Raw genomic sequence first — 46,562 nt, 5'->3', positions numbered from 1 at the left:
ACAGGAAAAAATCCAAACTCGTCGACACCGCACGCCGCGCCACATACCCAATACCCAACACAAAAACGAAATACAACGCCAACAACCCATAATCCACAGCATTGGCATCGAGAAGCTGACCCTGGGCTAGCCGCACCGCCACCCCACCTCCAGATCCAACAAATTCCAACGACAACCACCACACTTGCGACAGCAGCCGGACAGTACCGCACAGCCAGACGGACCACAGCGGGCCGATACCATTTCGTTGGATCCAGATGCTGGATCGATCAGGCGAGTTCCGCGACCCGAGGCCACCAGACCGGGCCACCGAGGCGACTTCCCCTGCGGCACGCAGGGCCATGCGAGTGATATGCGGAAATCCACTCCAACGCAACGGACCGTGACGGTATCGTCACTGATGGCACATGCGCAGCCACTGGGGAGGAGCTGTGAACGCCCGGATAGATCTGGCGATCATCGCCGAACTCGCGGAAAGTTCGAACGATCAGACCACGCGCGAAACCACGCACAGACGGCAGTACGGATTTCTGCGGCATCTCGCCTGGCTGCTGACACCGGGAGCCACCGGACGGCTGCGGCCGTGCGGCTGCGACGGCAAATCCGACCGCGGCTGATGCGAACCCGTTAAGCACCAACACCTTTCAGCAGCGTGTCGACGACACACGCGGCCATTTCGTCGGTGTCCGCACCGGCCATGCCCTCTTCGGCGGCTTCGTGGATCAGGGCGTAGTAAACCCGCCGCACCCACTCCAAGTCGACGTCCTCGCGCAGCACACCGGCATCCCTGGCGCGGCGGATCAGGCCAATGCAGGCCTGCCGCACCTCGTCGTGGATGCGCTCGACGTCTCCGGTGACTGCCCGGCTCATCGCGAACCCCCAACTGACCTTCACCCGCAGCACGTTCGCGGTCACCTGGTGCAGTGCGATCAACGGCGGAGCGGTGGCCGGCCTGGCGGCCTCGACCGCGTCGCGGAACTGCTCAGCCGCCCAGGCGATCATCGCCTCCACCAGCGCCTCGCGGCTGGCGAAGCGCCGGTGCACCGTCGTGCGGGCGACTCCCGCCGCCTTGGCGATCTGCTCCATCGACGCCGCCGGGTGTTCGCGGAGCACGCGCTCAGCGGCCTCCAGGATCGCCGCCGCGGTCCGTTCGGAGTCCGCACGCATAGCTCGTGTCACAAGCCACCTCCCGGGTCGACGCAAGACTACAGCGCAGTCCCATCTTCAAAGTTAGTTGCGTCATTCATGTTGCATCTATATCGTCTGCCGCATCAGCGAAGACGCAACAGGGGAGTCGTGCAGTGGATCTGCAATTGACCGGAAAAACCGCTCTCGTGACCGGGGCAAGCCGGGGCATCGGGTTGGCGATCACCTCGGCACTGGCAGCCGAAGGCGTGCGGGTGGTCGCAGCAGCACGCACCATCACACCGGAACTCAAGGCGACCGGCGCGATCGGCATCGCCACCGATCTGTCCACTCCGGACGGACCGGCCACCCTCGTCGAACAGGCCCTCGCCGCCGCAGGCGAACTCGACCTGCTCGTCAACAACGTCGGCGGCGGCGACGGTGGACTCGTCGGATTCGCCGACCTCACCGAAGAACACTGGCAGCGCAGCTTCGAACTGAACTTCTTCAGCGCGGTCCGCACCACCCGCGCGGCGCTGCCGAGCCTGCTTCGCCGCCAAGGCGGGATCATCAACATCTCGTCGATCGGTGCCCGAGTCCCGCACTCCGGACCGATGCCCTACACCACCGCCAAAGCCGCCCTCACCGCCTTCGGCAAAGCACTCGCCACCGAAGTCGGGCCGCGAGGCGTGCGGGTCAACACCATCTCCCCCGGCCCGGCGCGCACCGCCATGTGGGAAGCACCAAACGGGCACGGAGCCGCTGTTGCCGAGGCGCGCGGCATTCAGCTCGACGAACTGCTCATCCAAATCCCCACCGAAGTCGGCATGACCACCGGCCGGCTCATCGAACCCGCAGAAGTCGCTGCCCTGGTCGCCTTCCTCGCCTCACCGCACGCGGCAAGCACCGCGGGCACCGACCACCTCATCGACGCCAACGCAATCAAAACCGCCTGACAGATCGAAGCAAGGGAACCTTCCTGTCACCCACCAACCGAGAAACCCCCGGCGTGACCAGAGCAAGGGAACCTTCCTGTCACCACCCGCCCGCAGTCGCGGGCCCCAACGCCAGTCGGAGCAAGGGAACCTTCCTGTCACGCTGCGCGCTGGGCGGCCATGCGTTGACCGCAGCATGGGAACCTTCCTGTCACCGAACGGCCGGAAGGTTCCCATGCGCTCGGCACGGTGCGAACCAACGAAACGACGGACGAGCGCAACCGTCACCGGAGCAACTCACCGGATCACCTGTCGACGGCGAAGCCCAGCACCCGGCACGGCGGTGCGAACGCCGGGATCAGCGGATCAGAACAGCCGGTACTCGTCTGACTCGATGCCGCGCAGCTGGTCGTAGTCCAACACCACGCAGCGGATCCCGCGATCTTCGGCCAGGGTGCGGGCCTGCGGCTTGATCTGCTGCGCGGCGAACACCCCGGCGACCGGCGCTAGCAGCGGATCCCGGTTGAGCAGTTCGAGATAGCGGGTCAGCTGCTCGACACCGTCGATCTCGCCGCGCCGCTTGATCTCGACAGCCACGCTCGCGCCCTGGGAGTCCCGGCACATCAGGTCCACCGGACCGATCGCGGTCGGGAACTCGCGACGCACCAGCGACCAACCGTCGCCGAGGGTCGTGACGTGCTCGGCGAGCAGCTCCTGCAGATGCGCCTCCACACCGTCCTTGACCAGGCCCGGCTCAACTCCCAGCTCGTGCTTGGAGTCGTGCAGCACCTCGTCGACGGTGATCACCAGCTTTTCACCGGCCTTGTTCTGCACCGTCCACACGCCGGGGTCCTCGATCAGCCAGCACGGGGGACTCATCCAGTTCAACGGCTTGTAAGCCCGGTCGTCGGAGTGCACCGATACCGATCCGTCGGCTTTGACCAGCAGCAGGCGCTGTGCCATGGGCAGGTGCGCGGTGAGTCGGCCGACGTAGTCCACCTTGCAGCGGGCAATTACAAGTCGCACCCGGCACAGAGTACGGGCGTCGATCGGGAAGTCGAGCACCCCCGTGGCGCACCGGCCGAGATCACCGGTTCGGACAGGTCGGACCTAGTCCTTCCCACTTGTCGAGATACCGTTACGCTTCGTGTCGTTCGCCCGAACCCTGCTGCGCGTCAAGCCCGCCGAGCAAATCGCCGACGAGGGCTCGCACACCCAACTACGCCGAACCCTAGGCCTGGTGCCGCTGGTGGCGTTGTCGGTCGGTGCGACGCTCGGCACCGGGATCTTCGTGGTGCTCGCCGAAGCGGCACCGGCAGCGGGTCCCGCCGTGGTCGTTTCTTTCGTGCTGGCCGGGGTGGCGGCGCTCTGCTCGGCGCTGTCCTACGCGGAGCTCGCGGGCAGCGTGCCGGTATCCGGTTCGGCCTACTCCTACGCTTACGCCACGCTCGGCGAGCTGGTCGCCTGGATCTGCGGCTGGTGCCTGCTGCTGGAGTACGGGGTGTCGGTGGCCGCTGTCGCGGTCGGTTGGGGCGGCTACCTGAACGAGTTCCTGCAGGGCACCATCGGCGTCACCATTCCGGACGCCTTCGCGGCACCGCCCGGCGACGGCGGGTTGATCAACTTCCCGGCCGCGCTGATCGTGCTGCTGGCCATGGGCGTGCTGCTGCTGGGTGTGCGGGAGAGCGCGCGGGTGACCACGATCGCCACCCTGCTCAAGATCGCGGTGCTGGTGTTCTTCTTCGCCGTGGCGATCACCGCCTTCCGCTCGCAGAACATGGCCCCGTTCGCCCCGGCCGGATTCGCGGGCATCTCGGTGGGCGCCTCCGCGGTGTTCTTCTCGTTCATCGGCTTCGACGCGGCATCCACCGCGGGTGAAGAAGCCCGCAACCCATCGCGTGACATGCCCCGCGCGATCATCCTGTCGCTGGGCATCGTCACCGCCATCTACGTATTGGTCGCTTTCGCCGCGGTCGGCGCGGTCGGCGTCGGCGTGCTCAGCGAATCCGATGCCTCGCTGGCCACCGCGCTGCGCATCGTGACCGGCCAGAGCTGGTCCTCGGTGGTGCTGGCGTTCGGTGCCGTGATCGCCATCGCCTCGGTGGTGCTCACCGTCCTGTACGGGCAGACCCGGATCCTGGTGTCGATGTCCCGCGACGGGCTGATGCCCGGCATGTTGTCCAAGGTGAACCGGCGCGCCGTACCGGCCCGCAACACGCTGGTGGTCGGCATCGTGGTGGCAGTGCTGGCCGCCGTGGTGCCGCTGGACCAACTCGCCGAGGCGACCAGCATCGGCACCTTGGTCGCCTTCGGGCTGGTCAACATCGGTGTCCTGGTGCTGCGCCGCACCCGGCCAGAGCTGCCGCGCAGCTTCCGCACCCCGCTGATGCCGGTGGTGCCGCTGCTCGGCCTGGCCCTGTGCGCGTACCTGATCATCGGGCTCGACGCGATCACCTGGCTGACCTTCGCGATCTGGACCGTCGTCGGCCTCACCGTGTACTTCGGCTACGGCCACCGCAGGTCCAAGCTCAACCGCGTCCGCAGCGCGCCGACGAAGTGACGAAGTGAGGTTCAGCGCAAGCGCAGCCAGGCGGTGGTGTCGGCCGGGAGGGTGCCCGTGCCGAGCGGGGCGCTCGACAGCAGGACTTCACCCCTTGGCAGCGGTTTGGTCGTGGCGCCGGTGTTGACCACGACGAGGACGTCCTCTGCTCGGCGGAAGGCCAGCACGTCTCCGACGTCGTAGTCGTCGTCCCAGCGGAAGGTCTCGTCGCCGCCGAACTCACGGCGAAGTCGCAACGCGGTCCGGTAGAGCCGCAGCATCGAGCCGGGATCACCGCGCTGCGCCTGGACCGCGTACCGGCCCCAGTCGGCCGGTTGCGGCAGCCACGGCGGCGCGCTGCTGAAACCGAAGGACACCCCGGTCCTGGTCCACGGCAGCGGCACCCGGCAACCGTCGCGGCCCTTCTCCTTGTGCTGGGAGCGCACCCACTTCGGATCTTGCAGGACCGCGGCCGGCAGGTCCGCGACCTCCGGCAACCCCAGTTCCTCGCCCTGGTACAGGTATGCGGAGCCGGGCAGCGCCAGCGCGAACAAGATCGCCGCGCGAGCCCGCCGGGTGCCCAGTTCAAGGTCGGTCGGCGGTTCGGTGCCGTTGGAGGCCAACCAGACCTGCAGGTCGACGTCGTCGGGCAGCCCCAGCGCCGACACCTGCCGCACCACGTCGTGGTTGGCCAGCACCCAGGTCGCAGCCGTCCCCACCGAGCGGGCCCCGTTGATCGACTCCGTCACGATCCGCCGGTACTCCGCGGCATTCCAGCGAACCCGCAGGAACTCGAAGTTGAACGCCTGCTGCAGTTCGCCCGGCCGCAGGTAGCGGACCCGCCGCTGGCCGCGCACCCACGCCTCGGCGACCCCGATCAACGGCGGATCGAACTCGCGGAACACCCGGTTCCACTCGCGGTACACGTCGTGCACCTCGGGCCGGTCCAGGAACGGGTGGTCGGGGTTGGCGGCGAAATCGTCCAGCCCGCTGCTGCCTTCCCCGCCGACCACGTCGCGCAGCGGCTCGCGCAGGTCCTTGATCAGAGCCGCGGCCACGTCGATGCGGAAGCCGTCGACACCACGACGCCCCCAGAAGCGCAGGATGTCCAGGAATTCCGCACGCACCTCGGGGTTCGCCCAGTTGAGGTCGGGTTGTTGCGGGGTGAACAGGTGCAGGTACCACTGGCCGTCCGCCACTGCGCTCCAGGCTCGGCCGCCGAAGCGGGATTCCCAGTTGCTGGGCGGCTGTTCACCGGTTGGCCCCTTGCCGTCGCGGAAGATGTAGCGGTCGCGCGCCGGGGACCCGGGTTCGGCGGCCAGTGCCCGCTGGAACCACTCGTGCCGGTCGGAGGTGTGGTTCGGGACGATGTCGATCAGCACTCGGATGCCGTGCTCGTGCGCGGCGGCCACCATTCGGTCGAAATCTCGCAGGGTGCCCAGCGTCGGGTCGATGTCGCGGTGGTCGGTCACGTCGTAGCCACCATCGAGCCAGCACGACCGATAGCACGGGGTCAGCCAGATCGCGTCCACGCCCAGCCACGCCAAGTAATCCATCTTGGACGTTGTTCCGGGGAGATCGCCGATGCCGTCGGCGTTGGTGTCGGCGAAGCTGCGGGGATAGATCTGATAGGTGACCGCGTTTCGCCACCAGGTCTCCGGCACGCGCCCTCCTCTGCTGCTGGATGTTGGTGCGGCGCATCTGACGTGCCTGGTCTTTCGGGGGCATCCCCGCGTTCGTCGAGTGTGCGGGCTTCGGTCGGGATGTCAAACGCGGCGTGGCGGCTGGCTTCGGCACCCGCAGGGCGGGGATTTCGGCAGGGATCGGGCATGTTCACCTGATCAAGCGACCATTAAAAGGATGCAAACGTGTGTTCGAATGCGGGACGATTGTGGCATGACGCCGCTGACCGACACCCAGAACACGACTGCGGAGACGACACCGCAGTCGGCGGTGGCGTCGTGCTCCGATGACGAACTCGTCGGCCGCCTCCGCGATCTCGAACAGACGATGCGGGCGACGATGATGGAGCAACTGCTGGTGATCGCCGAAGCGGAGCACCGGGGCCTGCACGTGGCGAACGGTGCGCGGTCGCTGCCGGCGTGGTTGCGTGGGCTGCTCAACATCGACCACCACGACGCGAAGACCCGAGTGCGGGTGGCCCGCAACGTCGAAAGCCGCAAGACGCCGTCCGGCGCGACCGTGCCCGCCGAACTACCCGAGACGGCCGTCGCCTTGTCCGAGGGCGCGATAGGTGTTGAGCACGCCCGGGTCATCGCCGACAGCATCCACGCGCTGCCCGAGCACGCCCGCTGCGACCAGGTCGCCGTCGAGTCGACGCTGTCCGGGTACGCCCGGCAGATGCCGCCGCGCGAGCTGGCGAAACTCGCCGAGCGAATCCGGTACTCGCTCGACCAAGACGGCGCTCATCGCGATGAACAGGCCCAATACGAGGCACGAGAGCTGTACTTCTGGACCGCGCGTGATGGGATGACGGTCGTCAAGGCCAGGCTGGACCGGGAAAGCGGGGCGAAGTTCGCCGCGCTGCTGGAGCCGTTGGCCGCTCCGTGCCCGGAAGCAGACGGGACGAAGGACCCGCGGAGCGCGGGGCAGCGCAACGCCGATGCGTTCGCCGCGATCCTGGACCTCGCGATCGACGCCGACACCACGCCGCGCGCCGGAGGCTGGCGGCCGCGTCTGAACATCACCATCGACTTCGAGGACCTCAAACGAGGACTGGACTCCATTGGTGGGGGCCGCATGCCCGGCACCCTGCACCACACCGAGCGAGCCATCACGGCCGAAAGCGTGCGTCGCATCGCCTGCGACTGCGAAGTCCTGCCGATGGTGCTCGACGGCGAGGGACTTCCGCTGGATGTGGGCCGCAGCAAGCGCACCGCACCCGCCCACATTCGCGCCGCGCTCCTGCAGCGCGACGGAGTTTGCAGTTTCCCGGGCTGCGACCGGCCGCCCGGAACCCCCGATGCTCACCACATCGTGAGCTGGATCGACGGAGGGCGCACGGATCTCTCGAACATGACGATGCTCTGCCCGCACCACCACCGCACGGTCCACAACCAGCGGTGGGACATCACCATGCGCGACGGGCGACCAGTTTTCATCCCACCGGCCACATTGGACACCAACCGAACACCACGACCAGGTGGACGGGCGCTGCCCATCGAACACCGCGCGATCATTGAGCGGCATTTTCGGCCGTCGCGCGGTCATGCGAACACGCCTGCGGTCTGACCCGGGCCGTGTCCACGATCTGCCCGTTGTCCGGCACCATGGCCGCATGCAGCAGACGAGCAGCCGTGAGGTGTACGCCAACCCTTGGATGATCGTGCGCGAGGACGGTATCCGCCGGGCCGACGGCTCCGAGGGGATCTACGGCGTGGTCGACAAGCCGGATTACGCTCTGGTGATTCCGCTCGACGGCGATCGGCTTCACCTCGTGGAGCAGTTCCGCTACCCGCTGGACCTGCGACGTTGGGAGTTTCCGCAGGGCACCGCGCCCAATCGGCGCGACGTCGAGCCAACCGAACTGGCTGCGCGGGAACTGCGGGAGGAAACCGGGCTGCGGGCTGCGCACCTCGTCGAGATCGGCACCCTCGACGTCGCGCCCGGCATGTCCAGTCAACGCGGCCGGGTGTTCCTGGCAACCGGTCTCACCGCGGGCGAACACGAGCGCGAATTGGAGGAGCAGGACATGCGGACCGCCTGGTTCTCCCGAACCGAGTTCGAGAAGATGATCTCCACGGCGGAGATCACCGATGCCCAGTCGATCGCCGCCTACACCCTGCTGCTCCTGCACGAACGCCGGAACCCGGCCTGATCCGCTACCGGATCACAACCCGACGCCGCCGAGCGTCGTCACATCGATGCGCTCCGGTGGCTTCGCCAGCATCCCGAGCACGCCCTCGATGCTGACGTCCCCACCCGATTTCACGGCTGCGGCCAGCGCGGCGTCGGCGCTGGCCTCGTCCGTCCATGCCTCGGCCACGCGCACCGTATCCGGGTTCTCGCGATCCCGGCTGATGACGTAGAGCTCGCAGCCCGATACGCCCCGCAAGCCTTCGGCGACCTGCAGCATGACGGCTGCGAGGTCGCCGCCCTTGCCCGGCTTCGCGGTGAAGGCCATCAATCGACCGACCTTCTTCGGTGTCGCCATCCGCATCCCTTCGGCGAGTTCGAATCCCCGAGCGAACTCTAGCCGCCGACGCCGGCCGCCCCTCAGGCTTCCTCCAGCACCGACCGCAGGAACGCACGAGTCCGCTCCTGCTCCGGTTCCTCGAACAGCTCATCGGGCGGCTTGTCCTCGATGATCTTGCCGTTGTCGAACATCAGTACCCGGTCCGAGACGTCGCGGGCGAACTTCATCGCATGCGTCACGCACAGCATCGTGATGTCGCTCGTGCTGGCCAGATCGCGCAGCACGTCGAGCACCTCGGCGGCCAACTCCGGATCCAGGGCCGAAGTGATCTCGTCCAGCAACAGCACGTCCGGACTCATCGCCAGGGCACGGGCGATCGCCACGCGCTGCTGCTGGCCACCGGACAGCTGCGTCGGGTAGGCGTCGATCTTGTCGGCCAAGCCCACCGTCTCCAACAGTTCCCGCGCCCGTCGCTCGGCGTCCGCCGGAGACTGGCCGAGCACGTAGATCGGGGCTTCGGTGACGTTGCGCAGCACCCGCATGTTCGGGAACAGGTTGAACTGCTGGAACACCATGCCGATCCGCTTGCGCACCTTCCGCAGGTGCTTCTCGTCGGCCAGCACCAGGCGCTCGCCCCGGCGCACGTGGGTCAGGCATTCGCCGCCGACGTGGATGGTGCCGCCATCAACCCGCTCCAAGGTCATCAGCAGCCGCAGGATCGTCGTTTTGCCCGATCCGCTCGGCCCGATCAGGGTGACCCGCTCGCCTGGCCGGACCGCGAAGTCCAGTTCGTCGAGGACCACGTTGTCGCCGAACCGCTTGATCACTCGGTCGAATCGGATCATGTGTTGGCCGTCCGGCGCGGCCTCAGGTCCCGACACGGCGTTCCAACCTCCGCACCAGCAGCGATGACGGGTAGCTCAGCAGCAGGAAGCAGATCCCCGCCAGCGTCAACGGCTCGATGTAGCGATAAGCGTCCGATCCGGCCTCCTGCGCAGCCCCCACCAAGTCGAGTACCCCGATCGCCAGCAGCAGCGGCGTTTCCTTGAACATCGAGATCGTGTAGTTGCCCAGCGCGGGCAGCACCCGCGGAATGGCCTGCGGGAGGATCACACTCGTCCACACCCTTCGGGCGGGCAGGCTCAGCGCCGTCGCCGCGTCCCACTGGCCGCGCGGCACACCTTCGATCCCGGCCCGGTACACCTCGGCGGTGTAGCAGGCGTAGTGCACGCCGAGGCCGATCACGCCGGTGGTCAGCGAGGAGAACCGCAGGCCGATGTCCGGCAGCACGTTGAACAGGAAGTACAGCTGCACCAACAGCGGCGTGCTGCGGACGAACTCGATGAACAGCCAGGTTGCCCGGCTGATCAGCCGAATCCGCGAACGTCGCAGCAGGGCGAGCACGAGACCGAGCGCGAATGCCACGATCGACCCCAACACCGTGGCCTCGAAGGTCACCACCAGGCCGCCGAGGATGTCGGGGATGATGCGCCCGGTGAACTCCCAGTCCCAGATCATCTACCCCGCCCCGCCTTCGACCCTGCCGAGGGCCTTCGCCGGTTCGACGGGCGCGCGACCGACAGCTGCCGCGGCACGCCGTTCCAGAACGCGCATCAACGCTGTGATCAGCACCGACAGCACCAGGTACAGCGCCAGCATCAACAGGTAGATCAGCGCGGTTTGGCCGGTGAAGTTCGGTTCGAGGACCTCTCGGCCCTGGTAGGCGATGTCGTGCACGAAGATCAGGGACAGCAGCGAACTGCTTTTCAGCAGTTGGATGAACAGGTTGTTCAACGGTGGGATCATTTCCACCACCGCCTGCGGGAGGATCACCCGCCACATCCGCTGCACCGCACTGAAGTTCAGCGCGACCGCGCATTCGTACTGCGCCCTCGGTACCGCCCGCACCGCGCCGCGCACGATCTCGCCGCCGTATGCGCCGTGGTTGAGCCCCAGCACGAGGATGCCCGCCCACAGCGGCAGCAGTTCGAAGCCGACCAGCAGCGGCAACGCGAAGAAGATCCAGAACAGTTGGACCACTTCGGACGTGCCGCGCCAGACCTCGACATAGCTGCGCGCTATGACCCGGACCCACCGCCGAGGCGACAGCATGCCGAGCCCGGCACCGAACGACAGCACGACGCACAGCGCGATGCCGCACGAGGTGGCGATCACCGTGGCGGGCACGCCCTGCAGCAGCACGGAGAGGAAGTGCGAGAAGTTCGCGAACATGTCGCCTCCCGCCGCACCGCGATCAACGACCGGCGCACAGCGCTTCCGTGGTCATTCCGGCCGGTGGCAGGTTGTCCTGGGTGAAGCCGAACGGCTCGGTGATCCGAATCCATTGGCCGTTGTCGTGCAGCCTCGCCAGTTCGGTGTTGAACGCGTCGCGCAGTGCGGTGTCCGCCAACCGGAACACGAACGCGCCCGCCTGCACTGCAGCCTTGCCGTCGATCACCGGGGTGAAACCCTTGGTCACCTCGACCGGTGCGGCTGGGTTCTTCTTCACCACGTCGTTGAGCGAGATGTTGGTCAACGCAGCGCAGTAGGCGCGCTTGTCGGTCACCGCCTGCAGCAGCGCGTTCTGCGTGTCGAAGACCTGCACCTGGGAGTCCGGCACGCCCAGCCGCTGGGCGTAGTTCTTCTCAACCGCGCCACTGAGAACCGCGAGCCCGAGTGCCTTCCGCTTGACGTCCTCGAATGTGGCGATGCCCGCAGGATTGCCCCGGGGCACCAGGAACGCGGTGGCGGCGATGTAGTCCGGGATGGAGAACGCCGCGTTCCGGCAGCGCTCCGGGGTGATGAACATGCCCGCGGCCACCACGCTGAACTTGCCGGCGTTCAGGGCCGGGATCAGCTGGTTGAAGTCGACCTGCGAAGCCTGCACGTCGCCTACGCCCAGGTTCCGGAACACCGCGCGCCCCACCTCCGGCGCCTCACCGGTGACCCTGCCGGACTGGTCGGTGAACCCGTACGGCGCCTCGCCAGCGATGCCGACCTGGATGGTGCCCGAGCTGCGCGCCGCTGCGAGCGGATCGCCACCCCCAGCACCACCACCGCCGGTGCGGGCGCAGCCGGTGAGCACGCCGCCGCCCAGTACGAGCGCGCCTGCGGCGACGCCTGAGCCCTTCAGGAAGTCCCTACGTGTCCACCCCGTGCTCGCCATGACCATCGCCCCTTCAATGCGGGAGCAGGGCCTTTGCTCATCGTCATGGCCATACGTGTGATTCGCATCACTAAGCTAGGGGATGGCGTCGGTCGGATCGGCTCAATCGGTCACTCGTTCGATATCGGCACCGAGGACGCGCAGGTTTTCCACGAAGTTCGGGTAGCCGCGATCGATGTGGAAAACGTCCCAAACCTCCGTCACACCGTCCGCGCAAAGCCCCGCCAGCACCAGACCCACACCGGCCCGGATATCCGTCGCCCACACCGGAGCGCTGGACAGCCGATCCAAACCGCGCACCACCGCGTGGTGCCCGTCGGTGCGAGCATCGGCACCCATCCGCACCAGTTCCTCGATGAACCGGAAGCGGGACTCGAACAGGTTCTCGGTGATCATCGAAGTGCCGTCAGCCACCGCGGACAACGCCAGTGCCATCGGCTGCAGATCGGTCGGGAACCCCGGATACGGCAGCGTCACGAAGTCAACCGCGTGCGGGCGGCCGTGCAACACCACCCGGAAGCTCTCCTCACCAGTGGTCACCTCGGCGCCTGCGCTGCGCAGCTTCTCCAGCACCAGGTTCACGTGCCGGGGGTCGACGCCCCGGACCGTGATGTCACCACGCGTGGCGGCGGCGGCGAATGCCCAGGTCGCGCCGACGATCCGGTCCCCGATCACGCGGTGCTCCACCGCCTTCAGCGACGACACGCCGTGCACCGTCAGCGTCGAGGTGCCAGACCCCTCGATCTTGGCGCCCATCTGCTGCAGCATCACGCAGAGATCGACGATCTCCGGCTCCCGCGCCGCGTTGTCGATCACCGTGGCGCCCTCGGCCAGCACCGCAGCCATCAGGATGTTCTCCGTCGCACCCACGCTCGGGAAGTCCAGCCAGATCTGGGCACCGCGCAGGTTCTCCGCCTCGGCCACCACAGCGCCATGCTCGATATGACTGGTCGCACCGAGCTGCCGAAGGCCGTTCTGGTGCATGTCCAGCGGGCGAGAACCGATCGCGTCGCCGCCCGGCAACGTCACCACCGCGCGACGGCATCGGGCGACCAGCGGACCCAACACGCACACCGACGCGCGAAGCTTGCCCATCGACGGCGAAACCGCCTCGTGGCTGATCGTCGCGGGAGTCGTGATGTGCACCGTGCCGCCATCGATCGACACCTGGCAGCCGAGGCTGCGCAGCACATCGGCCATCAGTGGAACGTCGAGGATCTCCGGGCAGTTGACGATCGTCGTCGTGCCCTCCGCCAGCAACGCCGCCGCCATCAGCTTCAGCACGCTGTTCTTCGCCCCGACCACGTCGACCTCGCCGACGAGGCGCGCTCCGCCGTGTACCCGGAAGTGCTCACTCACGAGCAACGAGGTTACGGCCCAACCCCCGCCGCCATCGGAGCGGGTGCGACGGCGCGAGCATGGGAACCTTCCTGTCACGGCTGGCCGCCACACCGGCGTGGCCGCCTACGCTGGCGGCATGGCAGTCCACCTCACGAAGATCTACACGCGGGCTGGTGATTCGGGCACCACTCGCCTGGCGGACAACTCCCGAGTGCACAAAACCGACCCGCGGCTGGTCGCTTACGCCGATGTGGACGAAACGAACTCGGTGCTGGGCGTCGCGTTGGCCACCGCGCGGCTGGACGACGATGTGATCGGGGTGCTGCGGGCGGTGCAGAACGACCTGTTCGACGTGGGCGCGGACCTGTCCACACCGGTGGTCGAGAACCCGAAGTACCCGCCGCTGCGGGTGACCCAGGCCTACATCGACCGCCTCGAAAGCTGGTGCGACGAGTTCAATTCGCGGCTGGGCAAACTGGACTCGTTCATCCTTCCCGGCGGTACCCCTGGTGGCGCGCTGCTGCACCAGGCCCGGTGTGTGGCTCGACGCGCCGAGCGGTCGGCGTGGGCGTTGCAGGAAGCCGATGACCAGCGCACGTCACCGCTACCCGCCAAGTATCTGAACCGGCTGTCGGATCTGCTCTTCATCCTCGCCCGCGTGGCGAATCCGGATGGCGACGTCCTCTGGAAGCCCGGCGGCAACGCCTAGAGCTCTTTGGCGAAGCACCTGCTCAGCGGGTCGTTGCGATACGCACCGAACTTCTCGATCTCGGTGTATCCAGACGACGTGTAGAGGCCGATCGCCTCCGGTTGGCGCATCCCGGTCTCCAGCACCAAGCGCTTGCGACCGGCCAGCACCGCGGTGGTCTCCAACTCCGCGAGCAGCCGCCGAGCCAATCCCTTGCCGCGCGCTTCGGGAACGATGTACATCCGCTTGAACTCCGCGTCGCCGTCTTGGAACCCGGCTTCGTCGCCGTCGTGGATCCGCCACCCGCCGGAGGCGACCGCGCAGTCGTCGAGGTAGCCCACCAGGAACAGGCCGTTGGGCGGCTGGAACTCGGTGGGATCCACCACCGTTACGTCTTCCTCTCCGTAGCGGACGACGTACTCCTGTTGCAGGGCGTCGATCAACTTCATGGCGTCCGGGTGGTCGTAGCCGACCGTTTCGATGCGCATTCGCGCACCCTACGACTGCGCTAGTCCGATCAACGCATGGTTTTTTCGAACCAGTGCCTGGCGTATTGGTTGTCGTTGTAGGCAGGAACTTCCTGGTAGCCGGACGATTCGTAGAGGGCGCGGGCCTCGTGGAGTTCGGCGGCGGTGTCCAAGCGCACCAGGTGGCAACCGTGCTGTCGTGCTTGGTCTTCCAGCGCCGCGAGCAGTGCCTTACCCGCGCCCCTGCCCCGCAGTTCGGGCGCGATCCACATGCGGCGGATCTCGCCGACGCCGCCTGGCTCGGTACGCAGCGCGCCGCAGCCCAACACCCGCCCGTCCACCCGCACCACCAGGAACACCCCGGCAGGCGGGACGAAGTCGTCCTTGGCGGGTGGAGCGGCGCGACTGACGTCGAATCCAGTTGGGAACCGGCGACCGAGCTCCGCGATGTACTCCCCCAGGGCGTACTGGGCGTCGGGGCTGTCGATCGGCTCGGCTTCGATGGTGAAACTGACTTGCTTCGTCACGCTTCCAGTCTCATCCGCCCACTGATTCACTTCCAGTTACAAAGCCTTAGAGCGCGTAAAGTGGAACTTCATGCTCGATCCGTCGCGTCTGCTCATCCTGCTGGCCCTCCGCGAACAGGGCAGCGTCACCCGCGCCGCCGAGCGGTTGGGGCGAACTCCCCCGGCCGTGTCCCAACAACTGGCTCGGCTGGAGAACGAGGTCGGCGCCCAACTCGTCGAACGGCACGCCCACGGTGTCCGCCTGACACCGCTGGGCGCCCGCCTGGCCGAACGAGCCGAGCGCATCGCCGCAGCGCTGAACGACGCGACCGATGACGCCGCGCGGTTTCGCGACGAGCACCGCAACCGGTTGCGCCTCGGCGCCTTCCCCACCGCTGGGCTCGCCCTGCTCCCGGAAACGTTGGCCGCGCTGCGACACCGGCACCCGGCGGCCGAACTGTCCGTCGTCGACCTCGGCCCCGACGAGGGCATCGGCCGAGTCGCCGCACATCAGCTCGACTTGGCACTGGTCGGCGAATACGACGAACCACTCGACGTGCCACCGGGGGTGCGGCTCGTCCACCTCCTCGACGACCCGATCCACGCCGTACTACCCAATGATCACCTGCTGGCCGAAAAGGTTGCGCTGCGGCTGCGCGACTTCCAGGGCGATGCGTGGGCATGCGCCCCGCGCGATCTGCCGAACCGGCGCCAACTGGAATCCGCCGCCCGCGCCGAGGGGTTCACCCCGAACGTGACCTTCGAGTTCGAGTCCTACGCCGTCGCCGAGACCGTGGTTTCGGCCGGGGTGGCGGTGTCGTTCATCCCACGCCTCGCCCTCACCAACCCGCCCGGAACGCTGCACCGGCCGCTGGCATCCGGACTGCACCGCCGCATCCACGCCGCAGTGCCGATCAGCACCCGGCATGCGCCGCTGACCGACGTCTTCAACCAACTGCTCCAGGACATCTGCGCCGAACTGGGCCGACGGAGGTGAAGCATGGGAACCTTCCTGTCACGAAAATGACAGGAAGGTTCCCTTGCTGTCACGGGCACAAAAAAAGCGGGGTCCGCTGTGGACCCCGCTGGTCGTCAGGATGCCCAGGGCACCGATCGACCTGGTGGAGCGGATTCGAGCCAGGACAGGAAGCCGGTCAACGCGTCGCGGCCCATCGCGAGTTCGAGTTCCGGGCCGGTCAGGTCGAGGACCGTCGACCCGGTGGGCATGGCATAGGCTTCGGCAACCGACGGCTCGCGGCGTTGCGCGATCTCCACATCCCGCCGGTTGATCACCCAGTTCGGCCCGGACCGCAGGCTCAGCACGCGGTACCAGGCGAACTCCTCACCCCGGTAGTGCGCTACACCCAGGTGCCAGCCGCGACCGCTGCCGTCCTTGCTGGCGCGCAACGCCACATCGATGCCCCCGACGCGCAGTTCCCGCAGCCGCCGCCACGCGAGCGCCCCGACGACCAGGGCCGCGACCAGCAGCAGCCCGAACGCCACCACGAACAATACGACCGGGGAACCCATGCGAGGCCCGGATCAGGCCGAGTGGCCAGCTGCTCGCAATCGGCTCAGCGCTCGTGCTCGGGCCTGATCATCAGCGCTCTTGACGTCCTCGCGGGCCTGCGCGACGTCGATCTCGTCGGCGAGCTCCGCGGTCTCGGCGAGCACGCTCACCCCGTCGGAGGTGACTGACAGGAACCCACCGTGCACCGCCGCGGTGACGGTCTCCTTCTCAGTGGTGGTGATCCGCACTACGCCACCCTCGATCAGCTCGCCGAGCAGCGGCTCGTGCCCCGGCAGGATGCCGATCTCTCCCTCGGTGGTTTGCGCGACCACGGCGGTCGCCTCCCCGGACCACAGGCGGCGCTCGACGGCGACCAGCTGGACGGACATGTTGGCCACGCGCGTCTCCTTTGTCGGGTGTGTGCCAGCAGTCTAGCCAATGCCACCAGGGCGATCGTGACTGGCCGGGCTGGGCACCGGTCTTCTCAAAACGGCTTCCGCCACGCTCGCGTCACCGCAGGCTCGCAACTCGCGCCGGAGCACCTGCACCGGACGAGCCTGCCGCGCTTCATCGGCAACGGGGTCGGGGCCCGTCGGACCCCGACCCCGTGCCGATATCGCACCGACCCCTTCAGCGGGGTCCGCCGCTCACTTCTCGGTGAGCTTCTTGTACGCCTGCTCCAGGTCGTCGAGACCACCGATGGACAGGAACGCCTGCTCCGGGTAGTGGTCGAAGTCGCCCTTGCAGAGCTTGTCGAACGCCTCGATGGTCTCCTTCAACGGCACGAAGGAGCCTTCCTGGCCGGTGAACTGCTTGGCGACGAAGAAGTTCTGCGACAGGTAGCGCTCGATGCGCCGCGCCCGCTGCACCGTCACCTTGTCCTCTTCGGACAGTTCGTCCATGCCGAGGATGGCGATGATGTCCTGCAGTTCCTTGTACTTCTGCAGGATCCGCTTGACCTCCTGCGCCACCCGGTAGTGCTCCTCGCCGACGGTGGCCGGGTCGAGGATGGAGGAGCTGGACGACAGCGGGTCCACCGCCGGGTAGATGCCCTTCTGCGAGATCGGCCGGGAGAGCTCGGTCGTCGCGTCCAGGTGGGCGAAGGTCGTCGCCGGGGCAGGGTCGGTGTAGTCGTCCGCGGGCACGTAGATCGCCTGCATCGAGGTGATCGAACGGCCCTGCGTCGAGGTGATCCGCTCCTGCAGCTCACCCATCTCGTCGGCCAGCGTCGGCTGGTAACCCACCGCGGAAGGCATCCGGCCCAGCAGGGTCGACACCTCCTGGCCGGCCTGGGTGAACCGGAAGATGTTGTCGATGAACAGCAGCACGTCCTGGTTCTGCACGTCCCGGAAGTACTCCGCCATCGTCAGCGCGGACAGCGCGACCCGCATACGGGTACCCGGCGGCTCGTCCATCTGGCCGAAGACCAGCGCGGTGTCGGCGAGCACGCCGGACTCCGCCATCTCCACCCAGAGGTCGTTGCCTTCACGGGTGCGTTCCCCGACACCGGCGAACACCGAGGTACCACCGAAGTTCTTGGCGACCCGGCGGATCATCTCCTGGATGAGCACCGTCTTGCCGACCCCGGCACCACCGAACAGACCGATCTTGCCACCCTGCACGTACGGGGTGAGCAGGTCGATCACCTTGATGCCGGTCTCCAGCATCTCGGTCTTGCCTTCGAGCTTGTCGAAGGCCGGTGCCTTGCGGTGGATGGACCAGCGCTCGGCGTCCGAGGCGTAGCCCGGCTCGTCGAGGCAGTACCCGAGGGCGTTGAACACGTGGCCCTTGACCGCGTCGCCGACCGGCACCGAAATACCAGCCCCCGAGTCGGTCACGGCGACACCGCGCACCAGACCCTGGGTGGGCTGCATCGAGATCGTCCGCACGACGCTGTCGCCCAGGTGCTGGGCTACTTCCAGCGTCAGCGTCTTGGCCATGCCCTCGGCGGTGATTTCCGCGGAGAGCGCGTTGAAGAGGTCTGGCACCTGGTCTCGCGGAAACTCGACGTCCACGACCGGGCCGAGGACCCGGACGACGCGGCCAGTGCCCGTAGCAGTGCTAGTGGCAGTAGCGGTCATGTCACTCACTTCCTGCTGACGAGAGCGCCTCGACACCACCGACGATCTCGCTGATTTCTTGGGTGATCTGGGCCTGGCGAGCCTGGTTGGCCTCACGGCTGAGGTTGCGGATCAATTCGTCCGCGTTGTCCGTCGCCGATTTCATCGCCGTCCGGCGGGCCGCGTGCTCGGACGCCGCCGCATCCAGCAGGCCGGCGAACAGGCGGGTCTTGATGTACTTCGGAAGCAGGGCCCGCAGCAGGACCTCCGCGTCCGGTTCGAACTCGTACGTCGACCGCAAGGCCTTCACCGGTTCTTCGGTGTACTCGACCTCTAGCGGCGCGATCCGCCTGACCGTCGGCTTCTGGGTGAGCATGGAGACGAACTCGGTGTGCACCAGGTGCAGCTCATCCACACCCAGAGTACCGTCCGCACCTCCGTCGTCGAGGTAGTCGTCGGCGCCCGCCAGGAACGCCTTGACCAGGGTCTCGCCCACCTCGGCGGCGTCGGCGTAGTCGGGCCGGTCGGTGAAACCGGTCCAGCTCGCCGCGACCGGGCGCTGCCGGAAGCGGTAGTACGCCTCGCCTTTGCGGCCGATGACGTACAGCACCGGCGTCTTGCCCTGCTCGCGCAGCAGCGCTTGCAGTTCGTCGGCCGCCCGCAGCACGTTGGCGTTGTAGGCCCCGGCGAAGCCGCGGTCACTGGTCACGACCAGCACACCAGCCCGCTTCGGGTTGGTGCGCTCGGTCAGCAGCGGGTGGTCCAGCGTGCTCACATCGGCCAGCGCGGTCAGGACGTTGGTGATCTCGGTCGCGTACGGACGGGACGCCTCGACCCTGGCCTGCGCCTTCATGATGCGCGAGGTAGCGATCAGCTCCTGCGCCTTGGTGATCTTCCGGGTCGATTTGACCGACCGGATGCGGTTTCGCAGTTCCCGAAGTTGTGCCATGGCTATCCGGTCACTTCTTCGGGGCGGGTCGGTTGACCTTCACGGTCTCCTGGCCCAACTCGTCGGCCGCCAGCGCCTCGGCCTCCGGCTGCTCGCTCGCGGCGACCGCGGAACCGTCGGCGGTGGTGAACTGCTTCTTGAAGTCCTCCACCGATTCCACGATGAACTTGACGCCGTCGTCGGAGAGCTGCTTGGTCTCGACGATGTCCTTGAGCACCGATTCGTGGGTGCGCCGCAGGTGCGCCAGGAACTCCGATTCGAAGCGCCGCACGTCGCTGACCGGCACCGAGTCGAGGTGACCCTGGGTGCCGAGGAACAGCGAGACGACCTCTTCCTCGACCGGCAGCGGCTCGCCCTGCCCCTGCTTGAGGACCTCCATCAGCCGGGCACCGCGCTCCAGCTGCGCCTTCGACGCGGCATCCAGGTCGGAGGCGAACGCGGAGAACGCCTCCAGCTCCCGGAACTGGGCCAGGTCGATCTTCAGCGAACCGGTGACCTTGCGGATCGCCTTGATCTGCGCGGCACCACCGACGCGGGACACCGAGATGCCGACGTCGATGGCCGGGCGCTGCCCGGAGTTGAACAGGTCGGACTGCAGGAAGCACTGCCCGTCGGTGATGGAGATGACGTTGGTCGGGATGTAGGCCGACACGTCGTTGGCCTTGGTTTCGATGATCGGCAGCCCCGTCATCGAACCGGCGCCCATCTCGTCGGAGAGCTTCGCGCAGCGCTCCAGCAGGCGGGAGTGCAGGTAGAAGACGTCACCCGGGTAGGCCTCGCGGCCCGGCGGGCGACGCAGCAGCAGCGAGATGGCCCGGTAGGCTTCGGCCTGCTTGGTCAGGTCGTCGAAGACGATCAGGACGTGCTTGCCCTGGTACATCCAGTGCTGGCCGATGGCCGAACCGGCGTACGGGGCCAGCCACTTCAGACCCGGCGCGTCGGATGCGGGCGCGGCGACGATGGTGGTGAACTCCATCGCTCCGGCCTGCTCCAGGGACCGCTTCACCCCGGCGATCGTGGAGCCCTTCTGGCCGATCGCCACGTAGATGCAGCGGACCTGCTTTTCCGGGTCGCCGCTGTCCCAGTTGCTCTTCTGGTTGATGATCGTGTCGACCGCGACGGTGGTCTTGCCGGTCTTGCGGTCGCCGATGATCAGCTGCCGCTGGCCGCGCCCGATCGGGGTCATCGAGTCGACGGCCTTGATCCCGGTCTGCAGCGGTTCGCTCACGCCTTGGCGCTGCACGACCGTGGCGGCCTGCAGTTCCAGTGCGCGCTGCTGTTCGGCGACGATGTCGCCGAGACCGTCGATCGGCTCGCCCAGCGGGTTGATCACGCGGCCGAGGAAGTTGTCGCCGACCGGCACCGACATGACGCGGCCGGTCCGCTTTACCTCCTGGCCTTCTTCGATCTTCTCGGATTGACCCAGGATGACCGCACCGATCTCCTGAGCCTCCAGGTTCATCGCGACACCGTAGATGCCGCCGGGGAACTCCAGCAGTTCCTCGGTCATGACCGAAGGCAGACCCTCGACATGGGCGATGCCGTCACCGGTATCGGTGACGACCCCGACCTCTTCGCGGCTGACCTCCGGGGAGTAGCTGGAAACATACTTCTCGATCGCACTGCGGATCTCGTCCGACGAGATCGTCAGCTCCGCCATGTCTCGTTCCTGCCCTCGGTTCGTTCTTGGAAGGGAGTTGGTGTTCGGCGCGTTCTGCCGTGCCTTCGGCTAGTCGGCGAGATCGCGTCGAAGGGACTGCAGGCGTCCCGTGATGCTGCCGTCGATGACCTCGTCGCCAACCCGGATCAGCAGCCCACCCTCGACACCGGGATCGATCTCCAGGTGCAGGGCGATCGGCCGCGAGTAGATCCGCTGCAGGGTGCGCGACAGCCGCTGCTGCTGCTCCTCGCTTAGCGAGATCGCAGAGCGGACGTGCGCCACCGAGCGTTCGCGGCGCTTCGCCGACAGCTCGGCCAGCTCTTCCAGCCCCTCGCTGACCCGCTGACCAGACGGCCGGGCCACCAGCTGGCGGACCAGGTTCAGGGTGACCGGCTCGACCTTGGCTTCGATGAGCTGGTCGACGACGGCGTGCTTGCCCGCCTCGTCGCCGGTCGGGTCCGACAGCAGCCGCTCCAGGTCCACCTGGGAGCCGATGATGCGCCCCAACCGGAACAGCTCGTCCTCGACTGCGTCGAGTCGACCGGCCCGCTCAGCCTGCACCAGCAACGCGATGCGGGCCAGTCGCTCCAGCCCGGCGACCAGGTCCTTCGGACTGGACCAGCGGGCCACAACGGCCTCGACCACGACCGGCAGCGCCCGCGCGCCGAGCCTGTCCGCCAACAGCCCGCGGGCCAGGTTCTCCCTGGACCGCGGGTCGGTGGAGGCGTCGGCGAGCGCCCGCCGCAGCGTGGACTCGCGGCCCAGCAGGGCGGCCACGCCGAACAGCTCGTCGGCGAGCCCGGTGATCTCCGCGGCCTGGGCCCCATCGGTGGCCTGCAGCAACTGCAGCTCGGTGGCTGCCAGCGCTTCACGGCTCGCGGCGTTCACGAGGGTGCTCAACTCTCAGCGCCTTTCACTCGGTTACGTCGTGGCCGATTCGGACGACGCCGGGGCCGCAGTGGCTTCCAGCTCGTCGAGGAACCGGTCGACGGTGCCCCGCCGACGTGCCTCGTCCTCCAGGGACTCGCCGACCACCCGGCTGGCCAGGTCGACCGCGTGGCGGCCGAGCTCCAGCCGCAGTTCGGCGACGATCTGGGCCCGCTGGTGCGCCAGCTGGGACTGGCCCTGGCTGACGATCCGCTCGGACTCGGTCTGCGCCTGAGTGCGCATCTCTTCCAGGATCTGCTGGCCTTCGGCGCGGGCGTCATCGCGGATCCGAGCCGCTTCCGCGCGGGCCTCGGCCAGCTGCGACTTGTACTGCTCCAGGGTTCGCTGGGCCTCGGCCTGCGCGGCCTCGGCCTTGGCGATACCGCCTTCGATCCGCTCGCTGCGCTCCGCGAAGATCTTCTCGAAGCGCGGGACCGCGTACTTCCAGAGCACGAACAGCAGCAGCAGGAACGCGATCAGGCCGACCACGATCTCCGAGGGTTCCGGAACGATCGGGTTGTGCTCGCCTTCCGCCGCCAGCAGCATCTGCGTCTTCACCACAACGTCTCCCTCCGCGTTAAGGCCGTTATCAGGCACCACCAGCGGAGGCGATGAAGTAGACGACCAGACCGATCAGCGCCAGCACCTCGACCAGCACGAAGGAGATCCAGGCGATGCCCTGCAGCTGCCCCTGGGCTTCTGGCTGGCGGGCGGTGCCGTTGATGACAGCGGCCCAGATCAGACCGACGCCGATGCCGGGGCCGATCGCGCCCAGGCCGTATCCGATCGCGGCCAGACCCGGGTTTAGGTTGAACGCGGTCTCAGCAGCCTGCGCAAGAACGATGTTGCTCACTTTCACTACCTTTCACTCGGTCCGCTTCTTGAGGCGGATCGGAGGTCTTGGTCTTTCTCTCAGTGGCCTTCGGCCAGCGCCGCACCGATGAAGTTGGCGGTCAGCAGCGCGAAGATGTAGGCCTGCAGCACCTGGATCAAGGCTTCGACGAACGTCAAGGCAATGGCGAAGGCGATCGAGACGATCGAAATCGGTTTGAACGCCGCACTCGCCTCAAGGAGCAGGTACTCCCCGCCCAAGGTGAACACCAGCAGGATGAGGTGCCCAGCGAACATCGCGGCGAAGACCCGGACCGCGAGCGCGGCGGGTTGCGCGATGAACTTCTGCAAGAATTCGATCGGGGCAAGCAGGATGTAGATGGGCTTGGGCACCCCGGGTGGGAACATGACGTGCTTGAAGTAGCCCAGGAAACCGTGTCGAGCGAAACCCACCCCGTGGAACACCACGTACACCACGGCGGCCAGCGCGATCGGGAAACCGATCCGCGACATCGTGGGGAACTGGATGATCGGGATGATGCCGAAGATGTTGTTCACCAGGATGAAGGTGAACAACGCGAAGATCAGCGGCACGAACGGGCGGAAGTCCTTGGCCCCGATCTGCTCCCGCGCGATCTTGTTGCGACTGAACTCGTAGACGAACTCCGCCACGAACTGCCCCTTGCCCGGAACCAGCTTCAGATTCCGGGTGGCGATCACGAAGTAGGCGCCCACGACGATCGCCGACAGCACGACGAGGACCATCGGCTTGGTGACTCCGCCGAAGATCGGCGGTAGGACAAAGCTATCGGCACCCGGCGGTTGGAACATTCCGCCCTCGGCCAGCATCAGCGCGCCCAACTGGGCTCCTTCCGGTTCTCCCGGTTAACTTCACTCAACCGGGGGAATCGTCACGTTTAGCACTTAACGTACCTGATACGTGATCTGGCACGCGTAGGGGCCCTCCCCGCCCGAGTGGGACCACGAGACCTCTATCGAGTCCTCGGACCCGCGCTGTGCAGGGAAGGCTTCTGCCGCGGCACGATACCAGCGGGTAAGTAGTCACCCGACATGCTGGTCCGCTACCACCCGTCTGGCCCAGTGGTCGACAGGCGTCGAAACACCACCGAAACGGTTCAGCTCCCCGGCACGATCGTAGGAATCTTGGCTCGTTTGAAGGCGACCACCTCGGCACCCGCCCACACCATCACGGTGGCCAGCATGGTGAACGCCAGCGACTCCCGGTGGATCGCATCGATCCCGCCGAGCAACGTCATCACCACCAGCAACACGATCATCTTGCCGACGTAGCCGCCGAGCGCGGCGACCATCACGAATTGCGGGTTGAGGCCACCGGTGGTCCGCATCAACCAGATCGTCAGCAGCGACGACGCGAACGCCACGACACCGCCGATCAGCGCACCGACCAGGCCGGAAACCCCCACCAGGACGGTGGCCACGATCGCGCCGATGACCACCGTCGCAACCCCCGGCCACACGGCGGTGCGCAGCATCGCCGACGCCAGGTTGCGCACGATTTCGGCGTGCGGATTCACCGGCTCGGCGTCCTCGCCGGGGCCGTCTGCGGTGGTCTTCGGGGTGGCTTCGTCGCTCATCAGGACTCTCGATCGGCTCGGGCTCTCATCCGCGGAATCACCGAGATGATAGCCGCCAGCAGCACCCCGAGGCCGACCACCCAGGCCACCACAACCGCGTTGAACAGGGTCAACGACACCGCTCCGAAGGCGATGACAGCTGCCCACAAGTAGATCAGCAGCACCGCGCGGCGCTGCGAATGCCCGATCTCCAGCAACCGGTGGTGCAGGTGCATCTTGTCGGCGTGGAACGGGCTCTTGCCCGCCGTGGTGCGACGCACCACGGCCAGCACGAGGTCGAGCAGCGGCACGAACAGCACCGCCGCCACCACCAGCAGCGGAGACAGCAGCGCGATGGTGTCGGTCGCGCTCGGGGCGCTGCTGTAGTCCATCCGGCCCGACGCGGACGTAGTGGCGGTGGCCAGCATCAGACCGATCAGCATCGAACCGGAATCGCCCATGAAGATCTTCGCCGGCTGGAAGTTGTGCGGCAGGAAACCCAGGCATGCCCCGGCGATCGTGGCGGCGATCAGCGCCGGTGGGTATGCGGTGACGTCGCCGTTCTGGCGGTTGAGCACGCTCAGGCAGAACACGAAGGTGGCGGTGGCCGAGACCAGTCCGATTCCGGAGGCCAGGCCGTCCAGGCCGTCCACGAAGTTCATCGCGTTGATCATCGCGACCGTCAGCAGCACGGTCAGCAGCTGCCCCTGGTTGCTGCCCAACAACATCAGCTGCCCGGTGTGGCCCTCGGTGCCCCCCCACGGCGCCCAGAACATGTACCACTGGACACCGGAGAGCACCAGGATCCCGGCGGCGGTGACCTGCCCGGCCAGTTTCGTCAGCGAATCCAGCTCGAAGCGGTCGTCCAACGCACCGACCAGCACGATCAGTCCGCCGGCGACGATCGCCGCCACGGTGTCGTTGGAGTAGTCGAAGCTGCGGGACAGCACCGGCAGGTTGGCGGCCACGAACATCGCCACCAGCACACCGCCGTACATCGCGATCCCGCCCATCCGCGGCATCGGCGTGACGTGCACGTCGCGCACGCGCGGGTAGGCGACCGCTCCTACCCGGATCGCCAGCAGCCGGACCAGGCCGGTGAGCAGGAAGGTCACCGCGGCGGCGGTGAGCAGGACGAGCAGGTACTCACGGGCGGGAAGCCCGGCCGGTGCCCAAGGTGCGTTGTCCATACCGGTGGCTCACCCGCGCCGGGCCGCGGCCCGCGGGAATTCGAAGTCCAGCCCCCAGAGCGGATTGTTCAAGCCCGGCGCTCCTCATCGCTGTCCACGTTGCGGATCCGATCGCTAACGCTATCGGCACGCGCCGATGCCGCTTTCACCGGTCCGCTTCGAGCTCAACGCCGAGCACCTCGGACAGCTCGGCCAGGGTCACCGCGCCCTCCCGCAGCACCCTCGGCGTGCCCTGGGTGAGGTCGACGATCGTGGAGGCCACCGGTTCACCGGACGGGCCGCCGTCGAGGTAGACGTGCACCGAGTCGCCGAGTTGCTCGCGGGCTTGCGCGGCGCTGGCGGCCGGCGGCTGACCGGTGCGGTTCGCGCTGGACACAGCCATCGGCCCGACCTCGCGCAGCAGGTCCAGGGCAACCAGGTGCAGCGGCATCCGCAGGTTCACCGTGCCCCGCGTGTCGCCGAGGTCCCAGGACAGCGACGGGGCCTGCGGCAGGACCAGCGACAGCCCGCCGGGCCAGAACGCTTCGATCAGCGCGCGCGCCTGCTGCGGGACCGACATCACCAGTCCATCCACAGTGGACCAGGACCCGACCAGCACCGGCACCGGCATGTCCGGGCCGCGGCCCTTGGCGGCCAGCAAGGCGGCGACCGCGCCTGCGTCGAAAGCATCGGCGCCGATGCCGTAAACCGTGTCGGTGGGCAGCACGACGAGCCCACCCGCGCGAACCGCGTTGGCCGCGGCGGCCAGACCTGATTCGCGGCTGTCCGGACGAGTGCAGTCATAGACGGTGCTCACACCCCGAATCCTGGCACGCCCCCGCGAAGCCCGTTCGAGTGGTGTAGCAGATCACCATCAGGGAATATTCGTCACCAGTAACACCGGGGCACTCGACCAAGATCCGTTGGGTGTGTTCGGGGTCCGGGCAACATCGGCGGTGCTCGGACGTCTGCCGGACGCGGATACCACACCAAGCGAGTACGAGGAGAGCGCATGACCGCCCCACCCCCGGGTGTCGAGGCCGACCAGATCGAGTTCCCAGCTGGCAAGATCCGCTTCTACCGGGCGGGCACCACCGGCCCGGCGATCGTCCTGCTGCACGGCGGAGGTCCGGACAACGCCCTGCTGAGCTGGCGGCACGCCATCGGCGTGCTCTCCGCCGATCACCGGGTGTTCGCGCCGGATCTTCCCGGCCAGGGCGGCAGCATGCCGTGGAGGGCCGCGCCGACCAGCGCACCTTCGAGGAGGTGCTGCGCTGGCTGCTGGACGCCTGGCGGGTGCCGGAGGCGACCTTGGTCGGCTTGTCGATGGGCGGCAGCATCGCGGCCGGTTTCACGCTGCGCAACCCGCAGCGGGTACGCGGACTGGTGCTTGTGGACAGCACCGGTATCCAGCACAGGCTGCCCCACCACCTGCTGACCTACCTGCTGCTGCGAAGGCGGTTCGCCGGGGCGCTGGTGGCGAAGCTGCTGCGGCTGAACCGATCCCTGGTGCGCCAGGTCGTCAACCGGGTGTTCTTCACCAGCGGGCAAGCCGTGCCGGACCTGGAGTCCATTGTCGACGAGGTCAGCGCCGAGGCCGCGGCACGGGGCTCGGTGTTCGCCGACTGGCACGCCGACGCCATCGCCCGACGGGCGATGCGCGTCAACCACCTACCGCACCTGGGCCGAATCCAATGCCCGGTCATGGTGATCCACGGCGAACAGGACGCCATAGTGCCGGTCACGGCCGCCCGGGACGCCGCCGGAGCGATCCCCGGCTCAACGCTGCGCGTGATCCCGGAAACCGGCCACTGGCCCAACCGCGAAAAACCCAACGAGTTCAACGCCCTACTACGCGAATTCGTCAACGCCCACAACTGACCACCCACCCCGGCCCGGTGACCAGAGCAAGGGAACCTTCCTGTCACCAGCGGCACGGCCATGCGAGCAAGGGAACCTTCCTGTCACACGCGCACCAGCCGTAGCGCCGCCGCGAGCATGGGAACCTTCCTGTCACCCGGGGCTCCGCGAGGCGTGTGCATGGGAACCTTCCTGTCATTTTCGGCAGGGAGGTTCCCGTGCTTTCGTTCGCGGGAGGTGCGTCAGGCGCTCGGCTCGGTCTGGGTGCGGCGGGCGGTGGCGAAGCGGGGGCGGCCCGCCAAATCGGTGTGCTCCTGGACGTCGCTGAGGACGCGGCGGGCGGACAAGAGGGCAGGCACCGAACCGCCGTGGGTGTCGTCGTGCTCGATGGCCACACCTCCGCCGGGGCGCAGCAGTCGAGCCGCGCATCCGATCACGTGGCGGATCACGTCGAGGCCGTCGCGCCCGGCGAACACGGCTTCGTGCGGGTCGTGGTTGCGGACCTCCGGCGGCACCGGGGTGCCTTCCGGGACGTACGGCGGGTTGCACAGCACCAGGTCGGCGAGGCCTTCCAACTCCATGAACAGCATCGGATCGGTGACGTCCCCGGCGTAGAGGCGGATCGGGGTGTCTCCGGCCTGTGCCTGCTGGTCGGCGTTGCGGCGGGCCCAGGCCAGGGCGGCGGGATCTTTCTCGACTGCGTGCACGACGGCGTCCGGTCGGGCATTGGCCATCGCGAGCGCGAGCGCGCCGGAACCGGTGCAGAGGTCGACCACGGTCGGCCGGTCGACTCCCTCCAGCGCCGCCAGTCCCCAAGCGAACAGCAGCTCGGTCTCCGGGCGCGGCACGAACACGCCTGGCCCGACGTTGAGCGTCACGGCTCCCAGCGATGCGTTTCCGGTCAGGTGCTGCAGCGGCACCCGCGCGGCCCGTTGGTGCACCAGGTCGTGCAATGCCTGCACCACCGGGGGGTCGACTAGGGGCACCATCATCAACTTGGTGCGTTCGACCCCGAGCAGGTGCGCGGCCAGCAGCTCGGCATCGGTGCGCGGGCTTGCCACGCCTGCCGCGGAAAGCATGCGTTCCGCGTCGAGAATGGCCAGGCGCAGGGGCTGTCGGGTCACGTCGCCAGCTTAGAAAACACGCGGGCACCAGCCTCCACGTCCTCGGCTGCGCTTGACCGACGCCAGCCGATCGGGGCGGCCCAATGCTCGATCGCACCCATCCGGATGAACGTTTGCCCAGGCAGAGACGTTGATCAGGTGAAACCCCCAGCCGAATACCCGATCTTGCTGGGCGATCCGGTTCAGAGCGACAGTCGTTCTTGTCGGTCCGCGGCGAGCACTGCGGCGAGCACCGCATCCAAGTCGCCGTCGAGGACTTGGTCGAGGTTGTAGGCCTTGTAGTTCACGCGGTGATCGGAGATGCGGTTCTCCGGGAAGTTGTACGTCCGAATCCGCTCGGAGCGGTCCACTGTGCGCACTTGGCTGCGCCGGGCCTGCGATGCCTCCCGCTCGGCTTCTTCTTCCGCGAGGGCCTGCAACCGGGCCTTGAGCACCTGGATGGCCCGCTGCTTGTTCTGCAGCTGCGACTTCTCGTTCTGGCAGGACACCACGATGCCGGTCGGCAGGTGGGTGATCCGAACCGCCGAGTCGGTGGTGTTCACGCTCTGCCCACCCGGCCCGGAGGACCGGTAGACGTCGATGCGCAGGTCCTTCTCGTCGACCTCGACCTCGACCTCCTCCGGTTCGGGATAGATCAGCACCCCGGCGGCCGAGGTGTGCACCCGGCCTTGCGACTCGGTGACCGGCACGCGCTGCACCCGGTGCACGCCGCCTTCGAACTTCAGCCTCGACCACACCCCGTCGGGGCTGGTGTCGCTGCTTCTGGCCTTGATCGCGACGGTGGCGTCCTTGTAGCCGCCGAGATCGGATTCGGTCGCGTCCAGCACCTCGGCCCGCCAGCCCTGGCGCTCGGCGAACCGCAGGTACATGCGCAGCAGGTCACCGGCGAACAGCGCGGACTCCTCGCCGCCCTCGCCGGATTTGACCTCCAGCACCACGTCGGAACCGTCGTGCGGGTCACGCGGCAGCAGCAGCTCGGTGAGCTTCTCCTCCAGCCTTGGAATCGATTCGGCGAGGCGATCGGCTTCCGCACCGAAGGTCGCGTCCTCGGCGGCGAACTCGCGGGCGGTGTCCAGATCGGAACGGGTCCGATCGAGTTCCCGTGCGGTGCGCACGATCGGCGTGAGCTCGGCGTAGCGGCGGCCGAGCTTGCGGGCGTTCACCTGGTCGGCGTGCACGCCGGGATCGGCCAGCCGCTTTTCCAGCTCCGCGTACTCGGTGAGCAGCCCTTCGAGCTTCGATGTCTCCACTGGCGATCACCTTCATCTGCTGCGGACGTTCGGGCACCAAACGCAGACGACGGCGCCCGCCCCGCTCAGCTCGCGGGACGGGCGCCGTCGGCGCAGCTACTTCTGCGTCTTCTGGCGCTTGCCGTAGCGGGCCTCGAAGCGGGCCACGCGGCCGCCGGTGTCCAGGATCTTCTGCTTGCCCGTGTAGAACGGGTGGCAGTTCGAGCAGACCTCGACGGTGATCTGGCCGGTGGTACGGGTGCTACGGGTGGTGAAGCTGTTGCCGCAACCGCAGTTCACCTGGGTCACCACGTACTCGGGGTGGATGCCACTCTTCAACGGCTTGTCCTCTCTTCTTGGCCGCCGGGTCCACGTGGCCGCTGCCGCGCGGTGAACCGGTGCCGGATCAGCCTCGTATTCTGCCAGACCAAGGCTCGTGACCTGCAACGCAGGGGGTATCTCCGGTATTCCTGCCAACCGTTCGGCGCGCCTGCCCAACCGCCTAACGCATCGCAGGGACCGTCCGCCGAGCCGGGTGGGGCCGAGGGTGCGTGCGGCCAGGTCGGCCGTTCATCCTCGACGGGTGCTGCTGTGTTCGGTGTTGGGAAGGCTCACGGTTGGGTCGTGGGTGTCCCTTCCGCTGCTGTTTTTGGGCAGCGCCGCTGGAGTCGCGGCCTTGCTTGATCTGCTGCTTGCGCGGGGGGCGACTCTCGATCAGAACCTGAGTCTGTCGGCGCCGCTGCTGTTCGGTTTCGCCGCCGGGTTGACCTTGCTCAGCGCGAGCCACGTGCGTTGGAGCTTCCGATGGCAGCGTCGCGGCCTTCGGTTCACCTACCCGCTGCTGATGGTGGCCTGCGCGCTCGCGATGGACGGGGTGCAGCTACCGGTCTTCGCCGCACTCACCGTCGGCCCGGTCGCCGTCGCACTGCTGGCCGTGCTGCTGACCCGCGCCTATCAAGATCGAGACACACCCGACTGCGCCGAAACCTGAGCCTCGGTGGTGCGAGCATGGGAACCTTCCTGTCATTTTCGTGACAGGAAGGTTCCCATGCTCTGGTCAACGGCCCGACAACGCCGCAGGGCCCGCACCGGTGTCGGTGCGGGCCCTGCGGGCGGGGTCGGACTGGACTGGGGTCAGTCGTCGTCCTTGCCCGGGGTGGTCTTGGCGACCTGCATCAGGAACTCGATGTTGGTGCGCGTCTTGCGCAGCCGGTCCTGCAGGAGTTCCAGTGCCTGCTGCGCGTCGAGCGCGGCGAGCACCCGGCGCAGCTTGTGGGTGACGGCCAGCTCGTCCGGCGAGAGCAAGATCTCGTCCTTGCGCGTGCTGGAGGAGTCCACGTCGACCGCGGGGAACAGCCGCTTGTCGGCGAGCTTGCGGTCCAGCTTGAGCTCCGCGTTACCGGTGCCCTTGAACTCCTCGAAGATGACCGTGTCCATGGTGGATCCGGTCTCCACCAACGCGGTGGCGAAGATCGTCAGCGAGCCTCCGTTTTCGATGTTGCGGGCCGCGCCCAGGAACCGCTTCGGCGGGTACAGGGCGGTGGAGTCCACACCACCGGACAGGATTCGCCCGGATGCCGGGGCCGCCAGGTTGTAGGCACGCCCCAGTCGGGTGATCGAGTCGAGCAGGACGACCACGTCGTGGCCCATCTCGACGAGCCGCTTGGCCCGCTCGATGGACAGTTCGGCGACCGTGGTGTGGTCCGACGGCGGCCGGTCGAAGGTGGAGGCGATGACCTCACCCTTCACCGAGCGCTGCATGTCGGTGACCTCTTCCGGCCGCTCGTCGGCGAGGACGACCATCAGGTGGCACTCGGGGTTGTTGGTGGTGATCGCGTTGGCGATCGCCTGCAGCACCATCGTCTTACCGGCCTTGGGCGGCGAGACGATCAGCGCGCGCTGCCCCTTGCCGACGGGCATCACCAGGTCGATGATCCGGCCGGTCAGGTTGTGCGGTTCGGTCTCCAGGCGCAGCCGCTCGTTCGGGTAGAGCGGGGTCAGCTTGTGGAACTCGGGGCGGTTCTTGGCCGCGTCCGGGTCCAGGCCGTTGATGGAGTCCACCCGCACGAGCGGGTTGAACTTCTGCCGCTGCTGCTCGCCCTCGCGCGGCTGCCGGATGACGCCCTTGATGGCGTCTCCGCGACGCAGCCCGTACTTGCGGACCAGCGACAGCGACACGTAAACGTCGTTCGGGCCGGCCAGGTAGCCGGAGGTGCGCACGAAGGCGTAGTTCTCCAGCACGTCCAGGATCCCGGCCACCGGCAGCAGGACGTCGTCCTCGCGGACCTCCGGCTCGCCGCCTTCGCCGCGGCCGCCGCGGTTGCGGCGGCGGTCGCGGAACCGGCGGCCACGACCCCGACGACCACCCTCGTCGTCATCGTCCTGGCGGTTGTCCCGGTCCCGGTCCTGGCGGTTGTCGCGATCCTGGCGGTTGTCCCGGTCTTGGCGGTTGTCCCGGTCCCGGTCTTGGCGGTTGTCCGACCTGCGCTCGGTGCCGCGCTGCTCCTCGGCGCCACCTGACTCGGTGGCCGCGTTGGTGCGCCCGGACGAGCGGCGCCGACGGGTACCGCGGCGGGTGTCGTCCTCACCGGCGGCCTCCGCGGCCTGCGGCCGACGGGAGCGGCTGCGGCCGGGCGTGGTCCCGTTGGTGCTGGGCTCGGCCGGTGCTTCCCGCGTGGCGGTGCCGGACTCGGCCTCGTCAAGCGCTGGCTGGTGGGCCTTGGCGACCGCGGTTTCGTCGACGCGGACCGGGCTCTTCTTGGGCGCGCGGGACCGCGGCGCCGTGGTGCCACCCTGCTTCTCCTTGATGGCGGCGATCAGGTCGCCCTTGCGCAGACCACCAGTTTCGATCCCCAGTTCCCCCGCGAGTTGGCGCAGTTCGGCAAGAACCATGCCGGAGAGTCCACCGCGTCGCCGCGGAGTGCCGTTGGCCTCGGATTCCTGCTGGCCAGCCGAAGAGGCGTTGGTCGCCTCGCTGCTCAACAGTTCGGTGTTGCTCACGAATGTCCTTCCTGACCGGACCGCGCCTCCTACGCGGCCCAGCGGATTGCCCGCCCGCTCTGGAGTGCGGGCGGCCTGTGTGTGCTACCAGCCCTTTTGCCGGTCGGATTTGCTCCACGCACGCGGCGCGGCCGACATCGGCGATGGCTCGGGGAACCAGCAGCACCGGGCGGTGGGAGGTACCCGGCTCGCGTGGTCCATGTGCGACGCATCCACTCCGATCCACACGTGCCGATGCACGCCCTGCTGCCGCCTCATTCCAGGGATCGCCAACTCAACTCTTGCCCCGGTGGTGAACCGGGTAGCTCCGGGCCATCGGGCGGCGTCATGGTCACCTCGGGGGCCACACCTGTGGAACTTAAGGCCCCCACCCCGACATCGGCAACGATGTGTACCACCGAATCGTCCCGAAGCGAACTCAATTGAGTTGACAACTCCTGCCTCGGTCACCGCGATGCCGAACCCGCCTAGGTCGATCTCCACCCGTGTCGGGTGGAGTTCATTCACGGCGGGAGATGCGCCCCGGAAAACGATGTCCCGGACACGGCACCGACGCACTGAGCGCGGTGACTGATTGACCTTGAGGGTAGACGCCCCATAGTTCGGGTGCAACAACCCCCTGGGCGTGTGGCACGCCCTTCTTCGGTCGTGCCGTCGACTACATCCAGTGGGTGCCACTATCCGCAGCCTACGACACCTCCTTTGTACCACCCCACCGCAAGGCGTCGGTTCCGGGGCCGTGAACAGGGCTTTTCGTCCCGGTAGACGGCCGGTCAGGCCTGCGGCGCGACCTGCACACCGGTCCGGTCGACCGGTAGGCCAAGTACGTCGAAACCGTTCGGCGCGATGTCTGCGGGAAGCACGCCATCCGGCGGAAACGCCAGTACCGTCGGGCCCGCACCGGACACGGCCGCGGGGATGCCGACCGCGCGCAAGCGGCGGATCAGCCGGATGGTCTCCGGCCAGGCCGACTCGCGGTAGTCCTGGTGCAGTCGGTCGTCGGTGGCGGCCAGCAGCAGCGACGGATCGCTGGTCACGGCGTGCACCGCCAGGGCGGCGCGGCTGGCCGCGAACGCGGCGTCGGCGTGCGGGACCTGTTCTGGGAGCAGGCCGCGGGTGGTGTGCGTCGACGACTCCGCTTGGGGGACAAGGACGATCGGCGCCAGGTCCGGGTGCGGCTGCATCCGGACCGCGTGGAATCGGCCGGATTCCTGCCAGGCGACGACGAATCCGCCGAGCAGGCTCGCCGCCGCGTTGTCCGCGTGCCCTTCCCAGACCGCGGCCAACTGCAGCGCGCGGTCGGCGTTTTCCTTGTCCCGCAAGTCGAATCCGGCGAGCTCGAAACCGGCGGCGACCCCGGCGACGATGGCCGCCGCCGAGGAGCCCAGCCCGCGGGCGTGCGGAATCGCGTTCTGGCAGTGCAACCGCAGCGCCGGGGCCGGAAAACCCAGTTCGGCCAAGGCTTTGTGGATGACGCGCACCACCAGGTGACGCTCGTCGGTGGGCACCGCATCGGCGCCTTGGCCTTCGACCACCACCTTCGCCGAACCCGCGGTGCCGTCGACGACCTGCGCGGAAACGGTGTCGTACAAGGACAACGCCATCGCGAGGGTGTCAAATCCGGAGCCGAGGTTCGCGGTGGATGCGGGCACTGTCACCCGGACGGCCGAATGGGACAGCCCGGTCACGTGAGTTCCAGTGCGGTTGCCACCGCACCGGGGTCCACCGGCAGCGGCTCGACCTCGACCATGCCGGACAGCGCGGTGTCCGGGTCCTTCAAGCCGTGCCCGGTCACCGTGCACACCACGACCGAGCCGATCGGCAGCCGACCGTCCGCGGCGGTGGCCAGCAGTCCGGCGACGCTGGACGCCGAGGCGGGTTCGACGAAAACGCCTTCCCGGGCCGCGAGCAGCCGGTAGGCGGCGAGGATGTCCTCGTCGGTCACGGCGGCGAACAGGCCCCCGGATTCGTCCTTGGCGCGCACCGCGCCGGTCCAGGACGCCGGGCTGCCGACTCGGATCGCGGTCGCGATGGTCTCCGGTTGCGCGACCGGCTGGCCGTGCACCAGCGGCGCGGCACCGGCGGCCTGGAAGCCGAACATCCGCGGTGTCGTGTCGACGACGCCATCGCGGGCGTATTCGGTGTAGCCCTTCCAGTACGCGGTGATGTTGCCGGCGTTGCCGACCGGCAGGCAGTGCACGTCGGGCGCCCGGCCGAGCACGTCGCAGATCTCGAACGAGGCGGTTTTCTGACCGTCCAGCCGAACCGGGTTGACCGAGTTGACCAGCGTCACCGGATGTTCGGCGGCGGTTTTGCGGGCCAGTTCCAGGCAGTCGTCGAAGTTGCCCTGCACCTGCAGGATCTTCGCGCCGTGCACCACGGCCTGGGCGAGCTTGCCCATCGCGATCTTGCCCTGCGGTACCAGCACCGCCGAGGTGAGTCCGGCGCGGGCGGCGTAGGCGGCGGCCGAGGCGGAGGTGTTGCCGGTGGACGCGCAGATGACGGCTTTGCTGCCGTCGGCCAACGCGTGCGTGATGGCCACGGTCATGCCGCGGTCCTTGAAGGAACCCGTGGGGTTGGCGCCCTCCACCTTCAGGTAGACGGTGCTGCCGGTGAGCTCGGTGAGGTGGTGCGCTGGCACCAGCGGGGTGTTGCCTTCTTGCAGGGTCACGATGCGCGCCCCGTCCGGGACCGGCACCCGATCCCGGTAGGCCTCGATCAGCCCGGGCCATCCGGCACCGGATCGCACCGGCACACCCTGGATGTTCGTCACGACGGTTCACCTTCCACGCGCATCACGCTGACCACCTCGCGCACCACCGGAAGCTGCGCGATCTTGTCCACTGTGGACCTCAATGCCGCGTCGGGAGCGGTGTGGGTGACCACCACCAGGCTCGCCTCCGCGCCCCGCCCCTGCTGCCGCACCACCGAAATGCTCACATCGTGCTCGTTGAAGGTGGCCGCGACCTGCGAGAGCACACCCGGTTTGTCGGCCACGTCGAGGCTGATGTGGTAGCGGGTCGGGGTCTTGCCCATCGGGCGCATCGGCAGTTGCGCGTGCGCCGATTCCCGGGGCCCTTTGCCCGCCACCACCAGGTTACGAGCCACCGCGACCAGGTCGCCGAGCACCGCGCTGGCGGTCGGCGCACCCCCCGCGCCCTGCCCGTAGAACATCAGCTGACCGGCGGCCTCGGCCTCCACGAACACCGCGTTGAACGCATCGCCGACCCCGGCCAGCGGGTGGCTGCGCGGGATCATCGCCGGGTGCACGCGGGCCGACACCGATTCGGTGCCGTCCTCGTCGACCACCCGTTCGCAGATCGCCAGCAGCTTCACCGTGCGATCCAGGGTGCGTGCGGCGGCGATGTCGCCGGGGGTGACCGCCGAGATGCCCTCGCGGTGCACGTCGCTGGCGGTGACCCGGGTGTGGAAGGCCAGCGACGCCAGGATCGCGGCTTTCGCGGCGGCGTCGAAGCCGTCGACGTCGGCGGTCGGGTCCGCCTCCGCGTAGCCGAGCCGACCGGCCTCGTCCAGCGTTTCGGAGTATCCGGCGCCGGTGGTGTCCATCGCGGACAGGATGTAGTTCGTGGTGCCGTTGACGATGCCGATGACCCGGTTGATCCGGTCGCCGGCCAGCGACTCGCGCAGCGGCCGCAGCAGCGGGATCGCCCCGGCCACCGCCGCCTCGAAGTAGATGTCGGCGCCCGCGGCGTCGGCCGCCGCGTACAGCTCGGAGCCGTGTTCGGCCAGCAGCGCCTTGTTGGCCGTCACCACCGACTTGCCGGACCTCAGCGCGCTGAGCAGCAGCGAGCGGGCCGGTTCGATGCCGCCGATCAGCTCCACGATGACGTCGATATCGCCGTCCACCAGCGCTTGGGCGTCGGTGGTGAGCAGGTGCTGGGGCACTTCGGGATGCTTGTGCGGGCGGCGCACCGCCACCCCGGTCACCAGCATCGGCGCGCCGGTTCGCGCGGCGAATTCCTCCGGTTGGTCCTGCAACAGGCGCAGCACCTCGGTGCCAACGGTTCCGCACCCCAACAGTGCGACCCTGATCGGTTCACGGTCCTGGATCACTCACACCTCCAGCCGGAGCAGGTCGTCCTCGGTTTCCCTGCGCAGCAGCAACCGCGCCTGACCAGCGTGAACCGCCACCACGGGCGGCTTGGGCAGGCGGTTGTAGTTGCTGGCCATCACGTAGCAGTACGCACCGGTGGCGGCCACCGCGAGCAGGTCTCCTGGAGCAATGTCCTCTGGGAGCCAGCAATCGCGCACCACTACGTCACCGGATTCACAGTGCTTGCCCACGATGCGGGACAGCGCGGCGGGCGCCTCGGCGCCTCGGGAGACCAGTCGGGCGTCGTAGACGGCGTCGTAGAGCGAGGTGCGGATGTTGTCGCTCATGCCGCCGTCCACGCTGACGTACTTGCGCTGCACATCGGCGCCGAGCGCGACGTCCTTGGTGGTGCCGACCTCGTACACGGTCACCATGCCCGGTCCGACGATCGCGCGGCCCGGCTCGACGGCGATCTTGGGTACCGGGATCCCCGCGTTTTCGGCTTCCTTGCCGACGATCTCGTGCAGCCGGATCGCCAACTGGTCCGGGGGCAGCGGGTCGTCCTCGGCGGTGTAGGCGATGCCCAGGCCACCACCGAGATCCACAGTGGACGCGCTGGCCAGCGCGTCGGCGCCGTGCTCCGCGCGCAGCTCGGCCAGCAGCCGCACCACCCGGTGCGCGGCTAGCTCGAAGCCGTCCACGTCGAAGATCTGCGAGCCGATGTGGCTGTGCAAACCGGCCAGCACCAGCGAGTCGGCCTTGAGCACCCGGTGCACCGCCTCGGCGGCCTGCCCGCCCGCCAGCGAGAAACCGAACTTCTGGTCCTCGTGCGCGGTCGCGATGAATTCGTGGGTGTGCGCCTCCACACCGACGGTGACGCGCACCAGCACGTGCTGCCGGGCACCGAGCTCGGTGGCGATGTGGTCCAGCCGGGTGATCTCGTGGAACGAGTCCAGCACCACGGAGCCGACCCCGGCCCGCACCGCGGCGGTCAGTTCGGCGACGGACTTGTTGTTGCCGTGGAATGTGATCCGCTCCGCGGGGAATCCGGCGCGCAGCGCTACGGCCAGTTCACCGCCGCTGCAGACGTCCAGGCTCAGGCCTTCTTCGGCGACCCACTTCGCGACTTCGGTGCACAGGAACGCCTTCGACGCGTAGTGCACCGCTGCCGGGTCACCGAAGGCTTCCGCGTAGTCGCGGCAGCGCGACCGGAAGTCGTCTTCGTCGAGCACGAACAGCGGTGTGCCGAAGCGTTCTACGAGTTCGCGGACATCGATCCCGGCGAACCGGACGACACCGTCCGCACCGCGCTCGCAGGTGCGCGGCCACACCTGCGGGTGCAGCAGGTCGAGCTCTTCGGTTCCGACCGGAACGGGTCCTGCGGTGTTGCCGGGCGGCACGACGTCCGCGTGCCGCGGCCCGGCGGGATGGGCGCGCATCTACAGCTCCTTCGCGCAGCCTGCCGCTGGACAGGCCATTGGTACGTTCATCTCCTCGCGGGCGCTACATCTTGTCCGGGGCGTTGACGCCGAGCAGTGCGAGACCGTTGGCGATGACCCGCCGGGTCGCCTCGCACAGCTGCAGCCGGGCGATGGTCAACGGGCTCGTCTGGTCGTCGCCGGGCTGCAACACGCGGCACGCGTCGTAGAACTTGTGGTAGGCGGCGGCCACGTCTTCCAGGTAGCGGGCCACCCGATGCGGTTCCCGCAGTTGGGCGGCCGAGAGCACCACGCGCGGGAATTCGCCGAGGGTGCGGATCAGGTCGCCCTCACGTTCGTGGGTGAGCAGCGACAGGTCGGCATCGTCCACCGGGCCCCGCTCGATGCCGAGCGAGGCCGCGTTGCGCTGCAACGAGGCCAGTCGGGCGTGCGCGTACTGCACGTAGAAGACCGGGTTCTCGTTGGTGCGCTTGCTGATCAGGTCCAGGTCGATGTCCAGCGTGGCGTCCACGGAGGACCGGATCAGCGAGTAGCGGGCGGCGTCCACACCCACCGCGTCGACCAGGTCCTCCATCGTCACGACGGTGCCCGCGCGTTTGCTCATCCGCACCGGCTTGCCGTCGCGCACCAGGTTCACCAGCTGTCCGATTAGGACTTCGACCACGTCCGGGTCGTCGCCGAGCGCCGCCGCGGCGGCCTTGAGCCGGGCGATGTAGCCGTGGTGGTCGGCGCCCAGCACGTAGATGCACAGGTCGAAGCCGCGGTTGCGCTTGTCCCGCAGGTAGGCGACGTCGGCTGCGATGTAGGCGGGCTCGCCGTCGCTTTTGATCACCACCCGGTCCTTGTCGTCGCCGTACTCGGTGGAGCGCAGCCACCAGGCGCCGTCGGAGAAGTACAGGTGACCGGATTTCTTGAGCTTCTCGACGGATTCGGCCACCGCACCGGAGGTGTGCAGCGAGTCCTCGTGGAAGTACACGTCGAAGTCGGTGCGGAACTCGTGCATGCGCTGCTTGATCTCATCGAACATCAAGCCCACGCCGACGCGGCGGAACGTCTCGTGGCGCTGCTCGGCGGGCAGATCCAGGGCGCTCGGCTCGGCCTTGAGCACCGCGGCGGCGATCTCGCCGACGTAGTCGCCGCCGTAGCCGTCCTCCGGGGTGGGCTCGCCCTGCGCGGCGGCGATCAGCGACCGGACGAACCGGTCGATCTGCGCGCCCGCGTCGTTGAAGTAGTACTCGCGGGTCACCGCGGCGCCCTGCGCGGCCAGCACTCGACCAAGCGCGTCGCCGACCGCTGCCCACCGGGCGCCGCCCAAGTGCATGGGACCGGTCGGGTTGGCCGAGACGAATTCCAGGTTCACGTTCAGATCCGCGTACCGCTGGCCGTTGCCGTAGTCGGCGGCGCGGCCCAGGACCTCCCGCACGATCTGGCCCTGCGCGTCGGCGGCCAGCCGCAGGTTGAGGAAACCCGGCCCGGCGACGTCGACGGTGTCGATGGCGTCCTGCCCGGTCAGCGCCTCGGCCAACCAGCCCGCGAGATCCCGGGGCGACACGCCGAGCTTCTTCGCGACCTGCATCGCCACGTTGGTCGAGTAGTCGCCGTGCGCCGGGTTTCGGGGTCGCTCGACCGTCACCGCCTCGGGCAGCACGGAGGCGTCCAGCTTCCGGGCGGAAAGCACCTCGACGGCGGTGTTGCGAACCAGTTCAGCGAGCACGGCGGGAGTCACCTTATGCAGTCTAAGGAAGCGTCGCCGCTGCTCAGCCAACGGGTTGGGCTGCGGCGAGGCGGACACGACACGCCGTGTGATCGAATCATCACGCAAGTGTGAGAACGTGTGGTGGCGAGCATTGGACGAGCGGCCCCCCGCCGCGTCCGCAATCTCTACACTGGCGTGCCGGGTCCCCCCGGTGATTCTTGGCGAGACGAGGTTTGCGAACAGCATGGCGAACAGGAAGAGCAAAGCGGTGCGCGGCGCCGTGGTGCATCAGCGGTCGATCCCCTGGATGCTGATCTCCGGAGTCACCGTCGTGGTGGTGTTCGCGGCCGTGATCTTCGGCTACGCGTTCAACCGGTGGTCCGCGCAGGAATCCGTCCGGCAGGCCCAGGCCGCGGCCGAGGCGGCCACCGCCGCGTTCAAGCCGTCCGCGCAGAACCCGGACCCGTCCAAGACGATCCCCGGCATCACCATCGTCAACTACCAGGGGCAGGTCCACATTCGCTCGGACCAGCGCGTCGCCTACGACCACACCCCGCCCTTCGGCGGCCCGCACGACGGCATCTGGGCCGACTGCACCGGCGTGGCCTACCCGGAGGCGGTGCGCACCGAGAACATGGTCCACTCGCTGGAGCACGGCGCGGTTTGGATCGCCTACAACCCGGACCGGGTCGACGAGGCGGGCCTGGAGCGGCTCAAGGCCCGAGTCGAGGGCAAGCCGTACACGATGATGTCGCCGTACCCGGGGTTGGACAGCCCGGTCTCGCTGCAGTCCTGGGGCCACCAGCTCAAGGTCGACAACGCCGACGATCAGCGCATCGACCAGTTCATCACCGCGCTGCGGTTGAACAACAACGGTGTCTACCCGGAGGTCGGCGGCTCCTGCCAGGCCTACCCGGGCGCGTTCGACACGAACAACCCGCCGAAGTTCGACCCGACCCAGCCCGGCCCGGACGCGGTCACCATGGATGGCCGCGGCGCCACGTCGGCAACCGGCGAGATGGGTCAGTAAAGCGGTGTCCGGTGAGGCATCTGCCGCCCGGCGGGCGCTGCCGGTGCGCATCTTCGTGGCCGTCGCGGCGGCGGTGGCGCTGCTGCTGTTGGGGGCGGCGCTCGGTCTGCTGATCCGGGTGCCGTCCTTCGACCGCGCCGAACCGCAGCCGACCGCGGTGGACATCGGGTTCGCCCAGGACATGTCGATGCACCACCAGCAGGCCGTGACCATGGCGACGCTGGCGCGCGAGCGCGCCGCCGACATCTCGGTGCGGCAGTTGGCGTTCGACATCGAAACCAACCAGCGTGATCAGATCGGTCGGATGCAGGGCTGGCTGAGCCTGTGGGGCCAGCCCGCGCAGGCCACCGGTCCGCTGATGCAGTGGATGACCCCCGACGGTGGCCACGACCACCAGGTCGCGGCCACCGGTGCGCCATCGGGCGGGCTGATGCCCGGTATGGCCAGCAGCGGGGACATGTCCCGGCTGCAGTCGCTGCGCGGGCCGGAGTTCGACGTCTACTTCCTGCAGCTGATGCTGCGGCACCACCAGGGCGGCGCCGCGATGGCCGAGTACGCCTCGCTGCACTCAGCCGTTCCGGCGGTGCGCGAGCTGGCGAAGAACATGCTCGGCTCCCAGCGCAACGAGAGCACCCTGATGCGCACCATGCTCACCGAACGAGGCGCCCAACCCCTCGGCTGACCACAGCATGGGAACCTTCCTGTCACTCGCCGGGCGCCACCGACCACCCATGGCCCGTTGACGTGAGCATGGGAACCTTCCTGTCACTCGCCGGGCGCCACCTCGGGACGTCCGCGTCCCGTTGACCGCAACATGGGAACCTTCCTGTCACTTCCGGTGGAGGTCACCAGGTGAGGGCTTGGCAGCGCTTGGCGCATTCGGCGGGTTCGACCTGCAGGGTTGCGTGGTCGATGTGGTACCGCTCGGCCAGCAGACGCTGCGCCGCCACCAGCACGCCGCTGTGATCGGCGGCGGCACCGGTGGTCAGGTGGGCCGAGGCGACTTCCATGCCGGAGGTGAGGGTCCACACGTGGAGGTCGTGCACTTCGGTGACCGATGGCAGTGCGGCGAGATCGGCGCGCAACTCCTGCACGTCCACTCCTTCGGGAGCCTGCTGGACGAGGATTCGCAGGGCCTGGCGGGCCAACTTCCAGGTTCGCGGTAGCACGAACAGCCCGACCGCGACGGCCACGATCGGGTCAGCCAGGTACCAGCCGAACGCCCAGCTCACCGCGCCACCGATCAGCACACCCACGGAGCCGATCGTGTCCGCGAGCACCTCCAGGTAGGCACCGCGCACGTTCAGACTCTCGTTGGCGCCACGCCGCAGCAGTGCGAACACCACGAGGTTGGCGACCAGCCCTGCGGCGGCGGTCAACATCATCGGCATTCCGGCGATTTCCGGCGGTTGCCGGAAGCGGGCGATGGATTCGTAGAGGATGTAACCGGCGACGCCGAACAGCAGCACGGCGTTGGCGAGTGCGGCCAGAACCTCCATGCGGTACAGGCCGAAGGTCCGTTTGCCTTCGACTGGTCTGCGCGCGGCCGTGATCGCGGCGAGTGCCATGCCGACGCCGAGCACGTCGGTCAGCATGTGCCCCGCGTCGGAAAGCAGTGCCAGCGAGGACGTGAAGAATCCGACGAGTGCTTCGAGCACGAAGAACGCGAGCAGGATCGCGAACGACGCAGCCAACCTCCGCACGTAGCGGCCGGATGCGCTGACCGCGTCGGCGGCCGAACCGTGCCCGTGGCCCTGACCCATCGGCTGCCCTCCTCAACACCCGCTCCTAATACATAGTGAAATATGCATGATTGCAGGTGTCAAGCACAGCGCCCCGACCAAGGACGCGAGCATGGGAACCTTCCTGTCACCGGTGACAGGAAGGTTCCCATGCTCCTTCTGGCCCGCGAAGCGGCGGTGAATGTGCGGGGTGGGGTAAGTCGCCCCCCACCGAAGGCGGTGTGGTGGATGCGCTAGGCTGACGATCGTCCGCAGCGACAAGCCCTCGTAGCTCAGCGGATAGAGCACTGCCCTCCGGAGGCAGGTGTCGCAGGTTCGAGTCCTGCCGAGGGCGCCCCAGCAAGAACCACTTCAATCGACCCCTGAGCAGGCATGAAGCCGCCGGGGGTCGGTCTGTTGATAGGCCACTGGCTGCCGCGTTCTGTCGGTGTCCGCGGGCAATGCGTGGACACGTGGCGCTCGGGCGCGCGACGAACGCCGCGCGATCATGGCCTGCCCGTGCAGCAGGGCGCGCAGATCGTCAGCACCACCCCGACCGAGCATCCTGCGGCCGTTGGCGGCGCTCCCGCAGCAAGCCGCTGGAGCTCTCCCGGACAAGGCGCTCGCGTTAGGACCTCGGCCCCCTACTGGTTGCGCGGCGGCTGCGCCGCACCGGAGTTGCTCGCCGAAGTCGTCAGCACCGCGGCGGCCGACGTGCGCGGCTGAGCCCCGAAGGCTCCAGCCATCGAGTGTCGGGATCAACCTGTGCCGGTTATGCCCCGCATATCCCTGACTTCCCGGCGGAGCACTCCCCTGAGTTTCTGGACTTGCAGGTCCATTTTTCGGTCAGCACCCTGGCAGCGAAGCGCACCTCGCGCGACTACTGGGCAAACCGAAAGAAACGAGACAGCAGTGGACTTCCAGTTAGCAGGCAAGCGAGCGCTCGTCACCGGATCGAGCTCCGGTCTCGGTGCGGCGATCGCCAAGCTCCTCGCCGCCGAAGGCGCAGACCTCGTCATCCACGGCCGCGACGAGGCCAGGGCCGCAGTGGTGGCGAAATCCATCCGGGAAACTGGCGCAGCGGCCACCCTCGCGATCGCCAGCCTGGACACCGACGCCGGCGCCGACCTGGTCGCGACCGCCGCACTCGGTGATGGCCCGGTCGACATCCTGGTGAACAACGTCGGCGTCTTCGACATGCAGAAGAGCTGGACGACCACCACGCCAGCCGACTGGGCCGACCTGTACAACGTGAACGTCATTTCGAGCGTTCGCTTGATCCAGCGACTCGTGCCCGCGATGCGCGAGCGCGGGTGGGGTCGGGTGATCCAGATCGGCAGCGTGACCGGCTCGCTCCCGTCGGCATCCCAGCCGCATTACAACGCCACCAATGCCGCGCGGGAAAACCTGTCGCAGTCGCTCGCGCGGGAGTTGCGCGAGTCCGGGGTGACGTCGAACACCGTCGCACCTGGCGGCATCCTCACCGATGCCATCAAGGACATGCTCTTCGGATTCGGCAAGGCGAACAACATGGGTGAAACCTGGGAGGAGATCGAGCCGAACGTCGTGCGCGCGCTCGGGCCCAACGACGTCGGCAGGGTTGCCCGCCCCGAGGAGATCGCCGCCGCGGTGGCCTACCTGGCGAGCCCGGCCGCGAACTACCTCACCGGCGCGACCCTCCGACTCGACGGCGGCTGGTACGTGCAGCCGGTCCACGACAACAGCTGACGGCGCGCGGAACGACATCCAGGATTCGAGCCCAGGAGGCGAGTTCTCCGGCTTGTCCGCACGCCAGCACGGGGTCGCGCGCAGTGAGCGCGACCCCTGCATCGGCGACCTACCGCACAACATTCTGGACTTGCCAGTCCACTCTGCTGGTCGTTAGCGTGGGAATTCACGGTGAAATACGCGGGGAGCCAGGCGCATGGGGAAAGTGCTGACAGCCAAGGGCGCGGCGACGCGTGCGCGCATCATCGAGGGCGCGGCGGAACTGCTCCGGGAGCACAGCGTCGAGAACACCACTCTCGACCACATCCGCACCCACACCGCGACCAGCAAGAGCCAGCTGTTCCACTACTTCCCGGAAGGCAAGGAGCAGTTGCTGCTCGCGGTGGCCGAGTACGAGGCCGAGCGGGTGCTGGATGATCAACAGCCCTACCTCGGCGACCTGTCGACGTGGACCGCCTGGTACCAGTGGCGGGACGCGCTGATCAAGCGTTACACGGCAATGGGCGACACCTGCCCGCTGGGTTCGCTGTTCCTGCAGATCGGCCGGCACACACCCGGTGCGCAGGCCATCGTCCGCGGCCTGATGCGGAGGTGGCAGAACGCGCTGGCCGCAGGCATGCGATCGCTCCAGCAACACGGTCGGCTGCCCGAGTCGTTCGACGTCGAGCGGGCCGCCGCGGCGCTGCTGAGCGCACTGCAAGGAGGAGTGACGCTCATGCTCTCCACCGGCCGCAGCGACCATCTGAAAGCAGCTCTGGACTACAACATCGAACAGCTGCGACTACACGCGCCGAGCCGCGCAGCCGCTCGGTAGCGAGACGTCGCGGAGCTCGACAGTTCGCGCTCTTGAATGAAAATCCCGGTTCTTACCGGAAACCCAGCCATGACCGTGGCCATGGTCGGTTCAGGCGCGCAGGTCGTAGCTCAGATGTGTCGCCGTCGAGGACACCCGGACTGAACGCTGCGTGAACTGGCGTCGTTGACATCCCGTGAACAGCGCGATGCCGGACCCCAGCACGACGGGTGCGAGGTGTATTCGAAGCTCGTCGACCAGACCCGCATCGACGCATTGGCGAATCACATCACCACCGCCCATGACGAACACCTTCTTGGCCCCGGCAGCGGCGCATGCCTGCTCGATGGCGGCTTTGAGACCAGCGGTGACGAAGGTGAAGTCGAGGCCCAGGCGCAATTCGGCTGGAGCGGCGTGGGTGACGACGAAGAAAGGCGGGGTTGCCGCCAGCTTCGCGCCGTAACCCATGTCGTCGTTCCAACCGTGCGGCCCGTCCACGAAGTCGAAGAGACGACGGCCCATCACCACCGCGCCCGTCTCCTCCGCGGTCTCGCGGAGCACTTCAGCGTCAACGTCATCGCTGGAAGCCACGGCCCAAGCGTGCAGCGACTCGCCACCACGGCCCAGGCCGTGTTCTGGATCGGGATCCGGTCCCGTCACGAATCCGTCAAGCGACATGGATATGTCGGCAACGACTTTCGACATCAAGCCTCCCAGCACAGCACGTCGGCGATGCAGACCACGCTGCCTCCCGAAACTCATCGGCGCGCGTCGGTCACCGGCGCTCACCTTCGATCTCGGGTCCAGCCCCGGAGTTCAGCGCGGACCGGCGGAGTCCGCATGGCGCCTTCCGCGGGCTCGGGTTCGCCGGAACGCCACCGCTGGCCAACCGGGCTGTGTCCGAAGCAACTGCCGAATGCCTCTCAATGAGAGCTATTCTGCCAAGGTGAGCGATGCGGACCCGTTGACCGTCGCCGACGAGCTGATGACCGTGACCACGGCGCTGCGCCGGGTGGTGCGGCGCAGCCTTCGCGCCGAGCTGCCGGGCCCGCACCCGCGAGGCGCTGAGATCGAACTGCTGCGGGTCGTCGAGCAGCGGCCGGGCATCAGCGTGGCCGCCGCCGCCCTGCAGCTGCGGCTGGCGGCGAACTCCGTGAGCACCCTGGTCAACCAGCTCGCCCGAGTCGACATGCTGCACCGCGAGACCGATCCCGACGATCGCCGCGTGGTCCGGCTGCGCCTGACCGATGCCGCCGCGCATCGG

Annotated in this window: 49 protein-coding genes and 1 tRNA gene (1 of these 50 running past the window's edge); 15 read left to right on the top strand and 35 right to left on the bottom strand. The window is 68.0% G+C overall.

Annotated features, from left to right (window positions below; translation table 11 throughout):
- A partial coding sequence (locus ACTWQN_RS32185) for a hypothetical protein (RefSeq protein WP_443207394.1) occupies positions 1-343 on the bottom strand: 343 nt, incomplete at its 3' end.
- Between the two features lie 88 nt (positions 344-431).
- Here ACTWQN_RS32185 and ACTWQN_RS32180 point away from each other — a divergent pair.
- Positions 432-617 (top strand): hypothetical protein, encoded by a 186-nt coding sequence (locus tag ACTWQN_RS32180; protein ID WP_443207393.1) that lies wholly within the window; start codon positions 432-434, stop codon positions 615-617.
- 10 nt (positions 618-627) lie between these two features.
- Here ACTWQN_RS32180 and ACTWQN_RS32175 read toward each other — a convergent pair whose 3' ends face one another.
- Entirely contained in the window at positions 628-1,179 is a 552-nt protein-coding gene (locus tag ACTWQN_RS32175) for a TetR/AcrR family transcriptional regulator (RefSeq protein ID WP_443207392.1), read from the bottom strand.
- Positions 1,180-1,301: 122 nt separating this feature from the next.
- Between ACTWQN_RS32175 and ACTWQN_RS32170 the strand changes: the two genes are divergently transcribed.
- The gene (locus tag ACTWQN_RS32170) at positions 1,302-2,081 is read left to right on the top strand and encodes an SDR family NAD(P)-dependent oxidoreductase (protein WP_443207391.1); all 780 of its coding nucleotides are present in this window, start codon (positions 1,302-1,304) and stop codon (positions 2,079-2,081) included.
- 345 nt (positions 2,082-2,426) lie between these two features.
- Here the strand turns inward: ACTWQN_RS32170 and nucS are convergent, their stop codons facing one another.
- Entirely contained in the window at positions 2,427-3,086 is a 660-nt protein-coding gene (gene nucS, locus ACTWQN_RS32165; RefSeq protein ID WP_443207390.1) for an endonuclease NucS, read from the bottom strand.
- A gap of 121 nt (positions 3,087-3,207) precedes the next feature.
- Between nucS and ACTWQN_RS32160 the strand changes: the two genes are divergently transcribed.
- Complete coding sequence (locus tag ACTWQN_RS32160; protein WP_443207389.1) at positions 3,208-4,620, top strand: amino acid permease; 1,413 nt, start codon at positions 3,208-3,210, stop codon at positions 4,618-4,620.
- An 11-nt stretch (positions 4,621-4,631) separates the two neighbouring features.
- Here the strand turns inward: ACTWQN_RS32160 and ACTWQN_RS32155 are convergent, their stop codons facing one another.
- A complete protein-coding gene (locus ACTWQN_RS32155; protein ID WP_443207388.1) occupies positions 4,632-6,263 on the bottom strand; it encodes a glycoside hydrolase family 13 protein in 1,632 nt (543 codons plus the stop codon).
- Between the two features lie 232 nt (positions 6,264-6,495).
- Here ACTWQN_RS32155 and ACTWQN_RS32150 point away from each other — a divergent pair, with 232 nt between their 5' ends.
- Positions 6,496-7,851 (top strand): HNH endonuclease signature motif containing protein, encoded by a 1,356-nt coding sequence (locus ACTWQN_RS32150; RefSeq protein ID WP_443207387.1) that lies wholly within the window; start codon positions 6,496-6,498, stop codon positions 7,849-7,851.
- Between the two features lie 46 nt (positions 7,852-7,897).
- Positions 7,898-8,437, top strand: a complete 540-nt coding sequence (locus tag ACTWQN_RS32145) for an NUDIX domain-containing protein (protein ID WP_443207386.1) — start codon at positions 7,898-7,900, stop codon at positions 8,435-8,437.
- Positions 8,438-8,449: 12 nt separating this feature from the next.
- Here the strand turns inward: ACTWQN_RS32145 and ACTWQN_RS32140 are convergent, their stop codons facing one another.
- The 6 genes from ACTWQN_RS32140 to murA form a co-directional block, all read right to left on the bottom strand.
- Entirely contained in the window at positions 8,450-8,773 is a 324-nt protein-coding gene (locus ACTWQN_RS32140) for a putative quinol monooxygenase (RefSeq protein ID WP_443207385.1), read from the bottom strand.
- 62 nt (positions 8,774-8,835) lie between these two features.
- Positions 8,836-9,600 (bottom strand): ectoine/hydroxyectoine ABC transporter ATP-binding protein EhuA, encoded by a 765-nt coding sequence (gene ehuA / locus ACTWQN_RS32135; RefSeq protein ID WP_443207397.1) that lies wholly within the window; start codon positions 9,598-9,600, stop codon positions 8,836-8,838.
- A 22-nt stretch (positions 9,601-9,622) separates the two neighbouring features.
- Entirely contained in the window at positions 9,623-10,273 is a 651-nt protein-coding gene (gene ehuD, locus ACTWQN_RS32130; RefSeq protein ID WP_443207384.1) for an ectoine/hydroxyectoine ABC transporter permease subunit EhuD, read from the bottom strand.
- On the bottom strand, positions 10,274-10,987 hold the full coding sequence (ehuC, locus tag ACTWQN_RS32125; RefSeq protein WP_443207383.1) for an ectoine/hydroxyectoine ABC transporter permease subunit EhuC: 714 nt from the start codon (positions 10,985-10,987) through the stop codon (positions 10,274-10,276).
- Positions 10,988-11,009: 22 nt separating this feature from the next.
- A complete protein-coding gene (gene ehuB / locus ACTWQN_RS32120) occupies positions 11,010-11,921 on the bottom strand; it encodes an ectoine/hydroxyectoine ABC transporter substrate-binding protein EhuB (RefSeq protein WP_443207382.1) in 912 nt (303 codons plus the stop codon).
- Positions 11,922-12,023: 102 nt separating this feature from the next.
- The gene (gene murA / locus ACTWQN_RS32115; RefSeq protein WP_443207381.1) at positions 12,024-13,280 is read right to left on the bottom strand and encodes a UDP-N-acetylglucosamine 1-carboxyvinyltransferase; all 1,257 of its coding nucleotides are present in this window, start codon (positions 13,278-13,280) and stop codon (positions 12,024-12,026) included.
- A 118-nt stretch (positions 13,281-13,398) separates the two neighbouring features.
- Here murA and ACTWQN_RS32110 point away from each other — a divergent pair, with 118 nt between their 5' ends.
- A complete protein-coding gene (locus ACTWQN_RS32110) occupies positions 13,399-13,971 on the top strand; it encodes a cob(I)yrinic acid a,c-diamide adenosyltransferase (protein WP_443207380.1) in 573 nt (190 codons plus the stop codon).
- On the opposite strand, the gene ACTWQN_RS32105 is transcribed toward ACTWQN_RS32110, so the two are convergent.
- Positions 13,968-14,438 (bottom strand): GNAT family N-acetyltransferase, encoded by a 471-nt coding sequence (locus ACTWQN_RS32105; protein ID WP_443207379.1) that lies wholly within the window; start codon positions 14,436-14,438, stop codon positions 13,968-13,970. The two genes, ACTWQN_RS32110 and ACTWQN_RS32105, sit on opposite strands and share 4 nt — an antisense overlap.
- 29 nt (positions 14,439-14,467) lie before the next feature.
- Complete coding sequence (locus ACTWQN_RS32100) at positions 14,468-14,944, bottom strand: GNAT family N-acetyltransferase (RefSeq protein ID WP_443207378.1); 477 nt, start codon at positions 14,942-14,944, stop codon at positions 14,468-14,470.
- A 70-nt stretch (positions 14,945-15,014) separates the two neighbouring features.
- On the opposite strand from ACTWQN_RS32100, the gene ACTWQN_RS32095 reads away from it, so the two are divergent.
- The gene (locus ACTWQN_RS32095) at positions 15,015-15,920 is read left to right on the top strand and encodes a LysR family transcriptional regulator (RefSeq protein ID WP_443207377.1); all 906 of its coding nucleotides are present in this window, start codon (positions 15,015-15,017) and stop codon (positions 15,918-15,920) included.
- A 95-nt stretch (positions 15,921-16,015) separates the two neighbouring features.
- Here the strand turns inward: ACTWQN_RS32095 and ACTWQN_RS32090 are convergent, their stop codons facing one another.
- The 12 genes from ACTWQN_RS32090 to ACTWQN_RS32035 form a co-directional block, all read right to left on the bottom strand.
- A complete protein-coding gene (locus ACTWQN_RS32090) occupies positions 16,016-16,453 on the bottom strand; it encodes a DUF2550 domain-containing protein (protein ID WP_443207376.1) in 438 nt (145 codons plus the stop codon).
- Positions 16,454-16,465: 12 nt separating this feature from the next.
- Positions 16,466-16,831, bottom strand: a complete 366-nt coding sequence (locus ACTWQN_RS32085; RefSeq protein WP_443207375.1) for a F0F1 ATP synthase subunit epsilon — start codon at positions 16,829-16,831, stop codon at positions 16,466-16,468.
- A 249-nt stretch (positions 16,832-17,080) separates the two neighbouring features.
- The gene (atpD, locus tag ACTWQN_RS32080; RefSeq protein WP_443207374.1) at positions 17,081-18,514 is read right to left on the bottom strand and encodes a F0F1 ATP synthase subunit beta; all 1,434 of its coding nucleotides are present in this window, start codon (positions 18,512-18,514) and stop codon (positions 17,081-17,083) included.
- A 1-nt stretch (position 18,515) separates the two neighbouring features.
- The gene (locus ACTWQN_RS32075; protein WP_443207373.1) at positions 18,516-19,442 is read right to left on the bottom strand and encodes a F0F1 ATP synthase subunit gamma; all 927 of its coding nucleotides are present in this window, start codon (positions 19,440-19,442) and stop codon (positions 18,516-18,518) included.
- Between the two features lie 10 nt (positions 19,443-19,452).
- Positions 19,453-21,102: a F0F1 ATP synthase subunit alpha gene (gene atpA / locus ACTWQN_RS32070; RefSeq protein ID WP_443207372.1), complete on the bottom strand. Its 1,650-nt coding sequence runs from the start codon at positions 21,100-21,102 to the stop codon at positions 19,453-19,455.
- A 69-nt stretch (positions 21,103-21,171) separates the two neighbouring features.
- Positions 21,172-22,002: a F0F1 ATP synthase subunit delta gene (locus tag ACTWQN_RS32065; protein WP_443207371.1), complete on the bottom strand. Its 831-nt coding sequence runs from the start codon at positions 22,000-22,002 to the stop codon at positions 21,172-21,174.
- A gap of 21 nt (positions 22,003-22,023) precedes the next feature.
- A complete protein-coding gene (locus tag ACTWQN_RS32060) occupies positions 22,024-22,587 on the bottom strand; it encodes a F0F1 ATP synthase subunit B (protein ID WP_443207370.1) in 564 nt (187 codons plus the stop codon).
- Between the two features lie 31 nt (positions 22,588-22,618).
- The gene (locus ACTWQN_RS32055; protein ID WP_443207369.1) at positions 22,619-22,882 is read right to left on the bottom strand and encodes an ATP synthase subunit C-like protein; all 264 of its coding nucleotides are present in this window, start codon (positions 22,880-22,882) and stop codon (positions 22,619-22,621) included.
- Positions 22,883-22,941: 59 nt separating this feature from the next.
- The gene (atpB, locus tag ACTWQN_RS32050) at positions 22,942-23,721 is read right to left on the bottom strand and encodes a F0F1 ATP synthase subunit A (protein ID WP_443207368.1); all 780 of its coding nucleotides are present in this window, start codon (positions 23,719-23,721) and stop codon (positions 22,942-22,944) included.
- Positions 23,722-23,996: 275 nt separating this feature from the next.
- Positions 23,997-24,476, bottom strand: coding sequence for a Cg1360 family ATP-synthase-associated protein (locus ACTWQN_RS32045; RefSeq protein ID WP_443207367.1), 480 nt, complete (start codon positions 24,474-24,476; stop codon positions 23,997-23,999).
- A complete protein-coding gene (locus tag ACTWQN_RS32040; protein ID WP_443207366.1) occupies positions 24,476-25,645 on the bottom strand; it encodes a glycosyltransferase family 4 protein in 1,170 nt (389 codons plus the stop codon). Before ACTWQN_RS32040 ends, ACTWQN_RS32045 begins: the two co-directional genes overlap by 1 nt.
- 145 nt (positions 25,646-25,790) lie before the next feature.
- Positions 25,791-26,441, bottom strand: coding sequence for an L-threonylcarbamoyladenylate synthase (locus ACTWQN_RS32035; RefSeq protein ID WP_443207365.1), 651 nt, complete (start codon positions 26,439-26,441; stop codon positions 25,791-25,793).
- A gap of 413 nt (positions 26,442-26,854) precedes the next feature.
- Between ACTWQN_RS32035 and ACTWQN_RS32030 the strand changes: the two genes are divergently transcribed.
- Positions 26,855-27,505 carry an alpha/beta fold hydrolase gene (locus ACTWQN_RS32030; RefSeq protein WP_443207364.1) on the top strand — a complete coding sequence of 217 codons (651 nt, stop codon included), beginning with the start codon at positions 26,855-26,857 and terminating at the stop codon, positions 27,503-27,505.
- A 221-nt stretch (positions 27,506-27,726) separates the two neighbouring features.
- Here the strand turns inward: ACTWQN_RS32030 and prmC are convergent, their stop codons facing one another.
- The 3 genes from prmC to rpmE form a co-directional block, all read right to left on the bottom strand.
- Positions 27,727-28,608: a peptide chain release factor N(5)-glutamine methyltransferase gene (gene prmC, locus ACTWQN_RS32025; protein ID WP_443207363.1), complete on the bottom strand. Its 882-nt coding sequence runs from the start codon at positions 28,606-28,608 to the stop codon at positions 27,727-27,729.
- 182 nt (positions 28,609-28,790) lie between these two features.
- A complete protein-coding gene (gene prfA / locus ACTWQN_RS32020) occupies positions 28,791-29,858 on the bottom strand; it encodes a peptide chain release factor 1 (protein ID WP_443207362.1) in 1,068 nt (355 codons plus the stop codon).
- Positions 29,859-29,954: 96 nt separating this feature from the next.
- A complete protein-coding gene (gene rpmE / locus ACTWQN_RS32015) occupies positions 29,955-30,176 on the bottom strand; it encodes a 50S ribosomal protein L31 (RefSeq protein ID WP_242180630.1) in 222 nt (73 codons plus the stop codon).
- 337 nt (positions 30,177-30,513) lie between these two features.
- On the opposite strand from rpmE, the gene ACTWQN_RS32010 reads away from it, so the two are divergent.
- A complete protein-coding gene (locus ACTWQN_RS32010; protein WP_443207361.1) occupies positions 30,514-30,828 on the top strand; it encodes a hypothetical protein in 315 nt (104 codons plus the stop codon).
- Positions 30,829-30,971: 143 nt separating this feature from the next.
- Here the strand turns inward: ACTWQN_RS32010 and rho are convergent, their stop codons facing one another.
- From rho to argS, 6 genes are all read right to left on the bottom strand, one after another.
- Positions 30,972-32,837 carry a transcription termination factor Rho gene (gene rho / locus ACTWQN_RS32005; protein WP_443207360.1) on the bottom strand — a complete coding sequence of 622 codons (1,866 nt, stop codon included), beginning with the start codon at positions 32,835-32,837 and terminating at the stop codon, positions 30,972-30,974.
- Between the two features lie 773 nt (positions 32,838-33,610).
- On the bottom strand, positions 33,611-34,525 hold the full coding sequence (gene thrB / locus ACTWQN_RS32000; RefSeq protein WP_443207359.1) for a homoserine kinase: 915 nt from the start codon (positions 34,523-34,525) through the stop codon (positions 33,611-33,613).
- Positions 34,522-35,586 (bottom strand): threonine synthase, encoded by a 1,065-nt coding sequence (gene thrC / locus ACTWQN_RS31995; protein ID WP_443207396.1) that lies wholly within the window; start codon positions 35,584-35,586, stop codon positions 34,522-34,524. The genes thrB and thrC overlap by 4 nt, the downstream gene beginning before the upstream one ends.
- 20 nt (positions 35,587-35,606) lie before the next feature.
- Entirely contained in the window at positions 35,607-36,911 is a 1,305-nt protein-coding gene (locus ACTWQN_RS31990) for a homoserine dehydrogenase (RefSeq protein WP_443207358.1), read from the bottom strand.
- The gene (gene lysA / locus ACTWQN_RS31985; protein ID WP_443207357.1) at positions 36,912-38,330 is read right to left on the bottom strand and encodes a diaminopimelate decarboxylase; all 1,419 of its coding nucleotides are present in this window, start codon (positions 38,328-38,330) and stop codon (positions 36,912-36,914) included.
- Between the two features lie 64 nt (positions 38,331-38,394).
- Positions 38,395-40,056 carry an arginine--tRNA ligase gene (gene argS, locus ACTWQN_RS31980; RefSeq protein ID WP_443207356.1) on the bottom strand — a complete coding sequence of 554 codons (1,662 nt, stop codon included), beginning with the start codon at positions 40,054-40,056 and terminating at the stop codon, positions 38,395-38,397.
- A gap of 214 nt (positions 40,057-40,270) precedes the next feature.
- On the opposite strand from argS, the gene ACTWQN_RS31975 reads away from it, so the two are divergent.
- Together ACTWQN_RS31975 and ACTWQN_RS31970 are read left to right on the top strand one after the other, a co-directional pair.
- On the top strand, positions 40,271-41,056 hold the full coding sequence (locus tag ACTWQN_RS31975) for a thioredoxin-like domain-containing protein (RefSeq protein WP_443207355.1): 786 nt from the start codon (positions 40,271-40,273) through the stop codon (positions 41,054-41,056).
- Positions 41,013-41,738, top strand: a complete 726-nt coding sequence (locus ACTWQN_RS31970; RefSeq protein WP_443207354.1) for a DUF305 domain-containing protein — start codon at positions 41,013-41,015, stop codon at positions 41,736-41,738. The genes ACTWQN_RS31975 and ACTWQN_RS31970 overlap by 44 nt, the downstream gene beginning before the upstream one ends.
- A 163-nt stretch (positions 41,739-41,901) precedes the next feature.
- On the opposite strand, the gene ACTWQN_RS31965 is transcribed toward ACTWQN_RS31970, so the two are convergent.
- The gene (locus ACTWQN_RS31965; RefSeq protein ID WP_443207353.1) at positions 41,902-42,819 is read right to left on the bottom strand and encodes a cation diffusion facilitator family transporter; all 918 of its coding nucleotides are present in this window, start codon (positions 42,817-42,819) and stop codon (positions 41,902-41,904) included.
- Between the two features lie 240 nt (positions 42,820-43,059).
- Here ACTWQN_RS31965 and ACTWQN_RS31960 point away from each other — a divergent pair.
- The 3 genes from ACTWQN_RS31960 (at position 43,060) to ACTWQN_RS31950 (ending at position 45,319) form a co-directional block, all read left to right on the top strand.
- Positions 43,060-43,132 (top strand) — tRNA-Arg (locus ACTWQN_RS31960).
- A 557-nt stretch (positions 43,133-43,689) separates the two neighbouring features.
- Positions 43,690-44,505: an SDR family NAD(P)-dependent oxidoreductase gene (locus ACTWQN_RS31955; RefSeq protein ID WP_443207352.1), complete on the top strand. Its 816-nt coding sequence runs from the start codon at positions 43,690-43,692 to the stop codon at positions 44,503-44,505.
- A 196-nt stretch (positions 44,506-44,701) separates the two neighbouring features.
- On the top strand, positions 44,702-45,319 hold the full coding sequence (locus ACTWQN_RS31950) for a TetR/AcrR family transcriptional regulator (protein ID WP_443207351.1): 618 nt from the start codon (positions 44,702-44,704) through the stop codon (positions 45,317-45,319).
- Positions 45,320-45,409: 90 nt separating this feature from the next.
- Here the strand turns inward: ACTWQN_RS31950 and ACTWQN_RS31945 are convergent, their stop codons facing one another.
- Positions 45,410-46,087 (bottom strand): dihydrofolate reductase family protein, encoded by a 678-nt coding sequence (locus ACTWQN_RS31945; protein WP_443207350.1) that lies wholly within the window; start codon positions 46,085-46,087, stop codon positions 45,410-45,412.
- Positions 46,088-46,244: 157 nt separating this feature from the next.
- Between ACTWQN_RS31945 and ACTWQN_RS31940 the strand changes: the two genes are divergently transcribed.
- Positions 46,245-46,562: the 5' portion of a MarR family winged helix-turn-helix transcriptional regulator gene (locus tag ACTWQN_RS31940; RefSeq protein ID WP_443207349.1), read on the top strand. 216 nt of this gene lie beyond the right edge of the window; the window shows 318 of its 534 coding nt (coding positions 1-318); the start codon lies at positions 46,245-46,247; its stop codon lies beyond the right edge, outside the window.

The sequence above is a fragment of the Saccharopolyspora antiqui genome (assembly GCF_052246905.1).
In the GTDB taxonomy this organism is placed as follows: Bacteria; Actinomycetota; Actinomycetes; order Mycobacteriales; family Pseudonocardiaceae; genus Saccharopolyspora.
The sequence above is the reverse complement of the archived record's forward strand: the minus strand, read 5'-3'. Positions and strand labels throughout refer to the sequence as shown.

What these genes read in the sequence shown, in the direction of transcription:
- ACTWQN_RS31950 (WP_443207351.1), top strand. Translation starts at nt 44,702, where the DNA reads ATGGGGAAAGTGCTGACAGCCAAGGGCGCGGCGACGCGTGCGCGCATC.
- ACTWQN_RS32105 (WP_443207379.1), bottom strand. Translation starts at nt 14,438, where the DNA reads ATGCGCATCGAAACGGTCGGCTACGACCACCCGGACGCCATGAAGTTG.
- atpA (WP_443207372.1), bottom strand. Translation starts at nt 21,102, where the DNA reads ATGGCGGAGCTGACGATCTCGTCGGACGAGATCCGCAGTGCGATCGAG.
- ACTWQN_RS32150 (WP_443207387.1), top strand. Translation starts at nt 6,496, where the DNA reads ATGACGCCGCTGACCGACACCCAGAACACGACTGCGGAGACGACACCG.
- ACTWQN_RS32075 (WP_443207373.1), bottom strand. Translation starts at nt 19,442, where the DNA reads ATGGCACAACTTCGGGAACTGCGAAACCGCATCCGGTCGGTCAAATCG.
- ehuD (WP_443207384.1), bottom strand. Translation starts at nt 10,273, where the DNA reads ATGATCTGGGACTGGGAGTTCACCGGGCGCATCATCCCCGACATCCTC.
- ACTWQN_RS32110 (WP_443207380.1), top strand. Translation starts at nt 13,399, where the DNA reads ATGGCAGTCCACCTCACGAAGATCTACACGCGGGCTGGTGATTCGGGC.
- ACTWQN_RS32045 (WP_443207367.1), bottom strand. Translation starts at nt 24,476, where the DNA reads ATGAGCGACGAAGCCACCCCGAAGACCACCGCAGACGGCCCCGGCGAG.
- ehuB (WP_443207382.1), bottom strand. Translation starts at nt 11,921, where the DNA reads ATGGCGAGCACGGGGTGGACACGTAGGGACTTCCTGAAGGGCTCAGGC.
- ACTWQN_RS31965 (WP_443207353.1), bottom strand. Translation starts at nt 42,819, where the DNA reads ATGGGTCAGGGCCACGGGCACGGTTCGGCCGCCGACGCGGTCAGCGCA.
- ACTWQN_RS31970 (WP_443207354.1), top strand. Translation starts at nt 41,013, where the DNA reads ATGGCCGCGGCGCCACGTCGGCAACCGGCGAGATGGGTCAGTAAAGCG.
- ACTWQN_RS32095 (WP_443207377.1), top strand. Translation starts at nt 15,015, where the DNA reads ATGCTCGATCCGTCGCGTCTGCTCATCCTGCTGGCCCTCCGCGAACAG.
- ehuA (WP_443207397.1), bottom strand. Translation starts at nt 9,600, where the DNA reads ATGATCCGATTCGACCGAGTGATCAAGCGGTTCGGCGACAACGTGGTC.
- atpD (WP_443207374.1), bottom strand. Translation starts at nt 18,514, where the DNA reads ATGACCGCTACTGCCACTAGCACTGCTACGGGCACTGGCCGCGTCGTC.
- ACTWQN_RS32140 (WP_443207385.1), bottom strand. Translation starts at nt 8,773, where the DNA reads ATGGCGACACCGAAGAAGGTCGGTCGATTGATGGCCTTCACCGCGAAG.
- ACTWQN_RS32040 (WP_443207366.1), bottom strand. Translation starts at nt 25,645, where the DNA reads ATGGACAACGCACCTTGGGCACCGGCCGGGCTTCCCGCCCGTGAGTAC.
- ACTWQN_RS31975 (WP_443207355.1), top strand. Translation starts at nt 40,271, where the DNA reads ATGGCGAACAGGAAGAGCAAAGCGGTGCGCGGCGCCGTGGTGCATCAG.
- ACTWQN_RS32145 (WP_443207386.1), top strand. Translation starts at nt 7,898, where the DNA reads ATGCAGCAGACGAGCAGCCGTGAGGTGTACGCCAACCCTTGGATGATC.
- ACTWQN_RS32090 (WP_443207376.1), bottom strand. Translation starts at nt 16,453, where the DNA reads ATGGGTTCCCCGGTCGTATTGTTCGTGGTGGCGTTCGGGCTGCTGCTG.
- lysA (WP_443207357.1), bottom strand. Translation starts at nt 38,330, where the DNA reads ATGCGCGCCCATCCCGCCGGGCCGCGGCACGCGGACGTCGTGCCGCCC.
- ehuC (WP_443207383.1), bottom strand. Translation starts at nt 10,987, where the DNA reads ATGTTCGCGAACTTCTCGCACTTCCTCTCCGTGCTGCTGCAGGGCGTG.